Genomic DNA, 57,671 nt, shown 5'->3' on the forward strand with positions numbered 1-57,671 from the left:
ATAAACTCCTTGGAAACAGCATTGAATCAAGCGGTAGAAAATATGCTTTCTTACGGATTAACGGGTGGTCATACGGAGGAAATGAGTTATTTTGGTACCTATACAAACCCTTTAACCGCCTATCAGCGCGTCATAGGAAATGGGCAAAACTTCCGTGTTCATTTACTTCGTCATCATAATGTATTCCAAGAAATGATGGATGCGCAAGTAGGTGATCAACAACCTTTCTTAGAACTAGGTGCGATGAAAATATACGCAGATGGTTCTTTTGGCGGTTCGACAGCAGCATTATTAGCACCGTATGCAAATGATGAAAGTAATAAAGGCATGCTCATTCATACGGATGAACAAATGGAGCAACTTATTATGCTTGCTAGAAAACATCAGGAAGCTGTCGCAATTCATATGATTGGTGATGCAGGAGTGGAGCAAGTTATTACATTGTTAGAGAAACACCCAGTATTTCCTGGGAAACGTGACCGACTCATTCACTGTTGTTTAGTGACTGCTGAACAAATCGAACGAATGAAGAACTTGTCGGTTATTTTAGACTTGCAACCAGCATTTGTACCTTCAGATTTCCCATGGGTAGTAGACAAAATCGGTCCAAATCGTAAATCCTTAGCTTATGCGTGGAAAACATTTATAGATGAAGGGCTCATGTGTGCAGCAGGAACGGATGCACCGATTGAAGCGATTAGTCCAATGGAAACGATTTATGCGGCTGTAGAACGTAAAAAGTCGAGTGACACTCATAATGGGTATATTCCGGAAGAAAAAGTAACGCGCTTTGAAGCAGTGAAGATGTATACAGTTGGCAGTGCACAAGCGACTTGCAAGGAACATAAGCGCGGTATGATTAAAGCAGGGTATGACGCGGATTTCACTATTTTTGACCGCGATTTATTTGCAGGTACGACAGAAGACATGAGGCAAGCGCAAGCATTAAAAACTGTAGTAGCAGGTAAAGTTGTATTTAATAGAAACAACAATAAATAAATAAATAAATAAAAAACAAACACAACTCAGGATTACTTTCGTCGAGTTGTGTTTTTTTATTGCATTTTTAGGGAATGAAAAAGACATTATGTTGTTGAATCATTATTAAAACAAAGTAAGTCTATATAAATTATGTGAAAATAGTATTGTAATACAAAGGTAAAAAAGGTAGAATATAAAAAACTGAAAATTCAGTTTTAAAAAAGGGGGATTCAAAATAATGAAGCTAAATCGTATAAGCTTGCTATTATTTATGTTTGTATTCGTTTTAATGTTAGCCGCATGTAGCAATGATAGTGAGGACGCAACAACAGGTGAAAAGCCTGATTCAAGTGTTCAAACTGATACAAATGCTGATGAACCTGTTGAGTCAGGCGGCGAATTAATTTTTGAAGTACTATCAGAAGCAGTTGAGCTAGATCCACACGGTTCGAATGATATTCCTTCTTCCAATGTTCAACGTAATATTTTTGAAACACTCGTTACTCGTAATTTTGAAACAGGTGATATTGAGCCGCTATTGGCCGAATCTTGGGAGTATATTGATGAATTAACATTGCAATTAAAGTTGCGTCAAGGCGTAAAATTCCATGATGGGACAGACTTTAATGCAGCGGCAGTAAAAGCGAATTTAGATCGTATGATTGATCCAAATATCGCATCTCCTCGTTTTTCAAACTTTGAACCAATTACAGAAACTGTAGTAGTGGATGATTATACAGTGCAAATTAAAACAGAAAAGCCATATGGTCCGTTATTATTCACATTAACGCATCCTGGTGGAAATATAATGAGCCCAGCAGTTATTGAAGAAGATTATAAGCGTATGGAAAGTGGCGGGGAAGCTCGTGCATACGGAAATGAAAATCCAATCGGTACAGGTTTTGTTAAGTTGGATAAATGGATTCCAGGGCAAGAAATTCGTTTAGTGAAAAATACAGAATATTGGGGTGAACAAGTAGCTTATGATTCACTTGTGTTCAAAACAGTTCCTGAAAGTCAAACACGTGCAGCAGATTTAGAAGCAGGCTATGCCCATATTATTGACCCAGTTCAGCCGACAGAAGTGCCACTTGTAGAAGGGTTTGCCAATATGATTAAACAGCCATCTGTATCGATTTCATATGTAGGGTTTAATACAGAAAAAGCACCATATGATAATCCAAAAGTACGTCAAGCGATTTCAAAAGCATTAGACCGTAAATCGATTATCGAAGGGGTTTATGATGGATTTGGTGTAGAAGCATTTGGTCCATTATCTCCAATGGTATGGGGGTATACGGAAGAGGTAACACACCAAGATACGAATATCGAAGAAGCGAAAAAGCTATTAGAAGAAGCAGGCTTTAAAGATGGTTTCAAAACAACAATTTGGACAAATGACAATCCACAACGTCAACAAATTGCGATCATTTTACAAGAAACATTAAAGCAACTAAAAATTGATGTGGCTGTTGAAGTAATGGAGTGGGGCGCATATTTAGAAAAAACATCTAAAGGTGATCATGACATGTTTATCCTTGGTTGGGCACCGTCAACTGGGGATGCAGATGGCGCAATTTATCCATTATTCCATACATCAGATATTGGAAATAACAACCGTACGCGCTACTCAAATCCTGAGCTAGATAAGCTATTAGAGGCGGGACGTGTGGAAACGGATGATACAAAACGCGCAGCAATTTATAAGGAGGCACAAGAGCTTATTAATGTAGAAGCACCAGCAGCATTTATTCACCACCAAGCCTATTTAACAGGTTATAGTAATAATGTGACGGGCCTTTCTGTAGATGCTACGGGAATTTACCAGTTACACAAAGTGAAGATTACAAAATAATAGTAATTTACTAAACGCTATCTTGAGTTCAATTAAAGATAGCATTTTTTTTTCGCAAAATTTCTCGGACAATTTTGTATACTGAATGTATATGAAAGGAAATGATTTGATGCAGCCGATTGAAAATATATTACCGCCTATTGTGAATCAGCGGACGAAAATTTTAATTGTTGGCTCCATGCCGAGTCAGAAGTCTTTAGAAAAACAGCACTATTACGGCAATCCGCGCAATCACTTTTGGACGATGATTGGGCAAATTTTAAACGTAGCTATTCCGGAAGACTATGAACAGCGCATACAATTGCTTCTTGCACATCACATAGGATTATGGGATTCGATTCAAAGCTGTGAACGTCAGGGGAGTTTAGATGCTACGATAAAAAATGAAATACCGAATAATTTTGAAGCGCTATTTTTGCGATATCCGCAAATCGAATTGGTCCTTTTTAACGGGGGGAAATCTTTTGATGTTTTTAGAAAACGAGTAGGGCTTGAGACTTTAAATGGGCGTGCATATGAAAAAATGCCATCAACAAGCCCGATTCCTGGGAAGAATATTAAATCATTCGAGCAAAAAGTAATGATATGGAGATGTATGGAGCCTTATTTATAGCAAAAGAAATTCAATTTCGCTATCATTAAAGTATTCAATATTGAGGGAGATGATTGGTTTGTATCGTAACACAGAAGACTTTTTTTCAGAATGGAACGGATCAGCAAAAGGTACGTTAAAAGTAATAAAAGCAATTACAAATGACAAAATGGATGTTGCCATTGTAGACGGGCATAATTCACTTGGTTGGTTAGCATGGCATTTAGTAGGAGTAGCGGGTGCATTTGGTCACTTTGCAGGCCTACAAATTCCAGCACCGGGGCCAGATATGAAGCAACCCGAGACGATGGCTGAGATTATCGAAGCCTATGAAAAAGTTACAGAGGCATATAAAACTGAGGTTAGTGCATTAACAGCAGAACAGTTAGTAGAAGAAGTTCCCGCGTTTGGTGGCATGATGAAACGTGGACAACTATTACGCGTATTAGTTGATCACCAAACACATCACCGCGGACAAATGACAGTTCTACTTCGTCAAGCAGGCTTAGAAGTACCACCAGTTATGGGACCAACTCAAGAAATGCAATAATTAGTAAAAAACTCCAAGCTGAAGTGGCGCGGAGTTTTTTCTATAGAAATCAGTATAGCATGTATTAGATTAGGATAAAAAATAGTCATACGCATTTTTTATAAGGAGCGTAACGGTAACAACGATGAACAGGATACGTACATAGCCACCACCTCGTCGAATTGCAAATTGTGAACCGATAATGGCCCCCACAATTTGTGCCGCGCCCATAATAAAACCAACAGCATAATTAATTTGTCCGAGGCTAATAAACATTAAAAGTGCCCCGATATTACTACCGAAATTTAATAGTTTGGCATTTCCAGCAGCTTTTAGGAAATCATAGCCTACGATTAAAAAGGCGAAAATTAAAAACGTACCAGTACCTGGACCTAAGAAACCATCATAAAGTCCGATTAGGGTAATGACAACTAAAAACGAAATAAACTTTGTTCTTGAAAGTTTTTTAACAGCTGAAATAGTGCCCCAATCCTTTTTGAAAATCGTAAAGACTGCAACGGCAGCGAGCATAAATAACATGAGTGGTTTGAGTAAATTTGGATCAAGCAAATGAACGATCCACGCCCCAAGCATTGCTCCGAAAAATGTAAGTGGGAAAAACTTAATGACGGATTTAATGTCGAGTTTTCCAGAGCGATAAAATGAAATGGTACTTGTTAAAGAACCCATTGTGCCAGCTAGCTTATTTGTTGCAACTGCGGCAGAAGGACTCATGCCTGTGAATAGCAGTGCGGGCAAGGAAATCAGTCCACCGCCACCAACAACCGAATCAATAAATGCAGCCAAAAAGCCAAAGCAAATTAAAATAATGATAAGCTGTGGGTCTAGTTCAACCCCCATATGTAAGACCTTCTTTCTATGTAATCAATTATGCCTCGGTGTAATTGCTTCTAGATTTTGAATTGTGCTTGCATAATTAACTCCCCTCAAAAGCTACCAGAGGCCATATCTTCAATTAATAGGTGCTTAAACATCCACTAAATGAAGATAAGGAAATGCTATCGGAAATGTAGAATAAAGTAAATAGCGATAGTGCAAATAGTTAAATGATTTGAAATATTTATGATAAATTTAAGAGATTAGATGAATAGAAATGGAGAAATACAATGAAACAATATCAGTTTTTATTATTTGATTTAGATGATACATTGCTCGATTTTAATGCAGCTGAACAGATTGCTTTACCGAAGCTGTTTGAAGCACATCAATTCCCGCTTACAGAGGAAGTTTACCGAGTGTATAAGGAGATTAATAAAGGACTTTGGCATGCACTGGAAGAGGGGGAAATTACGCAACAAGAATTAATGGCAACGCGTTTTGCCAAAACATTTGAGGCACTTGGGGAAAAGGTAGATGGCCGTGCGCTAGATGCAGAATTCCGAAGCTATTTAGCAGAAAGTAAAGTGTTTGTTGAAGGTGCGTTTGAATTAATTCAATCACTTGCACCGAACTATGAGCTGTATGTTACATCTAATGGTATTTCAGAAACACAAACAAAGCGCATACAAGTAACGGGGTTAGCTCCTTATTTTAAACATGTGTTTGCTTCTGAGGAAACAGGGTATCAAAAGCCGTTGAAACCATTTTTTGACTATGTTTTTGAACGCATTCCACAATTTGATCCTGAAAAAACGATGATCATTGGAGATTCTTATAGCGCGGATATTGTTGGTGGTGCAGGGGCAGGTATTGATACATGCTGGTTGAACCCGAAGCGAAAAGAGGCAAATGCGATGATTCAACCGACGTATACGATTGATACATTATCGCAATTAGTCCCTATATTAGACGGGGCAAAATCTCTACAGAAAATTACAGAGAAACAGTGACTTTTTGATTGTGCCCTGCGATTTAAGGGTCAAATGACGTAGAGAATGTAGTCCATAGGAGCATAGTAAAGGATGGAAATCTTTGATAAACTAATGAATAACTATGCATATAAGGAGTGGCACGATGACATTACTTTTTATAGTCGTACTTATTGCTATTTTTGGCTACTTTGCGATGAAAATTTACCAACATGACAATACAACCTTTTATAAGTTAACGGGTTATTCCTATTTGGATGTATGGACAAATAAAAAAATCCGTACAACACATAAGCTTGTTAGTGTATTGGATGAAGTAAAGGGTCCCCATAAAATAGTAGTAAATGTACAACTTCCTACAAATGAAGCGTTACAACCGATTGATGCAGTGCTTATTCATGAAACGGGTATCTATGTAATTAATATGCTAGAAATGTCTGGTTGGATTAATGGGCGTGAACAAGATATGCAGTGGACGCAGCTACTACATAAAAAGAAATCCAATTTGTTTAACAATCCGATACATGAGACGGAAAAGTTAACTTTAGCTTTACAGGGGCAATTACCTGAAGTGAGTGAAGAGGTATTTGAGTCAATGGTATTATTTTCAAACGATTGCTCTTTCCAAAATATCGAGCTCTTTTCTGAACATGTAGATGTGATGAAATCTTCGTCTATTAAAAAGTGGACGAAAAACTTACAACAACAGCAACGTTTGAGTGAGACTGACATTCAAACAATTTATGCCGCTTTAGAGGGCATGATGCAAGTGAAAAACAGTGCATCAAATGTGAAAAAGGCTGTTCTTTCTTCAAATTAAATTTTAGTGTAACCAAGTAGATTGTAAAAATCTACTTGGTTTTTTTGTGGGGAAAAAAGGTGAAATATTAATAGATGTAGAATAGAAGTAGGTAGCAAGGATTTCTTTTGAGGAGGTTTTTTTATGAGATTACAAGATAAGGTTGTAGTTGTAACAGGTGCTGCGTCAGGTATGGGAAAAGCGATTGCGATTCTATTTGCGAAAGAGGGAGCAAAAGTTGTTGTATCCGATTTAACACTTGAAGGCGCGGGTAATACGGTTGCTGAAATTACAGCTTTAGGCGGAGTAGCAACAGCTGTAACGGCCAATGTAGCAGTAGAGGCGGATATCCACAAGTTAATTAAAGCCGCACAAAACAGCTACGGCACATTAGATATTTTAGTGAATAATGCTGGTATTATGGATGACTTTTCTCCAGTTGGTGATGTGAAAGATGGGTTATGGGACCGCGTTTTTGATGTGAATGTCAAAGGGGTAATGCGTGCAACACGCCAAGCAATGCCTATTTTCCTTGAAAAAGGGGCAGGGACAATTATTAATATTGCCTCAGTTGGCGGTTTATATGGATCACGTGCTGGTGCAGCTTATACAGCAGCAAAACATGCGGTTGTTGGATTAACGAAAAATACAGCTTTCCAATATGCAACAGACGGAATTAAATGTAATGCAATTGCTCCAGGTGGTGTGAATACGAATATTAGTGCAAGCTTCCAAAATCCAAGTGAGCGTGGTATTGCCCGCGCTATGGCAGGTGCTGACTTTAATCCGAGAAACGGTGAGCCAGAAGATATTGCCCGTGTTGCGTTATTCTTAGCGTCAGCGGATTCGGATTTTGTAAACGGTGTTGTCATTACAGCAGATGCAGGGTGGACAGCTTATTAACTTGATTCAGCAGAATCAAGTTAAGTCCCGGCGGATGTCACAGATTTTTAAGAGGAGCTTGAAAGAGGAAGTCAACCTAAAAACGTCACATCGTGTGACAACGGCTGACTGACCCACGTCCTGTGGTACCGAGCTCGAAAAAATCTGGACGCAATTACGCCGAGGCGTAATTGATAATAAGAAGTAAAAACGTAAAGGAAGCATGTTATTTTGATAGAAAATCAAAATAACATGCTTCATTACTATGCACTATTGGAAAAATAAATTTTTTTTGCCCTTTTATCAACTTTTTGCCCTCTCGATACGTCTAATGAGTAATACATATTCGGAGGTCAAAAATGAATAAAAAAATTTGGGCAATTGTTGCGATGCTCGGATTAATGTACATAGTATTTTTACAAATGGACATAGAAGCAAGCCCGCAAATCCAGGAAAAAGAACTGAATCTCAAACAGCCAAACTTAACTCAACAGCTTGCATTTATTGCGTTTTTAAACACGATAGATGACGCGCATGATACGAAACTAATCGCAATTCGTCAGCATGAAGCAACGCATATTCCGCTTTATAATCTACAGGAAATTCGTAAGCCAACTGATTTTATCATACAACAGGAAATAGTAGAGCCACAGGAAAAACCGGATGAAGTTGTTCGTGAAAAGAAAAAAATTGCGCTGACATTTGATGATGGCCCACATCCAGTCGTGACGGAGAAAATATTAGCAGTGCTTCTGCAAAATGATATAAAGGCAACTTTTTTTGTGCTCGGACAAAATGTTGGAAAATACCCACAAATCGTACATCAAGCGGCAAAGCAAGGACATGAAATTGCAAATCATTCTTGGAGCCATGCCAATTTTACGAAACTCTCGGGGACGCAAATTACAGCAGAGCTAGAGCAAACGAATGAAGCAATTTATAAAGCGTCTGGAAAGTATCCGAATTTGTATCGTCCACCATACGGAGAGACTAATGCAAATGTGCGCGGTCAAACATCAATGGAAGCAGTGATGTGGAGCGTGGATACAATGGATTGGAAGCATCGAACACCAGAAAAAACGCTTGCTTACGTAAAAGAACAAGTAAAGGATAACGGAATAATATTAATGCATGATATACATAGTGAAACGGCAGACTCTTTAGAAGCGGTCATTAACTATTTGATCGAGCAAGATTATGAGTTTGTAACAGCGAGCGAATTACTGAAATTACAAAGTTAGTCGGTCACCCCTCACTTATCGTCCTTTAAGGCGTTTAGAGTGAGGGGTTTTTCTTTAGAATTTTCGATAATGCCCAGGATTATGGTACGATAAAATCGAACAAGTATTAAGGAGAGTTTATTATGGGCCTATTATCAAAAAGAGAACTAACGATTCAACAAATTAAAAAACAAATTCAACTATTTGCCTGTCCTATTTGTAAACAACAAATGGCGCTGAGTGAAGAAGGCAAAATGAGTTGCACAAACAATCATTCATTTGATGTAGCAAAGCAAGGGTATATTAACTTATTGCATCGCCCAGTCAATTCAATGTATAGCAAAGCACTTTTTGATTCACGACATGCTGTTATTGAAAGTGGCTTATATGATAGGGTGCAACAAGCTATTGCTGAAGCCATTACAGTACCTACGCCAATTATTTTGGATACAGGTTGCGGGGAAGGCTCTCACCTGCACCGGATTTGTCAGCAACTAGATCAGGCAACAGGTGTCGGCATTGATATTGCAAAAGAAGGCATACTGGCGGCGGGGAAATATTATACAGATGAAATATGGTGTGTTGGCGATTTAGCAAATAGCCCGTACAACGCCGGTTCATTCGATGCTATTTTAAATATTCTCTCACCAGCAAATTATGAGGAATTTAAAAGGCTCTTAAAGCCAGGTGGTAAAGTGCTTAAAATTGTCCCACAGGAAAATTATTTAAAAGAATTGCGTATGCAAGCTTTTGCGGATTCTACGAAAGAAAGCTATACGAATGAGCAAACGGTCGCGCGCTTTAAGGAAAGCTTTGCAAATACAGTGGTCAAAAGAATTACGTATACGCTTCCTTTAAATGAAGAGCTTGTACCTAAACTGCTTGAAATGACACCAATGGGCTGGCATATTGAACAGAAAGAGAACATTCAACTACATGAAATTACGATTGATTTCGACTTATTAATTGGCATGGGGGAATAGATGATGAAAAGGATTTTAGTACTCGGAGGCACACGGTTTTTCGGTAAGAAATTAGTAGAACAATTATTAAAACAAAATCATCAAGTAACAATTGTGACAAGAGGTGTTTCTACAAATCCTTTTGGTGAGCAAGTTGAGCATTTACAAGTCGATCGCCAAGATGAAGCGGCATTCAAAGCAGCTGTTGCAGGTCGCAATTTTGATGTCGTCTATGATAATATTTGTTATTCACCGAATGAAGCGAAGGCGTTTTGTGATATTTTTAATGGTTCGATTGGCAAGCTCGTATTTACTTCAACACTTTCGACATACGAAGCTACTGGGAAGCCGCATGCCGAAGCAGACTTTAATCCGCATCACTATGATATTATTATGGGAGATACAGCAGACTTTACTTATGGGGAAGGAAAGCGATTAGCAGAGGCTGTTTTTTATAAACATGCAAAATTCCCTGTTGTAGCTGTACGTTTTCCGATTGTCATGGGGGAAGATGATTATACGAGACGCTTACATTTCCATATTGAGCGTATTGTTAATAACGAACCAATCGGCTTTGTGAATATGGATGCTGAAATGTCATTTATTCAGGCATCAGAAGCAGCGGACTTTTTAGCCTGGGTTGGGATGAATGATGTAGAAGGACCAATTAATGCAACAGCGAATGGTCATATTTCATTAAAACAATTAATCGAACTCATTGAAGAAAAAACAGGTGAGCGTGCAAAAATTGCGTTGCTTGGAACGGACGAAATTCGTTCTCCGTATGCGATTCCTGCATCATGGTATATGACAACAGAGAAAGCACAGCAAGCGGGCTTCGTATTTAGCGAGTTGAATGATTGGCTTCCTACTTTAGTAGAGGCGATTGTAGAGAAGACGCCAAAAAAGTAGACATTGTATTAAAGGGCAATTTTCGCTTACAATAGTAGGATAATAAAAATAAGGTAGGATTCAAACGTGTATAAATTTATCGCAAGTATTGTTAAAGCAATTTTAGGTGTCAACGGAGCAAAAGCTAAAATTTATGGCCTTGAAAATGTACCAAAAGAAGGCGGATTTGTTATTGCCTGCACACATAATGGCTATATCGACATATGTAATTTAGGAGTATCAGTATTGCCACGCGAAATTCACTTTATGGCAAAAAAGCAACTTTTTGATATTAAGGGGTTAGGTTGGCTCATTACAAAGCTAAATGCCTTTCCGGTAGATCGTGATAATCCAGGTCCAAGTGTTATTAAAATACCGCGCCAGTTAATTAAGGACGGTAAGATTGTCGGAATATTCCCAAGTGGCACACGTAGCTCAGAAAATACAGAGTTAAAAGCAGGTGCAGTGACGATTGCACAACTTGCAAAAGCGCAAATTGTTCCAGCTGCTTACATTGGTCCGAAAGATGTAAAAGCGGTATTTAAGCGTGAAAAAGGCTACCTTGTTTACGGGAAACCATTTTCTGTTGAAGGTGGTAAAGAGGGACGAGAAGAGTCAATCCGTCATTTAGAAGCTGAACTTGAACGCTTAACAAATGAATTAAAAGCCAAACATGCTTAAGCACTCTCAATATGAGGGTGTTTTTCTAATGGTAGAAGAACAAGTGAGGGAAGATAAATTTGTACATAGTAATTTATCTTTTTTTACTCGTTATGTATAATAATTAATGTAAATCATATTTTTTTATAGGAAATATTACTTTATATATGAAGAAAGAGAGTGAATCCAGTGGGTCGTAAATGGAATAACATTAAAGAGAAAAAAGCAGGTAAAGACGCAGCAACTAGCCGTATCAATGCGAAATTTGGTCGTGAAATTTATGTAGCAGCAAAATCAGGCGAGCCAAATCCAGAATCAAACCGTGCACTTAAAACAGTATTAGAGCGTGCAAAAACGTATTCTGTACCGAAACATATTATTGAAAAAGCAATTGATAAAGCAAAAGGTGGCGGCGATGAGCAATTTGACGAGCTACGTTATGAAGGTTTTGGTGTAGGCGGTACAATGGTAATCGTCGACGCTTTAACGAATAACGTGAACCGTACAGCTTCTGAAGTACGCGCGGCATTCGGCAAAAACGGAGGTAATATGGGTGTCAGTGGTTCAGCAGCTCATATGTTCCAAGCAACAGCTGTATTTGGTGTAGAAGGTAAATCAGAAGATGAAGTACTAGAAATTTTAATGGAAGCGGACTTAGATGCACGTGACATTTTAGATGAAGAAGGTACAATCATTGTGTACACAGAGCCGGATCAATTCCATGCAACACAAGAGGCGTTTAAAGAAGCAGGTGTGGAAGAATTTGCAGTTGCGGAATTAACAATGTTAGCTATGACAGAAGTTGAATTAACAGGTGATGATTTAACTAAATTTGAAAAAATGATCGATGCACTAGAAGAGTTAGAAGATGTGCAACGTGTTTACCACAACGCTGATTTAGGCGAATAATATAATACCCCTAAAAATCCAGAAGTGTAGTAATATGCTTCTGGATTTTTTATTATTTTCGGCATAGTAAAATTTATACGCAATTTCTAAAGAAATATATGACTTACAGGTAAGATGTGTGACTTTTTAGATAGTTTTGTCTATATAAGTAAGCTATACTAGATTGTGATTTATGAATTTTATAGTGAAGTAAGGGGTGGGAACATGCGTACTTTACGTACAATACGCGGGAAATTATTTCTTTTTTCGTTTTTATTATTTATGATTCCTAGTGTTATTATAGGCTCAATCAGTTATTTGCAAGCCAAAAGTGGGATGGATAATCTAGGGGAAACGATTATTAAAAACAGTGTGGAATCTTCATTACAGTTAATAGAAGCAACAAATAAGCGAGTGGAAGCTGGAGAACTATCTGTTGAAGAAGCACAAGAAGTGGTATTAGCCTCTTTAATAGGGGGAAAGGGTGCGGATGGTAAAAGAGAATTATCAAACCCAAGTGATTTAGGGGGAAATGGTTATATTTATATTTTAGGTCATGATGGGGAATTATTAGGTCATCCAACAAGAGAAGGGGATAACTTATGGAATGACCAAGATAGTTCAGGGGAATATTTTATTCGAGAAGTGAAGGCACAAGCAGATGCAGGTGGCGGTTTTACATATTATGAATTTAATTTACCTGGCAAAGAACAGGTGGCTCCAAAACTAACATATTCTATAGTGGCACCTTATTGGGACTGGATAGTCGTTTCAGGAAGTTACCTCCAAGACTTTAATGCACCTGCAACGGCGTTATTGAAAATTATTTTACTCACGGTTATTGGTTCGACGGTTTTTGCAGTGATTGCGACAATCTTATTTTCACGCCATTTAGCATTTCCGATTAATCGTTTAGCACGTCAAGTCCGTCAAGTGGCAAAAGGTGATTTGACTGTAGATTTGGAGCATATGGAGCGGAAAGATGAAGTCGGTATTTTAAATGAGGGCTTCAATGAAATGTGCATACAACTAAAAGAACTTATTGCAAACGTGGAGCATACGATTATGGACATACAAGGTACATCATCGAGTTTAACAGCTGTTGCCGAGGAAACAAATGCTTACGGTGATGAAATTGTAAGGGCTGTGAATGAAGTTGCAAAAGGTGCATCACAGCAGGCAACAGACACGGATATCACGAATCGAACAATTGTTCAATTTGCAGGGGGCATTGAACAGCTTCATGAGAAAAATAAGTCCATGTTAATTTCTTCAGAACAATTGCAACAATCGAATGAGCAAGGAATACGCAATTTAACAAAGTTAAAGACCCATTCAAATGAATCCTATGAATTAATTAATCGCATGCAAGTTATTTTTAGTTCACTTACGTCAAAAGTGAGAGAGATTGAAGGGATTGTAGGAACGATTAATGAAATATCGGACCAAACGAATTTACTCGCACTAAATGCTTCCATCGAGGCGGCACGTGCTGGAGAACATGGAAAAGGCTTTGCGGTCGTTGCTGAGGAAGTTCGAAAATTGGCAGACCAAACGACGAGTGCGACGGATTTAGTCAGAAATACACTGCGTGGCATTGAAAATGAGACACATATAGTGACGGAAGAAATGGGTAAAACAAATCGTATTGTTTCTGAGCAAAATGACTCTGTGTTACTGACGGAAATTTCCTTTAAAGAAATTGAAAAGGCTGCGCATCATATTAGCGTTGCGATTTGTGATGTGTCGAAAAGTGTAGAAGAGCTAAATGTCTCAAAAGTGACGATTATGGACTCCGTGGAAAGTATTGCAACCATAAGTGAAAAGAATTCGGCAATGGCGGATGAAATGACAGCATCGATTGAAGAACAGCAAAATGCGTTTGCACTTGTAACTACTTCAGCAAATGAGTTAACAGATGATATTACAGGTCTGCAACAATCCATTAGGCGTTTCACTGTGTAGAGAAATTTGTCGATGGGAGTTATTTGCAATTACGAAATGAATGAGGAATAATTAAAAGTAATTTCGGATTTCGAATAATATAATGGGGTGAAAGAATGAAGACTTTTAAAGATTTTGAGTATAAACGTCCAAATTTAGATGAGATGAAAAAAGAATCAGCGACGTTAATCGAGCAGTTTAAAGCCGCATCAACGGTGGAAAATCAAAGCGCTGTAATTGAACAGTTTAATACGATGCGTAACGGATTTTCAACGATGGCAAATCTCGTTTATATCCGTGCATCGGTTGATACGAATGATACCTTTTACCAAGAAGAACGTGATTTTTTTGATGAAGTAAGTCCAGTAGCAGATGAGCTAACGTTTAACTATTATACGGAACTCGTAAAATCACCATTTCGCGCACAACTAGAAGAGAAATGGGGCGCGCAATTATTTGCACTAGCAGAAAATTTATTAAAAGGCTTCTCACCAGAAGTAATTGAGCTGTTGCAAAAAGAAAATAAATTATCTTCTGAATATAGTAAACTTGTGGCCTCTGCGCAAATTGAGTTTGATGGGCAAACATTAACACTTGCTCAATTAGGACCATACGGGGAATCAACAGATCGTAGTGTGCGTAAAGCTGTTCGTGAAGCAAGTGCGGAATTCTTTGCAAGTCACAAAGGGCAATTTGATTCCATCTATGATCAATTGGTAAAATTGCGTCACGAAATTGCAACAAAGCTAGGCTTTAAAAACTATGTGGAGCTAGGCTATGTGAATATGAACCGTATTGATTATGATGCGAGTATGGTAGCCAATTTCCGTGAGCAAGTGCGTCAATTTATTGTGCCAATTGCGACGAAGTTATATGCGCGCCAAGCAGAGCGAATTGGGGTAGAGGACTTTAAGTTTTACGATGAAGGTTTATCGTTTTTAACAGGGAATGCTGTGCCTCAAGGGGATGCCGACTGGATTGTAGCGAACGGTAAAAAGATGTACGAGGAACTTTCTCAGGAAACAGGGCAATTTTTCAATTTTATGATTGACCATGATTTAATGGATTTAGTTGCGAAGAAAGGGAAAGAAAGTGGAGGCTATTGCACATTTATCGAGGACTATAAAGCACCTTATATTTTCTCAAACTTCAATGGCACATCAGGAGACATCGACGTTTTAACACATGAGGCGGGCCATGCTTTCCAAGTATATTCAAGCCGTGATATTGGCATTCCAGAATATTTATGGCCAACGTATGAGTCATGTGAAATTCATTCGATGAGTATGGAATTTTTCACATGGCCGTGGATGGAACTATTCTTTGAGCACCAAACAGAAAAATATAAATTTGACCATTTAAGTAGTGGCTTATTATTTTTACCATACGGAGTTGCGGTAGATGAATTTCAACATGTTGTTTATGAAAATCCTGAGATGACACCAGCAGAGCGCAATGTGGCATGGAAGGAAATCGAAAAGAAATATTTGCCGCATCGTGATTATGATGGTCATGAATTTTTAGAATCAGGTGCTATTTGGCAACGTCAGCAGCATATTTACAATAGCCCATTCTATTATATTGATTACACATTAGCGCAAATTTGTGCCTTCCAATTTTGGAAACGTTCACGTGAAGATTTTGACGCCGCATGGAAAGATTACGCGAACTTATGTAGCTTAGGTGGCTCACAATCGTTTACAGGTCTTGTACGTGAAGCGGGCTTAATTTCTCCTTTTGAAGGTGGCTGTGTAGAATCAGTTATTGGAACGATTGAGGACTATTTAAATTCAGTAGACGATAAAAGCTTATAAAATTGCGAAATCCGTTCAAATTAATTGAGCGGATTTTTGTAATTCATCCCACTTTGTGGCATTCTAATACATAACTAAGAGGAAATTATTGAAAGGAAGAAAGCAAATTATGACGAGAAAAATATGGTTCCAAGTCGGCATTGGGATAATCATTATGCTATTAATTATAAAATACTTTATTGAAATCCATGCCATTTTCAATCCGATTGTCATTATATTTAAGACAATTTTAATTCCAGTATTGCTCGGGGGCGTACTTTACTATGTGGCTGAGCCTTTACAAAGACTGTTAGAGAAGAAGGGAATACCGAGATGGGGGAGTTTAACAACGATTGTCCTCATCTTGATGGGTGCAGTAACAGGGTTGTTATTATTAGTCGGCTCACCTGTTGCGAATCAAGTAAATAATCTTGTAGCGAATGCACCAACAATTGCTTATCAAACAGAAGAGGCAATCAATTACGTGCTGGAAAATTGGGAAAAATGGGGGGGCTTACCACCTCAAGTTGAGGAGTTTGTTGCAACGATAACGAGCTCCATTCAAAATATTGCAGTTACGAGTAGTAAGTATCTTGTGACGTTTGTAAGTGGTGCGGTCTCGGTGACGTTTACATTAATATTAGTGCCATTTTTCTTCATTTTTATGTTGAAGGATCATGAGAAATTTGCTCCACAAATATATGATATATTTTCTGGGAAACGCCGTACATGGTTGAAGAAAACAATGGAAGATATCGATACAGTGTTGCGTAGCTATGTACAAGGACAAGTGCTTGTTAGTTTTTTACTAGCAACGATGATGTTTATCGGATACCTCATTATTGATTTGGAATATTCCATATTGCTCGCGATCTTTTCATTTTTCATGAATATGATACCGTTCATTGGTCCATGGATATCACTTGTACCAGCTATTATAGTGGCACTCATCCAGGACCCTATGTTGGTTGTATGGGTAAGTGTTATTACATTAATTGCCCAGCAAGTTGAAAGTAATTTAATTACCCCGAATATCATGGGGAAATCCTTGGATATCCATCCGCTAACCGTTATTTCTTTAGTGCTTGCAGCGGGTAATATTGCAGGTTTTATTGGGATTATGGTAGCCATTCCAACGTATGCAGTGATTAAAGTAATCGTACAAAATATTTACCATGAACGAAAAAGTATTAAAGAAGCAGCAACAAAAACGGTCTAATTTCTTTCAGCGGGATTATAAATATCAGCTGAAAGAAATTAGTCTCCCGGAGGATAAATGTGGAGCCTATGTGACAAACGTAGGCTTCGCTTTTTTATTTGCGACGAACGCGTTATACTTAATAATTAAGAATGCAAAATTAAAGGAGCAAACAATGCTAACATTTGAACAAAAGCAAGCCATCATTGAAACATTTCCAACGCTAACGAAAAAGGAAATTTCGTTAAAGCGTTTAAATTATCACTTTGAAGCAACGTTATATGAAAAATCCATCGTGGTAGAGAAACTCCATCCAAACGGCAATGGTTTTGTCTTTGTCGGAGATTTAGTGAAATACGAAAAGGAAGCCAATGACAAAGGGCTTGTGAATATTCGTGATTATAGTGAGGCGGCATTACGCGCAATCTTGGCGGATGCTATTGAGTATTTATCAGAGGAAATTGATGATTCGCCAATTATTGAAATTTGGGCTTCTCGTGAAGGTGCGAAATTAGAGCTAGAATTTAATAATCGTTCATGGAATATTTATCATCAGCGCAATTTGGAAGAATCATTTGGAACGCGTGACGATGCAGTAGCCTATTTACGTGAAGAAGGATTCCGACCTTCAAAATAATAAAGTGAGGGAAAAAGTATGGCACAAGCAGAAACATCAAAAGAAGTTTCCGGTAAAAAAATGGGATTCATCGTTATCGGGACAATTATTGCAGCAACGGTTATCATTGTAATCGCCATTCAAGCTTTTTATATGGTATGGGATCCAAAGCAACAAAAAGACCGACAAGATGATGAAACAAACGAGCCAAGCTATACAAAATCAGCGATGCACCATTATGAGCAGCTAATTAAAATTAGTTGACGAAAAAGGCAGAAATGTTGTTAAACCAACGTTTCTGCCTTTTGTTCGTTATCTTTTATTTTTTGTAAATGGTAGCCACCAGTTCCAATCACCAAGTAATTTCATAAAGCTTGGCACGAGCATGAGGCGGATAATGGATGCATCAATCGCAACGGCAATAGCAATCCCAACACCAATTTGCTTAACAGGCATAACATCTGTAAAGGCAAATGCACCTGTAATAACAATCATAATGAGCGCTGCAGATGTAATGATTTTACTCGTTGAAACAAGCCCGTCCACTGTGGCTTTTGTATTGCTGGAGCCTTTTAAATATTCTTCTTGTATGCGGGAAATTAAGAAAACTTCATAGTCCATACTCAGTCCAAATACGAGACAAAATACGATAACGGGGATGATAAGTACAATCGTTCCTTCCGTTAAGCCAAAATGACCGTATTGGAAAATGTAAACGAGAATTCCAAATGTCGAACCAAGTCCAATAATGTTCATAATAATCGCTTTCAATGGAATTAAAATAGAGCGGAAAGCAACCATTAAAATAATAAACGTAGAAATAATAATAATCGTTAAAGCAAGAACGATTTTATCTGAAATTTCATCAAATATTTCTTGACTGAACTTCGAATGCCCCGCAATCCCGATTTCCACGCCAACATCTTTTTCCGACCATTCGCGAACAAATTGCTGTGCCTCTGAAGATGCCCCGTCTGCTGTTAAATAGGCAACTAAGTACATTTTATTATCCTGGACAAAGTTTTCGGCAATTTGATCGAGTGCGCCGGGTGCTTGTGGATTGCTATTGGCCATTTCCCACATGTCAACCGAGTCCATATTCGCTACGGTAAACATCGAAGTGACGCTTTTTACAAGTGGATCGGCTAATAGTTTCTCTTGGATTTCAAATATTTTTTCACGACCTTCAGTTGAATCCCAATCGGAATCATTTTCAGCTAGTAAAAATACGGGTGTTTCAGCGCCTATGTCAAATTGTTTATTCAGAGTGTCATATGTTTGTCTCGCATCATATGAGTCGGGCAAGGCATCGGTTGAAGGAATCGTTAAATTAATATCTTTAATCGGAACCATCGCGATACCTAATAAACCAAGTGCTACGATAATGATAAGTGTAGGACGTTTCATAACAAATGCCGCAAAACTTTGCCAACGTGAAGCAGATGATTTAATGCGGAAAAGACGCCATTTATTTAATCGATCACCTAGTAAAACAATTGTTGCTGGTAGTAAAGTTAAGCCAGATAGTACCGCTAAAAATACGACAATTGTGCCACCTAATGCGATGTTTTGAAAAATTTCTACTTCAATGACGACCATTGCACCTAAGCCAATCATGACACAGAGCGCGGAGAAGATAATGGACCGTCCAGCTGTTTGAATAGCTGTTTGTACTGATTGAACGACAGAGAAATGCACACGTTCTTCACGATAGCGGTTAATAAATAGTAAAGCAAAATCAATAGAAAGCGCCAAACCAAGCATCGGTACGATATTCAATACGAAAATAGAAAGATTAAACGTATCGCCTAATAATGTCAGCATACCGAGTGCCATGATTACTGTAGCCCCACCAATCAAAATTGGTAAAAGTGAAGCAACAACCGTACCGAATGCAAGCAGTAAAACGATTAATGCGATTGGCACACCGATTGCTTCAGCCTTCATTAAATCCTTTTGACTTGCCTCATTAATATCCTTCGAAATAACAGGTTCTCCGGTAATGGAAATCCCTTGTTCATCATCAATAACCGAACGAATCTCATCAATAATTGGGAAGTAATCAACAATGGTGTTATCGAAATCTAGTAGCGCATAGGCATAACCATCTCGATTTAGTGCTTCAACCCCAATTGGAGAAGTGATAGATTGCATTTGTTCAATCTCTTTTAGTTGTTGTAACGTACTTTCGATTTCTGCATCCGATTTATCTTTAAACAGCACAAAGATTGTTTTAGCAGGGATGTCGAATGTTTCTGAAAGTTCTTCGGTCACACGAATATGATCACCATCAACGAAAAAGCCATCACCTTGCAATTTTGAAGGAAGTTGAATGGCAAAGTAAACCATAATCATAAATAATAGAACCCAAAATAATAAAATCGGCTTTGCAAATTTCGTGATGAAATGTGCTAGTTGCTTCATACAAATTCCGCCTTTCTATTTCACATACTACTAGTGTAATAGATTTTAAGGAGAAAAGTAAAAATAAAAAACTGAAACAAAAGCAACAATCGTTACTTTTGTTTCAGCTTAAAAAATAAGACTAATTATAGAGTAAATAATCGCTGCCATAACAGCAGAAATTGGCATTGTAATCACCCATGTTGTGACAATTTTACGAGCAATTCCCCAGTTAACGCCCTTCACATTTTGTGCTGCCCCAACACCCATGATTGCAGATGAAATAACATGTGTCGTTGAAACAGGAAGATGGATGAGTGTTGCACTGAAAATAATGGTAGCAGAAGAAAGGTCAGCTGCAGCTCCGTTTACAGGGCGAATCTTCATAATTTTACCGCCAACTGTTTTAATAATTTTATAACCACCAATAGAAGTACCTAAGCCCATTGCAATCGCACAGGCTAAACGCACCCAACCTTGTACATCATCAGTCGTTTGCCAGTTTGCAGCAATTAAAGCCATTGTAATAATACCCATTGCTTTTTGCGCATCGTTTGTACCGTGAGTAAAGGATTGAATGGCCGCGGTGAAAATCTGCATAATACGGAAACCCTTATTTGTTTTATAAAGATTAAAATCATTAAATAAAAATTTGAATAAAGTCATCATTAAATATCCCGCAACGATGGCGATAATTGGTGATGCTAGTAAGGCAATAATAATTTTACTAAAGCCACTATAATTTAAAACACCAAATCCAGAAGCAGCAATTGCAGCACCAGCAATCGAACCAATTAATGTGTGCGATGAACTGGATGGGATACCGAAGTACCAAGTGACTAAATTCCAAGTAATCGCGGAAAGTAAAGCTGCTAAAATAACAACCGAGCCAATAAGTGGTGCCTCAGGCGTTGATAAAGCAAAAGGATCAACAATGTCTGATGCAATCGCTTTTGCTACACCAACAAATGTAATTGCCCCTAAGAAGTTCATAATTGCCGCCATTATTATAGCAACGCGCGGTGGTAATGCACGTGTAGAAACTGAGGTAGCAATTGCATTTGCTGTATCATGGAAACCATTGATAAAGTCGAAAACTAATGCACATATAACGACTAATACTGTAATAATTAAAAGTGTATTCAATATAAGGACTCCCAAATATTATGCGTTGCGCATAATGATAGTTTCAATCGTGTTAGCTACTGTTTGGCAATAGTCAGCAATTTCTTCAAGTTGCTCATAAATATCCTTAAATTTAATTAAACGGATTGGATCCTTTTCATTTAAAAACAGTTGCTTAATGGATGAACGTAATACTTCATCACATTCACGTTCGTAATCTTTAATAAGAATCGCATGTTGACGCATACCTACAAGATCCTTTTTATTAAGTAAATCCATTGCTTTGACGATTTCATCAGCTGATTTGACAATATAGCCTAAGAAATTACGCATTGATTCATCTACTTCGATTAATGAAAACATTTCAAAGTGTGCAATCGTGCCTTCTGTACCATCTAAAATATCATCCATGCGAATCGCAAGTGCTAAAATATCTTCACGTTCAATAGGGGTCATAAATGACTTATTGAGCATGACGATTAGTTCATGAATTAATTTATCACCAGCTGTTTCATATTGCTTCATGCGGACGCTTATTTCTTTTAAATCTGCGACGGATTCAATGCGGAAATCATTCGCGTAATGCACAGCTTCGCGCATATTTTCAGCAATTTTATGAAGGGCTAAAAAGAATGGATCTTGTTTTTTTGAACTAAACATGGAATGCCTCCTGAATATAAATAATCGATCATATCTAAATTTTAACTTACTTATCATAACAAAATCTGCGCAATTTCTACACAAAATTTAACACAAATGAATGAATCTTTACAATTCTGTAACATAAGGAAATCACCTAGTATCTACATTTGAAATGAGAGGTTCAGCATTTTCTAACAGTTATTAGATAAATGGTTACTTAGCTAAGTAAATCGCGAAGTTCGTTTTCTAAAAATGGTTTTGCATTTAAAAATTGTACAAATGCATCGTATTTTTGTCGTTGTTCAGCTGTAGCTGTTTTGCCTGTGAAATATGCACGAATCAATATGTTCTTTGGTGTATTTTCCATATCGATAAATTCCAATAGCTGCGTTTCATAGCCGACGAGTGATAAAATTTCAGCGCGGATTGAATCAGTAGCGAGCGCGGCGAAGCGTTCTTTAATGAGGCCATGCTGCGTCATTATATTTAAATCGGGAACTTGTAATTGGCGATTTAGTTCATGTTGGCAACAAGGAACGCTTAAAATAACTTTTGCCCCCCATTTAACGGCACGCGCTAAAGCCATATCTGTCGCAACATCACAGGCATGTAGTGTAACGACCATATCAACAGCAGTTTCGTCATTATAATCATTAATGTCCCCAACTTGGAATTGTAAATCTTCATAGTGTAAATCTTGTGCAATTCGATTACATTCCTCGATGACTTCTTTTTTCAAATCAAGTCCGGTTACACGAATATTGAATCCCTTTTCGATTTTTAAATAATGATAAAGGGCAAACGTTAAATAGGATTTTCCTGAACCAAAATCTAAAATACGAATTTGACGGTCTTTTGGTAAATGCGCAAGGGAGTCATCGATAAATTCAACAAAACGATTAATTTGCTTAAATTTATCGTATTTTTGTTTCTTAATTTGACCATCCTCGGATTGCACACCTAAACGTACTAAAAACGGATAAATACGCGATTCATCAAGTAAATACTGCTTTTTTCGGTTATGTGATAAGTTAATTTGTTTTGTTGACGAAGTTTGGTCTGATTTCCAAAGGACTTTATTTTTTTTCGAAAGCTGAATTTGAACAGTTTGCTCAGAAAACTCTGCATGCATTTGGCGAAACTGTTCAAATAATAGATCAAGCTGTTGCTGTAAATCCTCGGGTGAGATGTTTTCATGCTTTAAAATACGCTCATACTGATATTCAAGCTGAATCATATATGCACCACGTAATTCGATTGGTTTTAGTCGAACGCGCTTCAGTTCATTTGATTTTTGACGTGGCTGACTAATTGTTGCTTGCACAAGTGTTTTGGAGTTTAGGAGCGTAATAATTTGCTCCTTCATTTGTTGGAATTCCATAGTGACCGCCTTTTCTTAGAGAGCTGTTTTTTTCTACTCAAATATGTATAAACAGCTCTTATCGTATTCCTTCTAGTTTATCACAATGATCAATAGTGATGCGATTGTACAGGGTTTTTAACTTGATTCAGCTGAAATGGGGAACAAAGGCTAAACCCGTCACGTCCTGTGACAACGCCTTTGTGATCAACATTGTGTTGACCCAAGCCCCGGCGGATGTCACAGATTTTTAAGGAGGCCTGCGTGATGCAGGTCAGTTAGCCGTTGTCACATGGACGCGACGAACTTAGGCTAACTTCCTTAATGAGCGAGCTCGAAAAAATCTGGACGCAATTACGCTGGGGCGTAATTGATATGTATGTTACGATGAAATCAAATAACGAGGTGTAAATGATTGTGTAAGGAGGAAACATAATGAATTCAATGAAAGACGTTGAAACGTTAGTAGAAAAGGGCATATTAGTAGGTGTAAATTTACAAAAGGATAATCATTTTGATTACTCAATGGAGGAACTCGCTAATTTAGCAGATGCCTTAAATGTTGAAGTCGTTGGTACAGTCACGCAAAATTTAGAACGCGTCACATCATCGCATTACGTTGGGACGGGGAAAATCGAAGAAATTAAAGCCTTTTATGAAGAAGTAGATGCGAATATTGTTATTTTTAATGATGAACTTTCACCATCTCAAATTCGCAATTTAGAACGAGATTTAGCATGTAAAGTAATTGACCGCACAATGCTTATTTTAGATATTTTCGGAAGACGTGCCAAAACGCGTGAGGCACAGTTACAAGTCGAGCTTGCTCAATTACAATATATGCTGCCACGCTTAGTTGGGCTACATGCTTCGTTATCACGTCAAGGTGGGGGCACGGGCGGAGGCTTTAAAAACCGTGGTGCTGGTGAAACGAAACTCGAACTTGATCGTCGTAAAATTGAGGATCAAATTGCAAAGATAAAAAAAGATTTAGAAGTGGTAAAAGAACAACGTGAAACACAGCGTAAGCAGCGTCGGAAAAATGCGATACCTGTTGTTTCAATTGTAGGCTATACGAACGCAGGAAAGTCGACCATTATGAATCAGCTCCTTGCTAAAATTGGCCAAGATGAAACGAAGCAAGTATTTGAAAAAGATATGCTATTTGCAACGCTTGAAACTTCTGTTCGTCACATTGAACTTGCGGATAATAAATCGTTTTTACTAACAGATACAGTTGGATTTGTTAGTAAACTTCCTCACCATTTAGTGAAGGCTTTCCGTTCTACGTTAGAAGAAGCGCGAGATGCAGATTTACTGCTACATGTCGTTGATGTTTCGAACGAAGAATACCGCTTTATGACGGACGTGACAAACGATACGTTAAAGGCAGTTGGAGTGGAAGATGTGCCAACGCTTTATGTGTATAATAAGTCGGATTTAGCGAATTTAGAATATCCACTCGTAAGTGGTGATAATATTTGGATTTCGGCAAAAGAGGACGTTGGTTTAGATGAACTCGTACAGTTGATTCGCAAGCAAGTATTTGCGGATTATAAAACGTGTAAAATGCTCATCCCGTATGATCAAGGGGCTATTGTTTCTTATTTGAATGAGTATGCGACGATTTTGGAAACAGCTTATGAAGAAGAAGGAACATTGCTTACACTTGAATTGCAGGAAGCGGATTATCAAAAATATGAATCTTATGTAACGAAATAAATAGGCGTACTGAAAAGTTATTTTGACAATAAAATCAAAATAGCTTTTTGTTTTCCCTTATAAAGGGAAGTTATGAACAAGTTATGTCTTTGTTACTTCACTTTATTTTGCAGAGAAATCTTATCTTTATAGAGAGTAAGCTAGGTGCAAATTGAGCTTGTTTTCATTGGTATTGTAACGTTCGTTCGATAGTGGAAATGAACCGAACTATTACTCCAAATCTTGATGCTATAAAATGCATAATTGAAAAATGGAGGTTTTTAATTGTGTAGAAAAGGAATAATAAAAGATATGTACTGTAAACGAGTTGTTGTGGTATATAATATTATAAAGTGAAGATTCAATCTCTTTAGGGACCCCTCTAAATTGTGAATTGGGGACGCTTGCACAATGTGAAAATTCATGTTGTAAAAACAGCACTTGTTGTTTGTGCTGAGGTAAGTGTTGAAGTAGAAGAATTATTGGTATAAGTGATTATTGAGGAAGTAGGGAAGATTCTTTATTTCCAAGTTCCATCCTCCCAGGAAAAGGGCGGTTTATGTAGATCGTCTAATTATTGGTGCAAAGATTTTAGCAAAAACAGCTTTACTCGCATGACAAAAAGTGAAGAATGGGGAAGGTGGACATTATGTTAGAATCAGTAATTGTAAAGGAATTAACAACAATTGAGCAAATAGAAGAGGCAAGAAATTTAGAGCATGATATTTGGGCAGTTGGCAGTATTCCGATGCACCAAACGCTTGCCACAATTCGAAATGGTGGAATAGTTTTAGGCGCTTACCTTAATGACGAACTAATCGGCTTCAACTTTAGTTGCCCAGGCTTCATGGAAGAGAAAGTATACTTGTATTCACATATGATTGGCATTAAACGAAATTATCGTGAGCAAGGTGTAGGCGAGCTCATGAAGAATTATTTAAAGGATATCGCAATAGAACGAGGGTATCGCAATTGCCGTTGGACATTTGATCCGCTTGAAGGGCGTAGTGGACATTTAAACTTTACGAAGCTACGTGGTTATAGCGATACGTACATTCCAAATTGTTATGGAGAAATGGAAGACCCGTTTAACCTTGATTTGCCAACGGATCGTCTTTTTGTTGAATGGCAGCTTGTAGATAATGATTATTTACGCTGGGATGCAAAAGTCGAAGAATTACTAGAGGAGGCTGTGCCGGTAGTAGAGTGGTCACTCAGTACGGATGGTTTGCCGATGCTTGATAAAGAACAGCAATTTATGCAGCAGGAATCCTTTATAAAAGATGCCTATTTATTACCGATTCCTATGTATTTTCAAAAAATAAAAGTGGAAAGTCCAGCACTTGCAGAAGATTGGCGTTATAAAACACGCCATATTTTACAAGCGATGTTCGATCAAGGCTATAAAATTATTCACTTATCGAAACACAATGAGCATGTGAGTCATTATTTACTCGTAAAGCGTTCGCTATTTGCGTTATAAAATAAGTTAAACTTCAATCCGTGGGGGCTTCATTCTCCACGGATTGTTAAATTTCGTTCAGAAGAAAATGTCTGTCATAATAGGTGATGAAATAAATTCCTACCTGTGACAGCGCAATAAGAGGAGCGATATGAGATGAAATTAGTTGAAGTTACGATTTATCAGCTCGAGATGTGTATGAAAACACCATTCACAACGAGTCTTGGAACAATGCAAAATAAGCGTTTTTTAGTCATTAAGGCAAAGGATGAATCCGGTGTCATTGGCTGGGGGGAAGGCGTTGCATTTGAAGAGCCTTCTTATACAGAAGAGACGCTAAAAACATCATTACATATGCTAGAAGATTTTTTAATTCCACGATTGTTAGGGCAACAATTAACACATCCAGATGAAGTATATGAACATTTCCTCCCAATTCGTCGCAACAATATGGCGAAAGCAGCTATTGAAGGTACGGTGTGGGATATTTATGCTCAATTAACAAATCAAACACTAGCTCAAGCAATTGGAGGCACTGCTGAAAAAATTGAAGTAGGCATCAGCATAGGATTGCAGCCAACCGATGAGCAATTAATTGCAACGATTCAGGGCTTTTTAACGCAAGGCTATAAACGAATAAAGGTCAAAATTAAACCAGGGAAAGATATCGCATTAATTCGAACGATTAGAGAAGCTTTCCCGACTGTTCCATTAATGGCTGATGCGAATTCGTCTTATACACTCGATGATATAGAGTTATTAAAACAACTGGATGAATTTCAATTAATGATGATTGAGCAGCCGCTTGCCCATGATGATTTAATCGATCATGCGACATTACAACAGCAAATTCAAACGCCGATTTGCTTAGATGAAAGCATTACGTCTTATGAAGATGCACGCAAGGCCATTCAACTAGGGAGTTGCGGTGTGATCAATATTAAAATTGCACGAGTGGGTGGAATAAGTGAAGCAAAGCGTATCCATGATATATGTGAGAGACATGGCATCCCTGTATGGTGTGGCGGTATGCTAGAAGCTGGGATTGGACGGGCACAAAACGTCGCACTCACAAGTTTATCCAACTTCACAATGCCAGGTGACACGGCAGCTTCGGAACGTTATTGGCATGAGGATATTATTTTACCTGAAGTGACAGTAGAGGACGGCTACATAACCGTACCAACTACAACAGGTCTTGGCTATATAATAAACGAGCAAGCGATTGAAAAATATTGTATCGAGAAAAAGGTAATTAAAAAGCCTTGAATCCATAAAAATAGTCGGAAGTACAATAAATCTCTCAAAAAGTACTTTTTACTTTCAATAATCAGTAACAAATAAAGAAAAGTTAACAAGGACTGTTTGATTTTCCATTCCTACCTAGCTATAATTGAAATAGATAAGGATGATAATCATTTTCAATGAGAATCATTTAAAAAAGAAGGAAAATGGGAGAATGACATGAGATTATGGTATTTGATTGTTGCTACTGTTGTTCTATCATGCATTTCGTTATTTCTAGGTGCCAAAGATATTACACCACTAGATTTGCTTGATTTTTCATCAGAGGAAACAGAAGTCTTCTTAATAAGCCGTATCCCACGCTTGATTGCAATCATATTAGCGGGTGTCGGCATGAGTATAGCTGGTTTAATCATGCAATCTTTAAGTAGAAATAAATTTGTATCCCCAACAACTGCGGGAACAGATGATGCAGCAAAATTTGGTGTGTTAATTGCGATGATTTATACAGGGGGAACACAATCTGAAAAAGTAGTGCTCGCCTTTGTTTTTGCATTGTTAGGTACAATGCTGTTCATGCAATTATTAAACCGCATTAAGTTTAAAGATGCGATTTTTATTCCACTTGTAGGGATTATGTTCGGAAATATTATTTCTTCCATGACGACGTTTTTTGCGTATAAAGCAGATATTTTACAAAACGTATCCGCCTTTTTAATGGGGAGCTTTACATTAGTTATTAAAGGAAACTATGAATTATTATATTTAAGTGTTCCTGTTATTATTTTGACATATTTTTATGCAAATCGTTTTACCGTTGCAGGTATGGGTGAGGATTTTGCGAAAAACTTAGGTGTTCGTTATAGACTTGTTGTTAATTTAGGACTTATTTTAGTCGCACTTATTTCAACAACCGTTATTTTAACAGTTGGTTTAATTCCTTTTGTCGGATTAATTATTCCAAACATCGTATCGATTTATAAAGGGGATAATTTAAAGAAAACATTACCTCATACAGCTGTGCTAGGTGCATTGTTCTTATTAGCATGTGATATCGTTGGTCGAATTTTAATTTTCCCATATGAGATCCCAATTAACTTAACGGTCGGTGTAATCGGCGGCGTGATTTTCTTAATCATGTTGTTTAGGGGGCGTTCATATGCGTAAAACAGGTTTGAAATTAACTATTTTAGCAGTTCTAGCAATCATTTGTATCGCACTTTATGGTTTGTATGATATTAAAGGTAGCTTTGATTATGCGTTTCCGCGTCGAATGATTCGCGTTTTGGCAATGATTGTAACAGGTGTAGCGATTGCGTATTCCACGGTTGTTTTCCAAACGATTACCCATAACCGCATTTTAACGCCTTCTGTCATGGGCTTAGATTCGATGTATATGGTTGTGCAAACATGTATTTATTTCTTTTTAGGATCTTCTTCTATATTAGTATTAAATAAATATTTTAATTTTACAATTTCAATTGCAGCAATGGTATTATTTGCGCTTATTTTATATCGTTTCTTATTTAGGGCGGATAAGCAACCGATATATCTCTTATTACTGATTGGGATGGTTTTAGGAACAATGCTCGGAAGTGTAACATCATTTATGCAAGTTGTTATTGACCCGAATGAATATACAAGCCTGCAAAATAAAATGTTTGCAAGCTTTAATAATGTGAATGGTGACCTTGTATGGGTAGCAGTGGGGATTTTAGCAATCGCCTTTATTTATGGCTATACGATTTTAAATAAGTTAGATGTCATGTCATTAGGCCGCGATACAGCGATCAATCTCGGTATTAACTATGACCGTATTGTGATGAATGTACTTATTTTATCTTCCGTATTAATTGCAACATCTACGGCGCTTGTCGGTCCAATTCTATTTTTCGGATTAATTGTTGCTAACTTATCGTATCAATTTTTTGCAACGTACAAGCATTCGGTGCTTATAGTTGGTGCAAGTTTAATTAGTATTATTGCATTAGTCGGTGGGCAGTTTATTGTCGAACATCTATTCGAATTTAGTACGACATTGAGCGTTATTATTAACTTCATTGGTGGCGTATACTTTATTTATTTACTATTAAAAGAGAGTAGGTCAGCAGGATGATTCAAGTAAAAGGATTAAGCAAATACTTCGGTAAAAAAGCCGTTGTAGAAGATGTACATGTAACAATTGAAACGGGTAAAATTACATCATTCATCGGTCCGAATGGTGCTGGGAAATCGACTCTACTGTCAATGGTGAGTCGTTTATTAGATTCAGATACTGGTGAAATATTATTGGATACAGCAGACGTGCGCAAAATGAAATCTGAGGAATTTGCAAAACGCGTCTCGATTTTAAAACAATCTAACTTTATGAATGTCCGTTTAACGATTCGCGAGCTTGTGTCATTTGGGCGCTATCCATATTCACGTGGGCGTCTTACAGCAGAAGATATTGAACATGTAGATCGTGCGTTGGAGTACATGAACTTAGTGGACATGAGTGACAAGTTTTTAGATGAACTTTCTGGTGGTCAACGTCAGCGTGCGTTCATTGCCATGGTCATCGCACAAGATACAGAATACGTGCTATTAGATGAGCCTTTAAATAACTTAGATATGAAGCACTCGGTTCAAATTATGAAAATTTTACGTAAACTTGTAGATGAACTAGGGAAAACAGTTATTATCGTATTGCATGATATTAACTTCGCCTCGGTATATTCCGACCGAATTGTGGCGTTAAAGGATGGGCGCATTGTCAAAGATGGCCCAACACATGAAATCATTAATTCTTCCGCATTAAAGCAAATTTATGATATGGACATACCTGTACAAGAGCAAGATGGTTGTCGAATTTGTGTTTACTTTAATTCTCATTAGATCATAATAAATTATAAAAATGCCATTTTGATTTAGTCGAAATGGCATTTTTTGATGGATAATTATAATCTGAGGTCTATTTCTATAAAAGTAAAAATACCCTATTTAATATCTATTTATTATAATAATTAATTTAATTTCCAAAACTAGTTGACGATGAGAATCAATCTCGATATAATGGGGATTGTTCAAATGATAATGATAATCATTTCGAACGGAGATGAATAAAACGAACTTACATATATGAATAGGAGCGATTTACAGATGAAGAACTGGAAGTTAATGACTGTTATTTTATCAATGCTTGTTTTAATGTTAGCGGCATGTGGCTCAAATGATGACACTGCAAAGGATTCAGAAAAAGAAAACTCTGCTAAAACAGAGGGCACAAATACAGAAGAAGTTGCTTCAGCATACCCAATGACAATTAAATCAACAGATTCAAATTATGCAGATGTAACGTTTGATAAAGCACCAGAAAAAATCGTTGTATTTGACTATGGTTTCTTAGATACTTTAACTGCTTTAGACGTTGAAGTTACAGCTGTTGCAAAAGGAAACTTCCCTGAATCTTTAAAGCAATATTCAGATGACAAATATTTAAACGCTGGTGGTTTAAAAGAGCCATTATTTGAAGACATCGCTGCAATGGCACCAGATGCAATTTTCATCTCTGGTCGTCAAGGAGATGCATATGAAGAATTATCAAAAATCGCTCCAACAGTATTCGTAGGTACTACAAGCACTGATTACTGGAATACATTTAAAGCTTCAACTCAAATTGCGGCAGATCTTTTTGGCAAGCAAGCTGAAGTAGATGCAAAGTTTGCTGAAATTGAAGCAGCTACTGAAGAATTAAAGGCAATTGCTGCTAGCTCAGATGAAAAAGCATTAGTAACACTTTACAATGAGAAAATTTCTGCTTATGGTCCAGGTGAAGGTTCTCGCTTTGGTTTCGTACACAGCGTATATGGTTTCCCAGCTGCGGATGATACATTAGAAAACTCAACGCATGGTGCACAAATTAGCTATGAGCAAATTTTAGAAATTAACCCTGATATTTTATTCGTAGTTGACCGTATGGCTGCTACGGGCGAAGAATCAAATATTTCAGAAGCATTTAATAATGATTTAGTTAATAAAACGAATGCTGCTAAAAACGACAAAGTGATTTACTTAAATGGTGCGCTTTGGTACTTAGCAGGTGGCGGTTTGACTTCTGAGCTTGAAAAAGTAAATGAAATTATTAACGCTTTAAAATAATATTTATAAGCCGTCCTTCTATTCGAGGGCGGCTTTTTTCAAAATAGGGGGATTTATAATAATGTTTGTACAAATTCGTAAATGGACGTTAACGGAAGGCAATGCCGATAAAATTATTGAACGTTTTAGCAAAAAGCCAGATCAAGGACCATCTATATTAGAAAAACAGCCAGGTTTTATCGGACGTGAATTATTACAAAAGAAAGTTCGTCGCGGTGAAGATGAAGTCGTGATGATTGTCCGCTGGGAATCTGAAGAGGCTTGGAAAAACTGGGAGAAGAGCCCCGAACATATTGCAGGACATAAAGCGAAAATTAAAGAGCACGGTGGCAAGCCGCCAAAACCAGAATTCGTTATTTCGATGGAAAATACAAATTATACGGTAATTGAATAGTAAAATTAAGCAACAGTGGAATGAGCACTGTTGCTTTTTTAATTGGAGGAATGATAGAAAAGCAACATGTAATCATTTTTCACGTTATATATGTATATGGTAAGATAATGTTTATCACAATTAACATCAGGAAGTAGGAATATGTGTGAAAAAATGGGCATATCCATTAGCTATTGTAACAGGCATTATTTTTATCGTGATGGCGTTTACTTATAATACGCCAACAATGAATGCATTGGATGATAAAATAGCTACATTATTAACTGGAAATGAATTAATTATTGTATTTCATTATATAGGGGAGCCAATATTCGTAATTGCAGTTGGGGTAATCGCTTTTCTTTATTTGTGGCTACGTGAAAGAAATTATCGTGGCATGGTCTTTATTTTGCTGACATTTGCGGCAGGTACGTTATTAAATCAAATACTGAAAAGAATATTTGAGCGTCCACGTCCGGAAATTGTGGATCAGTTGACTTCTTATAGTTTTCCATCAGGGCACTCAATGGCGGGGGTACTGTACTTATTTACCCTTGCTTATATTTTTTCAGAAATTGCAAAAGAGAAGAAAAAAATTCAAATAGTATGGATTGCTGCTGTTCTATTAGCTTGTTTAATCGGACTGTCACGAATTGCAGAAGGCCGCCACTTTGCCACAGATGTGATTGCCGGTTGGAGCATGGGCTATAGCTGGTTCATTGTATGTGTGGTTTGGTATGAATCAAGAAAAGATAACCGTCAAATAATGAACACCTAACCCGCATTAAATAGTAGATAAATTCAAATGAAAAGGACCTACCTAAAAGTAGGTCCTTTTCATTTCCAGTTAATTTCTTCTTCAACAAAAGCACGCCATTTTCGCCTAATTCTACTGAAAAGGCACGTTTATCTTCTCCAATTTTTAGGATTTAGCTTACTTTTATATTTGGTCACCACTTCTTTCCCAACAAAAGCAACACCTATCAAAAAGAAGATTTCCCCCACAACTATACTTACTGTAATTACAGCGGCTTTTATGTGAGTTGGTAATGGAGTAAATGGTGTAATGGCAGCAACTCCCCATAGTATAGGATAAAGAATTAAAAGCGCTATTCCGAGTTTAAATAGAAATGGCCTTTTTTGCTTATATTCGTTTGAAACAATTTCTTTTTCCAATTTCAAGTCCTCCGATTTAGTTAAATAAGCTAAACTATATATTGAAACCTATTTGAATACAAGTTTAATAATAAAATTTACGTATTCTTTTGTATCAAAAGTTGGTCTGTTACATAAGATGTTACTACAGCTAAAAAAGTTGCGCTAGGGAAACTTTTAATTTATAATCAAATTAACATAAAGTTGAAGAGGGGAATTCTATGGAAGGGAATATTATTTTTGCGTTAGGATTAACGCTCTTTGCGGGCCTTGCAACAGGAGTAGGTAGTTTATTAGCCTTCTTTACTTCAAGAACGAATACGAAATTTTTATCGGTGGCCCTTGGTTTTTCTGCGGGCGTTATGATTTATGTTTCATTAGTTGAGATTTTTGTTAAAGCAAAAGATTCATTAACAGCAGCATTAGGGGCTACACAAGGCTATTGGATGACACTTGTTGGTTTCTTTGGGGGCATATTATTAATTGCTTTAATTGACCGTTTTATTCCAAAGTCCAATAACCCTCACGAAGTTCGTACAGTTGAGGATGTCAATGCAGTCCAAATCAAGCCAGAAATAGATGAAGAACGACTAATGAAGATGGGGCTATTTACTGCTCTGGCGATTGCCATACACAACTTCCCAGAAGGAATTGCAACGTTTATGGCTGCGCTACAAGATCCGAATGTAGGTGTAGCGATTGCGATTGCGGTAGCTATTCATAATATCCCAGAAGGAATTGCTGTAGCAGTACCCATTTATTTTGCGACAGGCAATCGTCGAAAAGCGTTCAAATTATCGTTTTTATCGGGCTTAGCAGAACCAGTAGGCGCATTAGTAGCATTTTTCATCTTAATGCCATTTTTAAACGATGTGATGTTTGGAATTATATTTGCCGGAGTTGCAGGAATTATGGTATTCATTTCATTAGATGAATTATTGCCGGCAGCCAAAAAGTACGACGAGACCCATTTATCTATATACGGATTAGTAGCGGGTATGGCTGTCATGGCTATTAGCTTAGTATTATTAGTTCCGTAGCAATAAAAAAAGAATATCATTTTGGTTGAAGGGCCAAAATGATATTCTTTTTTGCATATAGGAAATGTAACATCACCTAGTTAGGAGGCAGCCGTTACATTTTCAGATACAACCGTAAAGCATGTATTGGGATGTTCATTTTTTTCAATTTCATCCAGCATTGCTACCGCAAAGTCTGCATAGCTAATATAACTATTGAATTGTGAATTTACGAGCACTTGATCCCCACCCTTCAAGTAATGTCCTGTACGGGGACCTTCTGAATCAAACATGGCAGAAGGAATGACATACGTCCATTGAATAGAGGCGTTTTCGAGATTTTGTAAGTTTTGCAATTGTGCCTTCGACGTATCGAGCAGGTCCTGTGGATATTCTTCTTCCTCCATTAAGCGCGTTGTTTTTCCACTGTCAACAAAAAGACAACCTGAGCATCCAATGACAAATAACTTTTTTGTTGTTCCCTCAAGTAAGGATATTAAATGATGCCCTGCAGAAATATGAAGATGTTCCTCTCCTGGTAATGGCGCAAAAGCATTAATAATTATATCGAACGGTACTAAATCTCCCTTTGTTAAATCAAATAAATTTTTGCCTATAGTTGAAACATTATCAACGGAAAGAGTGGCTACATTTTTTACAATGGCTGTGACATCTAGTTGGCGTAGTATGGCTTCATTTAAAAGATGTGTTCCAGCCTTTCCCGCAGCCCCGATAATAGCAATTTTCATCTACATTTCCCCCTTTCAATCCTAGGCTAATTTATACCCAAAATGAGTGGAATCTATGCGGCAACTAATATAAAAGGAGCATTTTGATGTTAACCAAAATGCTCCTTCCTATAGATGAATTTATGAAAGTTCAGTTACGATAATCCCTTTTTTATCTGCACTTGTTAAAACAATATTATGCTCAGGGAATTGTGCACGCATCACATCAACAAACTGCTCCGCAACTGTAGTCGGAACAATTGAAATAAGTGTTGGTCCAGCACCGCTTAAAGCTGTTCCGTAAGCACCCGCCTGTTTTGCAGCTTCTCGAATTTCCGTATAGTTTGGAATGAGCTGTGCACGGAATGGCTCGTGGAATAAATCAGCTTCCATATAACGACCGATTCGCTCATAATCTTTTGCGATGCAAGAGGCCGCTAGCATGTTTGCATGGGCGCTTGCACGGACGGCATAACCGCGGTCAAGCTCGGCAGGCAAAACATCGCGTGAATGAGCTGTTTTTAGTTCAACATCTGGTATAAAAACAACAAATGCTACGTCTAAATCACGTATACGAATGGTATCAACAATGCCGTTCTCATCCATTGAAGAAATCGTTAAGCCACCTACAACAGAAGCCGTCGCATTGTCTGGATGCCCTTCAATTTGTGAGGAAATATTTAGCTTGTCCTGTGTCGACAAGTTGAGCTCACACAAAATGTTCGCGAGTTCAATCGCCGCCACAATTGCAGACGCACTACTACCTAAACCGCGTGCAAGAGGCAACTCACTCGTCATTTCTACTTTGCAAGGGCGTAAAGTACAGTCATATTGAAGTGCTACTTGCTGAGCAATTTGAAAAATTAAATGCGTTTCAACAGTCGTATCGGTAGGGACATTTTCTCCAATATGAACAAATTCCCATTCGTCCTGTAAAGTCACAGTTAAATTTAAATATAGTGACAAGCCAAGCCCAATGGAATCAAAGCCAGGACCTAAATTGGCTGTACTACCAGGTACTGAAATTTGCCATTTTGTACTCATAGTGAAAATACGCCTTCGATATATTTACGAATTTCTTGCTCATCATTATTTAATGAAACAAGATCAACTGAAGAAACATTCATCGCTGTATCAGGATCTTTCAAGCCATTGCCTGTAAATACAGTAACGACACGACTACCTGGTGCAATTTTACCTGCTTTTACTGATTTCATAACCCCTGCTAATGAAGCAGCTGAACCAGGTTCAACAAAAATGCCCTCTTTACCAGCAATTAATTTATATGCTTTTAAAATTTCCTCATCTGTTACAGAATCGATCATACCGCCAGATTCGTCACGGGCAGCTTCAGCGAACTTCCAACTAGCTGGGTTCCCAATACGAATTGCCGTTGCTACCGTCTCTGGATTAGCAATTGGTTCGCCTTTTACGATAGCTGCAGAACCTTCTGCCTCGAAACCATACATTTTTGGTAAGCCACTTTGTTTTGCTTCATTATATTCTTTGAAGCCTTTCCAGTATGCTGTAATATTGCCCGCGTTACCTACTGGAATACATAAATAATCAGGTGCTTTGCCTAATTGGTCCACGATTTCGAATGCTGCCGTTTTTTGGCCTTCAATTCGGAATGGGTTTACTGAGTTTACAAGTGCAATCGGAGTTGTTTCGCCAATTTTGCGAACAATATTTAATGCATCATCGAAGTTACCATCAATTTCAATGATTTTAGCACCGTACATACAAGCTTGAGCCAGTTTCCCTAGTGCCACTTTGCCTTTTGGAATAACAACGATGGATTGAATACCAGCGCGTGTAGCATATGCTGCTGCCGCTGCTGAAGTGTTACCTGTTGATGCACAAATAACAACTTTTGAACCTTCTTCAATAGCCTTAGCTACTGCAAAAACCATGCCGCGGTCTTTAAATGAACCAGTTGGATTTGCGCCTTCAATTTTGCCGTATAACTCAATGCCTAATTCCTTCGATAAGTTAACTAAATGGATGAGTGGTGTATTCCCCTCATTTAACGTTAATGCTGGTGTATTTTCTGTTACAGGTAAAAATTGTTTATATTCTTCGATTAAACCTTTCCACATAGAAAATTAGCTCCTTCTGTTCTCACTGGATGAACATTTGTTTTTATATACAAGACATTTTAAACCTATAGCTAAATGATTTCAATAGGAAACGAAAAATTGTCTAAACTATTCGATAAATCAAATAGGAGTTGTCACTATTAAGAAACAAATGTATAGTATTAATGATATGACATATGTAAAGACACATAGAAGGGGAATGAGTAAAGTGGAAGCGAATAATAATCAAACAAAGCCCCTTTCGCGCAACAAACTTTTAGGTGTTGCAGGTGTAGGCTGGATGTTCGATGCAATGGACGTTGGGATTTTATCCTTTGTTATTGCAGCATTGGCAGTGGAGTGGAATTTAAATAGTAGTCAAATGGGCTGGATCGGAAGTGTAAACTCCATCGGTATGGCTGTTGGTGCACTCTTATTTGGTGTGTTAGCAGATAAAGTGGGACGTAAACAAATTTTTATGTGGACACTTATTTTATTTTCAGTCGCTAGTGGATTATCCGCATTGACAACAACACTCACTGCATTTTTAATTTTACGCTTTTTTGTTGGCATGGGACTTGGAGGAGAACTACCAGTTGCATCAACATTAGTTTCTGAAAGTGTAAAGCCTGAAGAGCGTGGTAGAGTAGTCGTTTTATTAGAAAGTTTTTGGGCAGGTGGCTGGTTAATTGCCGCAATTATTTCGTACTTTGTTATTCCAGCAGAATTTTGGCCGATTGATGGTTGGCGTGTCGCGTTATTATTAACAGCATTACCAGCATTTTATGCGATCTATATTCGATTAAAATTACCTGACTCACCACAATTCAGAGTAAAAGCTGAATCAAAGAAACGAACGATCTTTCAAAATATCTCGGAAGTATGGTCGCCAAAATACAGACGTTCAACATTGATGTTATGGATTTTATGGTTTGCGGTTGTATTTTCATATTATGGTATGTTCCTTTGGTTACCGAGCGTAATGGTTGGTAAAGGGTTTGATTTAATTTCAAGCTTTAAGTACGTATTAATGATGACGCTAGCTCAGTTACCAGGCTATTTTACAGCTGCTTGGTTTATCGAAAAGTTTGGTCGGAAATTTGTATTAGTTACTTATCTATTAGGGACAGCTGCAAGTGCCTTTGTATTTGGTGGCGCAGAAACAGTCACGGCATTAGTAGTCTCGGGTATGCTGTTATCCTTCTTTAATTTAGGAGCATGGGGTGCGTTATATGCGTATACTCCTGAGCAATATCCAGCAATTGTCCGTGGAACTGGTGCCGGAATGGCCGCTTCAATTGGACGTGTTGGTGGTATTTTTGGTCCGTTATTAGTTGGTACATTACTGACGAAGGGCTATGATATTAGTTACATTTTCACGATTTTCTGTGTAGCGATTGTCATTGGTGTATTGGCCGTTATCTTCTTAGGAAAAGAAACGAAACAAACAGAGCTAGAATAAATAGAGTTAAATGAAACTTAAAACTCACCATTTCGAAATTGGAGATGGTGAGTTTTTGTGTGGCTTTTGTACATACTCATAAAAGATAAACCTTTTTACTTAACGCATGGGGTGTCGTTTGTGGTAAATAATGTATTTGTTATTTAATTGACCTATGTAAATAGATCTGTCTTCAAGGGAGTGTTTTTGAACTAATTGTGGTGGCATAAATCAAAAGGTATACATTATACTAATACCTATTAATATAATAAGAATAGTATAGTCTTAATAATTCTCTCTTTATTTCCTTAAATATTACGAATTAATGTCAATTTCCTACATATATGAAGGGGTTAGTTAGTAAGTCTTTGTTTTTTCAGAAAACTCATTGAATTCAATTAATATACGTGATAATGTATTTTCTATTATATAGAGAATATGGCACTGATCATGGGGAAACAATAGGTAAAATTTATTTAGTGAAAGGGTAGAGATTCAAAATGGAAATTTGTGTAGAAATAAAAAGGAGATTTATTCGCTTATCTAAAGGTCAGCGGAAAGTAGCCCAATTTGTAATGGATAATCCAAATATCGTAGCAACGCAAATTGCTTCTGAAGTTGGAAGACAGGCAGGTGTGAGCGAGTCCACGGTTATTCGTTTTTGCTATGCGATGGATTTATCGGGATTTAGTGAGCTACAAAGAATGATGAAAGATTACCTGATTAATAGTGGTGAAATGGCACAAAGGAAAAAGGCGATGCCAGTTTCAAAAGTGAAAAATAATGTAAGCTTGGATATTATTGAACAAAATATTGAGGGGATTTCCAAAACATTTAATCAGCTGAATGAACAACATTTTGAAGAAATCGTTCAACTGTTACATGGTACAAAAAAGGTACATATTTTGGGGTTTAGACAGTCAGCTCCTGCAGCATTTTGGTTATATAATAACTTAGCTATGTTAAGAAATCATGTGTATTTTATGCAGCATGAAACAGAAGATATTGTGCAACAGTTGACGTTAATGGATGAGGATTCATTACTTATTATGATCTCTTTAGATGATGAATATGAAGATATTATTACGACTGTTAATATTGCGAAAAGAAAAAAAGTCAAAATTGTTGCGATTCGCGATAAAAAACTTGTAGCTGTAAAAGAACAAGCTGATAAAGTGTTAATTGTACCGTCTGCTCAAGAAGGTGGCGCAACATGTACAATTGTGATTTTTACATTATTACAAGTTTTAGTACAGGCAGTAGTCAGCCAAAATCCAAAACAATATGATGACTTTCGTAAAAAGCAAAATAACGAACACAAAAGCTCAGATTTAATTGCGGAAGGATAAACAACACAAGATGTAAAGTGCTTGGAATTTTGATGTTTTTTATATGAGTTAAAAGTAATATAAAAGTGACTCAACTTTGTAGTGCCTTCAAAGAGCGAAATCTTCTATTTTTCTCAACTACTTGAATATGTTAAAATGGGTGACGAGATAGTATTTATTATAGGAGGCTCAATCATGAGTAAAGTTTTAGTTTTCGGACATAAAAATCCAGATACAGATACAGTAACATCTGCAATCGTTTATGCGTATTTAAAGCAGCAAATCGGTGTGGACGCAGAAGCGGTTCGTCTAGGTGAAGTAAATAATGAAACGCAATTTGCGCTAAATAAATTTGGCTTTGAAGCACCTCGTTTAATCAGCAATGTAAAAGACGAAGCACAGCAAGTTATTTTAGTAGACCATAATGAATTCCAACAATCGGCAGAGGGCATTGAATCGGTGCAAATTACAGAAGTAATCGATCACCACCGCATCGCAAACTTCCAAACGGCAGATCCATTATACTTCCGCGCTGAGCCAGTAGGATGTACAGCAACGATTTTAAACAAAATCTTCAAAGAAAACAGTGTAGCAATCCCGGCAAATATCGCTGGTTTAATGCTATCTGCTATCGTTTCAGATACATTATTATTCAAATCACCAACATGCACAGAGCAAGATGTAAAAGCGGGTGAAGAATTAGCAAAAATTGCAGGCGTGGATGCTGCGGAGTACGGTTTAGCGATGTTAAAAGCAGGTGCTGATCTTTCGGATAAATCACTTGAGGACCTGTTATCATTAGATGCAAAAGGATTTGAATTCGGTGCTTATAAAGCAACTGTTGCACAAGTGAATGCAGTAGATATTGAAGATGTCCTTGGTCGTCAAGAAGAGTTAGTCAACTTATTAAATAAAGATGTTGCAAATAACGGATTAGATTTATTCTTCTTTGTTGTAACAGATATTTTAAATAATGATTCTACAGCAGTTGCGGCTGGACAAGTTGCAGAAGCGGCAGCAAAAGCTTTCGGTGCAACAATCGAAAACGGTCGTATCGTACTTCCAGGTGTTGTATCTCGTAAAAAACAAATCGTTCCTGTGTTAACAGAAGGATTAAAATAATAGTAAAAATCCGATGCTCATTTTAGAAGCATCGGATTTTTTATTTACATTTCACCTTGTCCGTGCTGTAACTTTTTCATGTCTAATGGATAAACAGCGGGCCCCTCTATTACTTGCCCGTGTTCATCATAGCGTGAACCATGACAGGGGCAATCCCAAGTTCGGTCAGCATCATTCCATCTTGTTTTACAACCTAGATGTGTACAGCGTGGAGCATTTGCCCGCGTCACATGCCCTTTAATAAATTCCTTACCAACAAAGCCTCCTGTTTGAATCATGAAATAGAGTTTACTACCAAAGTTAGAGCGGCTTGGTGAAAATAACTCTGTCGCAGGATGTGGTGTTTTCGAAATTAAGTTACTTAAAATTTCACCAGCAACGAGCGCTGTCGAAAGCCCCCATTTATTAAACCCTGTTGCAATATATAAGCTATCATCATTGGGTGACAGCTGCCCAATATACGGAATTTTATCAGGCGTCTGAATGTCTTGGGCACTCCAACTAAATTTTGGTGCAGGCAGCCCAAATTGATTTTGCAATTCTGCCCTAAGCGTACTATAAAATGGTTCTGTATGTGTGACGGTTCCCGCAGTATGTGAGCGGCCCCCATATATAAAGTAGGGGATGTTATTAATGAGTGCAGTCCGCATTGTCCGACTCTGTTCATCAATACTTATATATTGTTCCTGTAATAATTGCGTACACTTTGTCGCGGTCAAATAGGAGCGATCTACTTGAAGCTTTACGCTATACAACCGTCGAAGTGATTCAATCGGGTAATGCGTGCATAATAGCAGTTTTTTATACTGAATATCATGACCATGCTCGGTCGTTACATAGTTTTTAGTTGAATGAATTTGCGTGACGCGTGTATTCAAATAAATTTCTGCTCCGAATTGTCTAGCAAGTTTTACAAAATGTTGGGCAAAAAAGAAGGGGTTGATTTGCCCTTCACCTTTCATTCCAAGTGCCAATTGTGCGGATAAATCAAGCTCGGTCACATTCGTTGCCACGTAGGGGATCCCTATTTTCTTATAACATTCGGCTTCCGCAGCTAATTGTTCCTTGCCTAAAGAAGTGCCCGTATATAAAAAAGAGGTAGCCCGCGAAAAGCTAGGAGGATTCGTTTCAAGTGCGCGTTCAATTGCCGAATGATTGGCTTCATAATAAAGCTTCCCCTGCTCTGTTGTTAATGCGGAATAAATTAAGCTATGCTGTGCTGTTAATTTTCCTGTTGAAAAGGCTGTTGTACCATGTGAAAATTCACTAAGCGCTTCGATTAACACGACGTCGAAGCCTTTTTTAGCTAATAAATAAGCATTGTAAATTCCATTTAACCCCCCTCCGATAATACAAATATCACATTGAAGGGATTGTTTTAATGATGGAGCGGAAATCGTCGGAACATTTTCTAACCAGAGCGATTGTTTCAAAGTATCACCTTTTTATTTTTTAGGATGATGGAAATGTTGGCATTTTATACAACGTTTTTATTATTGGTATTCAAAACATAGCTGAATTAGAGGAACTCAGGCTAAGTACACCGCGTTGTGCGGCAACACCTGAGTGACCAACATCATGTTGGCCCAAGCCTCGGCGGATAGTATAAATTTTTTAGGATTGCAGTTCACTTAATGTACATATTTTCCTTATTTCGATACAATACAAAACAAGGAGAGTGAGTCAAATGAAAATTGAAGTTTGGTCAGATTATGTATGTCCGTTTTGTTATATCGGTAAAAGACAATTAGAAATCGCGTTGCAACAAACAGGTTATGAACAGGCGGTAGAGATTGAATATAAAAGTTATTTATTAGATCCAAATACTCCTGTGGATGCTGCAGGATCAGTGTATGATGATTTACAGCAAAAATATAATATGTCATTAGAAGAAGTAAAAAATATGGGAGACAACGTTGCGGAACGTGCAAAAAGTGTAGGGTTAGATTACAATTTTGCCGATATGAAAACAGCAAACACTGTGAAAGCGCATCGTTTAGCGAAGTGGGCAGAGGTAGAAGGAAAAGGGAAAGAATTTACAGAGCTTGTGCTAAAAGCGTATTTCCTAGAAGGGCAAGCAATCGGCAATACCGATGTTTTATTAGCTCTTGTGGAAAAGACAGGTTTATCGACAGACGGTGCGAAGGCTATTATAGAGGGCAAACAATTTGAAGAAGAAGTGCATCAAGACATTGCCATTGCACAGCAGCTAGGTGTGCGCGGCGTACCATTCTTTGTGATTGATAATAAATACGGTATTGCTGGAGCGCAACCGCAAGAAGTTTTTGAGCAAACGATTGAAAAGGCAGCACAAGAAGCCGGCTTAAGAAAACCTTTAAACATGCAGGGTGAGAATGGTCCGACTTGCACGGATGATTCTTGTGAAATTTAGTTTGTTTCATTAAAGGGTCCCAATAACTACTAAAATATCGGAAAGCAGGCATTGTCGTATATTACGGCAATGCCTGCTTGACTAAATGTCGTAGTATAAATCATTTCATCCTAAAGTATGAAGTAAATCTAGTTGATTTTTTACGCATAGTTGTATATTATAATAAAGTACCTCGGAATCGAGATATATAAAATTAGGATAATTAAGGGGAGTTAATATAGTATGACAAACGTATTAGTAATTAAAGCAAACAACCGCCCAGATGGCGTATCAACAAAAATGTATGAAACATTCATGGCAGAGGCTTCAAAAGTAGAAGGTTTAACACTTTCAACTTTTGACGTATTTGAAGAAAACTTAGAGTACTTCGGTCAAGAATTATTCAACGCATTTGGTAAAGCGCAAAACGGTGAAGCATTAACAGCTCGTGAGCAAGCTTCAATCGATTCATTAAACAAATCTCGTGAAGCATTAACAGCTGCTGATTTAGTAGTATTTGCTTTCCCATTATGGAACTTAACAATTCCTGCTGCATTACAATCATTTATTGATTACACTTACAGCGCAGGTTATTCATTCAAATATGATGAGAATGGTAACTTAGTAAGCTTAATGACAGATAAAAAATATATCGTATTATCAGCTCGTGGTGGTATTTACTCAACACCAGAAACAGCTCCAATGGAAATGGCTGCAACATACATTAACACAGTAATCGCTGGCGTATATGGTATGACAAAAGTGGGCGAAGTAATTATCGAAGGCCACAATGCAAACCCAGCAGAAGCTGCAAACATTATCGAAGCAGGCTTAGCGCAAGTTAAAGAAGTTGCACAAACTTTAGCTACAGTTACAGCTTAATTGTAATATGAAAAAGCTTCTCGCAATTTGCGAGAAGCTTTTCTTATTGACAGGATTTTATACGTTTAATTTTTGTCGGTCAAATGAAATAAAACGATTTCCTTGGAAAGCTAATACCCCTAAATCCTTCTCAACAAGCTGCCCGAATTGCTCACCTTTGACTTCAAACTCCATCCGATCGCCACTTTGCACTTCAAATGTGACAAAGTAAGTCGTATAGGAGCGGTCGCCTTGAACAGTAGTTCTTTTCGTTACTACTTGTGCAGGGACAGACAACAGTGGAGAATTATTGTTCTTTATGCCCTGTTTGATGTTAGAAAATACACTATAAATAATAATTCCAAATACTGTAATGAAACCGAGCGGAACAATTATAGAAATAATTGAAGAAAATCCATCGTTGTAATACATATAAACCATCCTTTTCCTCTTAAAATTACAAAGGATTTAATTCCAATTCAATATTGATTTGGACATTTTCACCGATTAAAACCCCGCCCGACTCAAGTGCAGCATTGTACGTTAAGTTGAAGTTTTTACGATTCAGAAGTGTTGAACATGAGAAGCCGTAAGCATCTGTATTCCATGGGCTTTTAACATGACCGGTATAAACGACATCAAAAACAACTTCTTTTGTAAGGTTTTTAATTGTTAAATCGCCAATCAGTTTAAAATTTGCCTTGTCACCTTCAGTTACTGTTTTTATAAACGTAATTTTAGGGTAACGATCGGCATCGAAAAAATCAGCAGAAATCAGATGATGGTCACGTGAATCATCGCGTGTATTAATACTTGCAACATCCAGGTCAAAGCGAATTTCAGCATTTTTAAAATCTTCTATTTGCTCCAGCTGTACATGACCAGAAAACGAATCAAATCCCCCGTGAATTTTTGAAATCATCATATGTTTGATGGAAAAGTTAATAGACGAATGTGTGAAGTCAATAGCATATGTAGTCATGTTATATCCCCCTAGATAGTTCAAACTGTTTTATATGTTTATCATAAAATAGATGGATATTAATTACAATAGTTGTAAGTAAGCTACTTACTTTTCGTAATTGAAGTAAAGTGTTAAAATAAAATAAGGAAATTATACATGTTACTAAATTATATTGTATAGAATGAAAATATAGAGGTGAAAAACGTGAAAGAAACAGCATTATGCCCACGTTTATCAAAAGCGATGGAGCTTGTAGGAAAGCGATGGACGGCATTAATTATTTATCAATTATTAGAAGGACCACAACGTTTCAATGCGATTGAATCCTCATTGCCGATTAGTGGTCGCTTACTGTCAGAACGCCTGAAAGAGTTAGAAAAGGAAGGCATTGTAGAGCGCAATGTTTTTTCTGAAGTCCCAATTCGAGTAGAGTATTCATTAACTGAAAAAGGACACTCGCTTGAGCAAGTTGTAAGGGAAATTGAGGAATGGTCGAAAAAGTGGTTGTAGTGACGTATTTTTACTTGTAAAAAGCACGGTAAAAACAGATACTAAAGGGGTACTGAGCTTTAGCAAGAAAGGAAATGGCATTAATGACATTGAAACAATGGGAACTAGATTTAGCACAGTGGGTTCAACCACATAATATAAGACGAAATGAATCGTTAAAAAAATATACGATGACCAAACTTGGCGGTAAAGCAGATTTATTTGTTTTACCTGCAACAGAGGAGCAAGCAGCAGCAGTTGTTAAGTATGCATATGAACATAAAATTCCATTATTGATGCTGGGCAACGGTTCGAATATGGTTGTTCGTGATGGTGGTATTCGTGGCATTGTAATACATTTTGCCTTATTAAATGAAGTCCGTATTGAGGGCAATCATGTATTTGTGCAAAGTGGGGCACTGATTAAAGAAGTATCTAAAATGGTAGCGGCCCAAAGTTTGACAGGTTTTGAATTTGCTTGTGGTATTCCGGGTTCAATCGGAGGAGCGATGGCAATGAATGCCGGGGCATACGGCGGCGAAGTGAAAGATATTGTTACTTCTTGCACGGTGCTCACACCAGAGGGCGAGCAAATCGTTTTAACGAATGAGCAACTTGAGCTTACTTATCGAAAAAGTATTATCGCGAAAAAAGGCTATTATGTACTTTCGGCAACGTTCCAATTAACAAGTGGTGATCAGCAAGAAATTGATGCCAAAATAGCAGATTTGACGCATCAACGTGAATCGAAACAGCCGTTAGAATATCCATCTGCTGGCAGTGTATTTAAACGTCCACCAGGCTATTTTGCTGGAAAACTGATACAAGACAGTGATCTACAGGGTAAAGGTGTTGGTGGAGCGGAAGTGTCTACAAAACATGCGGGCTTTATTGTTAATAAAGATAATGCATCAGCAACCGACTATATCGAAACAATTAAAATGGTGCAAAAAGTTGTGAAGGAAAAATTTAATGTAGATCTTGAGATGGAAGTTAAAATCGTCGGCGAGGACTAATAAAGAGGGCACTTACGTTTATACGAAAGTGCCTTCTTTTTAATTGAATCGATTGAAATGAAAGGAAGAGGGAAATGAAATTTATTTCGTGGAATGTAAATGGCATACGTGCGTGTGTGAAAAAAGGGTTTTTGGATTATTTTATGGAAATGGATGCAGACTTCTTTTGCATACAAGAGACAAAATGCCAAGCAGGACAAATTGAATTACAACTAGAGGGCTATTTTCAGTACTGGAATTATGCACAGAAAAAAGGGTACTCAGGAACAGCTATATTTACAAAGCATGAGCCTTTAAATGTTTATTATGGTATAGGAGAAGATGGCTCTGAAGCAGAAGGACGAATTATTACATTAGAATACGAAAATTATTACGTAGTAAATGTGTATACACCTAATGCACAGCGTGATTTGGCACGACTGGATTTTCGACTTCAATGGGAGGACAAGCTTGCACTATATTTGAAGGACCTTGATGCGAAAAAGCCCGTCATCTATTGTGGAGATTTGAATGTTGCGCACGAAGAGATTGATATTAAAAATGCGAAATCAAATAAAGGCAACTCGGGTTTTACAATGGAAGAGCGCGGGAAAATGACAGATTTATTGACGAGTGGCTTCACTGATACATTTCGACATTGTCACCCGTATGAAACGGATCATTTTACGTGGTGGTCGTACATGAATAGTGTGCGCGAAAGAAACATCGGTTGGCGTATCGATTATTTCATCCTATCGAATCGATGGGTAGAAAATATTATAGAAGCAAGTATTCATTCTCAAGTGTTAGGAAGCGACCATTGCCCGATTTTACTAAAACTAAATGAAATTAGAGATAAATAGATTTGCAGGATTTTGTCAACATATGTGGAAATGAATATTAAGTGATATTCAGAATGATTACATAGACAAAAGGGGTGGATGAAATGGCACGACAGGCGACAAAGCCAAAAAAACGTAAATTATTAAAAATAGCAATGTGGATAATTGGAATCCTCATTATTATCGGTAGTGCTGCAGTAGCGGGGTTACAAATATATCTTTCGCAATCAAAGCCGTTAATAAAAGGGGAAGCGGTTGTTTCGATTTTGGAAAGTGATGTAAAGGTAACGCGTGACGAGGTAGGGGTTCCGCATATCGAAGCGCAATCTGATGCGGATTTATATCGTGCGCAAGGCTATGTACAAGCACAGGATCGCTTATTTCAAATGGATTTAGCGCGACGTCAAGCAAGCGGTAATTTAGCTGAAGTTATTGGAGAATCTGCGGTAAATACCGATAAATATTTCCGTACATTTAGTTTACGTCATGCAGCAGAGCTTTCTTGGGATGGCTATGATGCCGATTCTAAACAAACTTTAGAGTGGTTCGCGGAAGGGGTTAATGCTTTCATTGATGAAGTAAAGGGAACGAGCAAGCTATCCTATGAATTCAAGGTGCTTGGTTATACACCAGAGCCATGGACACCAATGGATTCTTTAACAATCGGTAAGTATATGGCGTATGATTTAGGAGGCAACTGGAATCAGCAAGCGTTCCGTTCATGGGCATTGCAAAACTATCCACAAGAGCAAGCAGAAGAATTATTTGTGGAATATCCTGAGAATGCAAAATCAATTATTGAAGCCAATTTAAATATAAAAACAAATGTGGCAACAGCCTTTACGGCGGATTATTTACCGCCAGAATTTAATGGCAGTAATAACTGGGTCGTTTCAGGTGACCTCACAGAATCAGGAAAACCGTTGCTTGCGGATGATCCTCATTTAGGATTAAGCACACCGTCTATTTGGTATCAAATGCATTTACAATCACCGGAGCAAAATGTAAGTGGTGTTATTTTCGCTGGGATTCCAGGCATTATTTTAGGACATAATGAAGAAATCGCTTGGGGTGTAACGAATGTAAATCCTGATGTCCAGGATTTATATATTGAAACGCCAAACCCAGAAAATCCATATCAATTTAAATATGATGGACAATGGGAAGATGCGACTGTCCGCCCAGAGCCGATAAAAGTAAAAGGTGGGCAAACGATTGATTTCGAAGTAGTAGAAACGAGACATGGGCCAATCATTTCAAACATTATTACAAAAGAAACAGAAGTAAAAGAAATGTTCTCGATGCAATGGACAGCATTGCAATCCACACAAGAATTAAAAGCAGTTATGGGCTTTAATAAAGCGTCGAATTGGGATGAATTTGAGCTCGCTTTAGAAGATTTTAAAGCGCCAGCTCAAAACTTTGTATTTGCTTCAACAGATGGAAAAATCGCTTATAAAGCAAATGGTTTAGTGCCAATTCGTAAGCAGGGTACAGGTGCGCTACCAGTACCAGGTGATTCCTCTGCCTATGGTTGGGAAAGCTATATTCCGTTTAATGAATTACCAACAGTGATTGATCCACAACAAGGCTTTATCGCAACGGCAAATAACGAGATTATCGGAAAGGAATATCCGTATCATCTGTCAAATCTTTGGGCACAACCATATCGTTATGAGCGCATTGTAGAAATGATTGTGGATGAAAAAGCAAACAAGCAAATAAAACTAACAGCAGAAGATATGAAAAATATGCAGATGGATAAGAAAAACTTACATGCTGTAGAATTTTTACCAAGCTTTTTAGAAACGATTAAAGCGCAAGATTCAGAAGGTAAATATAAAGAGGAAATTGCGTTGTTAGAACAGTGGGAGTACTATGATAATCAAGATCAAGGGGCACCACTTATTTATCACTTCTTATATGAAAATATGAAAAACACATTGTTTGCAGATGCGATGCCAGCAGATATATTTAAAATGATGCCAGCAAAAGCGCAAATTACAAATGATATGTTGCAAGATGCGTATGCTGGGAACCCAGGTGTTTGGATTACGGATGAGGGCGGTTTAGATGCGTTTGTGTACACTGCATTCGAAGAGGCTGTTGCGAAAATTCAAGATAAGTTTGGAAAGTCCGTTTCAAAATGGCAATGGGGTAGCTACAGTCAGCTAACGTTTAACCACCCATTATCAAGTGCCTCGGATTTAATAGCGAGCTACTTAAATCCCAAAAAGGTACCAGTAGGTGGATCGAGTGTTACGGTTCAAGCAGCTGCTGAAGATGGGAAAGGTAATGTGACTCATGGAGCGTCATGGCGTTTCGTAGCAGATTTACAAAATTTATCTACAGCTGAGCACATAGTAGGACCTGGTCAAAGCGGTCACGTAAAATCAAAATGGTATGATAATCAAGTGTCTGACTGGGTATCTGGGGATTACCATAAAACCAAAATTAACGGTGAAATCGACAAAGGCTATGAACTTGTATTAAAAGCACAGTAAAAAAATTACTATGAAAAAGGGTATTTCGACTTTATGTTGAAATACCCTTTTTTATTGGAATGTGTGTTTCCTAGGCCCCCAGCCAGTCAAACACAAACACATTTAAATATTTATAAAAAAATGCTCCAATTACCCCAAACATTCAAACGCCTATTTGAATAAGATGTATCAGTAAGTTATAATACAATCAAACAAACATTTGAATGAGGTGATGAAGTGACAAAGGAAACGTGTGAAGTAGTTACGATTAATGAAGAGGCAGTACAACGTGTGCAACAACAAATGCCTGAGCTTTCAAAAGTTGCCCAATTTTTAAAAGCCCTAGCAGACGAAACACGCTTAAAAATTGCGTACGCTTTAACGATAGAAAAACGATTGTGCGTATGTGACGTTGCGGCGATTATTGGCTCAAGTACAGCGACTGCTTCCCATCATTTACGCTATTTAAAAGAGCATGCTTTAGCAAAATCGACACGTGAAGGAAAATTGATGTATTACTCATTGGCGGATGACCATGTTTATCAAATCGTAACAATTGCATATGAACATTCAAGGGAGTGAATAGGATGGCGCAAAAGACGGAACAATTTCGGTTAGAAAATTTATCTTGTGCGAATTGTGCAGCGAAATTTGAACGGAATATACGTGAAATTTCTACTGTGGAAGAGGTGCAACTCAATTTTGGTGCAGCAAAGTTAACTGTTACAGGTGATGTAACGGTTGCGCAGCTTGAAGAGGCTGGAGCATTTGATGGTATAAAAGTAGCTTTAGCAAATGAACGAAAAAAGGTTAATTCGATTCCATTTTACAAGCGAAAAGAAAATCTATTAGCTGCCTTTTCACTTGTCTTTGTATTCTTTGGTTTGATTGCGAGCTTTACAAAAGGGGAAGGGCATTTACTGGCGAATAGCTTGTTTGCCATTGCAATTGTTGTAGGTGGGCTCCCGATTTTTAAAACAGGTATGAACAATTTACGAAATTTCGAGTTTGATATGAAAACGTTAATGACGATTGCTATTATTGGTGCGGCTATAATTGGAGAATGGCAAGAAGCAGCGATTGTAGTATTTTTATTTGCAGTGAGTGAAGCGTTGGAAGCGTATTCTATGAACAAAGCGCGTCAATCCATTTCACAGCTGATTGATATTGCACCCCCTACTGCACTTATTAAGCGAGCACATGGCGAACATTTTCATGAGATGGAAGTGGCGACGGAAGATATTCAAATTGGCGATATTTTAATCGTCAAGCCAGGACAAAAAATTGCAATGGACGGGATTGTTATCGAGGGCGTTTCGACGGTTAATCAGTCGGCTATTACAGGGGAGTCCATTCCTGTAACGAAAACAGTGGAAGATACAGTATTTGCAGGCACGCTAAATGAAGAAGGTGCGCTTGAAATAAAAGTGACAAAGCGTGTAGAAGATACTACAATCGCAAAAATTATTCATTTAGTTGAAGAAGCTCAAGCTGAAAAAGCCCCTTCACAAAAATTTGTCGATCGTTTTGCCAAATATTATACCCCAGCTATTATGTTAGGCGCGTTATTAGTGGCGGTTGTTCCAGGGTTTATAACGGGTGATTGGCAACATTGGATTTATCAAGGGCTTGCGGTATTAGTTGTAGGCTGTCCTTGTGCGTTAATTATTTCAACTCCTGTGGCGATTGTTACGGCCATTGGGAATGCAGCTAAACAGGGCGTATTGATTAAAGGTGGCGCGTATTTAGAAGAGCTTGGCCGTATTCAAGCGGTAGCATTTGATAAAACGGGTACATTAACAAAAGGCCAGCCAGAAGTTGTGGCAGTTTTAGCAGAAGAGGGTCAAAACGAGCAGCAATTATTAGCGCAAATTGCAGCAGTAGAGAAAAAATCACAACACCCATTAGCACGCGCTATTCTTTCAAAAGCATTTGAGCAAAAGGTCCATATCCCAAGCGTAGAAGATTTCCAATCGGTAACGGGGAAAGGGGCTTATGCGAGCGTTGATGGACAAAAGATTTATGTAGGAAGCGTTAAATGGATTCAAACACTCGTACCAATTTCAGAAAAATTACATCAAACAATCGAAAAATTGGCATCAGAAGGAAAGTCCGTCATTATAGCAGCGAATGAAACAGAGCTACTTGGTGTCCTTGCCATTGCAGATCAAGTGCGTGACGAAAGTAAAGAAGTGATCAAAGTGCTCCATGAAAATAAAATTCGTCATACAGTAATGCTCACAGGGGATGCATCTCAAACGGCACAAAAGATTGCTGAGGAACTAGGCATAGATGATGTGCGCGCCAATTTATTGCCAGAAAATAAATTGCAAGCAATGAAAGAATTACAACAACAGTACGGCGCGGTTGCAATGATTGGTGATGGTGTCAATGATGCACCTGCATTAGCAGCAGCCAATATCGGTATTGCAATGGGTGGTGCAGGAACGGATGCAGCTTTAGAAACCGCTCAAGTAGTGTTGATGAGTGATGATTTAACAAAGCTTCCTTATACGATAAATTTAAGTAAAAAAACAGTAACCATTATTAAACAAAATATTATTTTTGCCTTAGGTTTAAAAGTGATTGCTTTACTATTAGTAATCCCAGGTTGGCTGACATTATGGATTGCGATATTTGCTGATATGGGTGCAACTTTACTCGTTATTTTAAATTCACTACGATTATTAAAAATGAAATAGGGTAAATATTCTAAAATCACGTTTATCACACGAATAATTATGCTGAAACTAGAAAATAATAACGATTAGGAACGGAATAATTGAGTTATTTCAATGTACGGTATATGATTAGGAGTAACGCAAAACCAACAATTGAATGAGGCGAAAGTAAGAAATGTCGAATGGTAAATTGGTAAATGTGATGGAAGAGATTGTTCGAGGGCTTGTGAATTTTATGTTGCACGGTGTAGAGTATCAAACATTTTGTCATTGTGAGCAATGTGAAATGGATGTTAACGCGATTGCATTGAACGTGTTGCCAACAAGATATATCGTTTCACCAAAATCAAGAGACTTCGTATTTGAACAACTAAACACTCCAGAAAACCTTGAGGAAATAAACAAGCAAATTATTCGTGCGCTTCATATAGTGAATCGATATCCAAGACATTAGATAAGAGCCTTCTTCACCACCGGAGAGGGCTCTTTTACCGTTTTCAGTTAACTTTTTATGTGGAAATGTAGTAAACTTGAGATAGTTATTTGGAAAGAGGGGAACAGACTATGCCAACACCTAGTATGGAGGACCACATAGAACAAATATATTTACTCATCGATAATAAAGGATATGCCCGTGTGTCCGATATTGCGGAAGCTTTATCTGTTCTGCCTTCCTCAGTGACAAAGATGGTCCAAAAGTTAGATAAAGACGGCTATTTAATCTATGAAAAATATCGAGGGTTAACTTTAACATCAAAAGGGCAAAAATTAGGGAAGCGCCTCGTACAGCGACATGATTTATTAGAGCAGTTTTTACGACTGATTGGTGTGGATGAGGAACGTATTTATGACGATGTTGAAGGTATTGAACATCATTTAAGTTGGAACTCAATAGACAGAATTGCAGATCTTGTTCAGCTTTTAGAAGAACAGCCCGAGCTGACAAAAAAGTTAGAACAAATGAAATAAAATCATATTCAGTAATGATTGACGAGAAAAAGGAGAAGACAAATGAATCAATTAATGAAATCAGGACAAGTTGTAGATTTAACAATATTAGAAGAGCAAGGTTCACGTTATATTTTAACAAACGGTGATATCGAAATTCCGTTAAACACTTCGGATGTAGAAGAGGCATTAACAATTGGCGATAGCGTAAAGGTATTTTTATATACAGACCGTCGTGGTAGCTTGCAAGCAACAACGGTAATCCCGCATATTACAGAAGCAAATTATGGCTGGGCACGCGTATTAAAAGTGACGCAAGAAGGGGCCTTTTGTGATATTGGAACGTCTCGTGAAGTACTTTTACGCGCGGAAGATTTACCTGTAGTACAGGAAGTTTGGCCACAAGCTGGGGATCATTTGTATTTAACATTACGCACAGACCGCAATGGTGATTTATTTGGTCGCCTTATTACAGAAGAAAAAGTAAACGAAATGTATGAAGGTGCGAACGAAGAAGCATTCAATAAAAACATTGTGGCACGTCCATACCGCTTATTACCAATTGGTTCATTTTTAATTGGGGTAGAAGCGCCGTATCGCATTTTTGTACACGAATCAGAAATGAAGGCAGAGCCGCGTTTAGGTCAAGATGTTCAAGTACGTATTGTTGATGTAAAGGAAGATGGCTCATTAAATGGCTCATTACTTCCACGTAAGCACGAAAGACTAGGGGAAGATGCAGAAAAAATCTTTGCTTATTTGGAAAGTGTTGGCGGAAAAATGCCATTCCATGATAAATCAACACCTGAAGAAATTGAAGAAATGTTCAATATGAGTAAAGGTGCATTTAAGCGCGCACTTGGAACGTTAATGAAAGCTCGCAAAATCATACAACAAGACGGCTGGACAGAAATCGTTTAAGCCAACAAAAATAAAGAGAGAAAAGTAAAAGGCTAACAACATTGCAACCTTTTACTTTTTTTATTCGTACTATAAGGTAAATGCACATAGGATTAAACGTTCATTTTGAAAGGGGTATTTTAATATGAAACAAAAATGGATTGCGCTCTTTGCGGTATTTGCACTTTTACTTTCAAGTGTTTTTCCAATGTCCACATTTGCAGCGGACACAGCAACGAAAAAACCAATTGATGAAAAGCTAGGTGTACCAATCGTCGTGTACGGAAGTAATTTATCGAACGAGGAAAAGGAACATGTAAAAACGGCTTTACGGGTAGAGCAGGAATCTGAAATAGATGAAATTACAATCTCAGGACAAGATTTAGCAAAATATATTAAAGACAGTAATTCAAGCTCTCGTATGTACTCATCTGCAAAAATTACACGTCAAGATAAAGGAAAAGGGTTAACAATTAGTGTTGTTACGCCAGAAAATATTACACAAGTAACATCTGAAATGTATGCAAGTGCGATGTTAACAGCAGGAATTGAGGATGCCATTGTAGAAATTGCAGCACCAAAGCCAGTAACAGGACACTCGGCATTAGTAGGTATTTACAAAGCATATGAAGTGAAAACAGGTGAAACGTTAAATATCGAACGTACAGATGTTGCAAATGATGAGCTATCCGTTGCGACGACATTAGCAGAAACGGCTGGTGTAAGCGATGAAAAAGTGGCGGAATTATTAACAGAAATTAAAAAAGTCATTGCTGAAAATAAGCCTGCTACAAAAGAAGAAGTACAAAAAATTGTAGAAGAGCAATTAGCGAAGTTCCAAATTAATTTAAGTGAACAAGATCGCCAACTGTTAGTAGATTTAATGAATCGAATTAGTAATTTGAATATCGACTTTAGTAAACTATCAAGCCAACTTTCAGATTTGAGTTCAAAGTTTGAAGAAAAATTCGGAGCTATTTTAGAAGATGAAGGCTTTTGGCAAAGTGTAAAAAACTTCTTTAGCAATTTAATCGATACGCTTTCTTCTTGGTTTGCGAAAGAATAAATGAATCAATTAAGCCCTGGTATAATTGTATCCAGATTTTTTTCGAGTGAGTTTTAAAAACTTCCTCAGAAATCTGTGACTCTACCAGGGTTTTTGTTTTTTATAATATTCAGAATTATGCTATATTGGATTTACAAAGAGGAGGGATAGTATGGAATTTAAATTGAATAAATCAAGTAATGGTCATGGGGCATTTGAGTATGAGCTAGACGGACAACGTGTAGCAGAAATTACTTGGGCAGAACACAACGGGATCATGTCAATAGACCACACATACGTATCTAACGTGTTACGAGGTCAAGGGGTAGCTAAAAAGCTATTAGATGAAGCGGCAAACTATGCACGAAAAGAGCAGTTGAAAGTAAATGCTGTTTGCTCATATGTTGTCTCTGCATTCGAAAAAAGCAATGAGTATGACGATATAAAAGTTTAGGAAATAATGAAATACACTAACTATAAAGGATAGCTACTCACAAATATGTTGCGTGAGTAGCTATCTTTTTTTTCGTATTTACATCGTTGTCAGAAATGAAATAAGGGCAGTGATAACAAGTGCTACACCGAAAAGAGCGGAAATTTCCATCCACTCAAAACCGATTTCTTTATTTTGGAACATATCCATCACTCCTTTTCGATAATACTAATAGTCTACCCAAAAATACCTTAAATAAAACAGATGTATTCAAGACATACTATAAATACTTGAAATTTTTACGATAAAATTTCAAGAAGAAGAGATTATTTATTTAGGCATTAAATGTTTTAATTATGGTGTTTAGGGGAAAAATACAATAAGGTAATTATTTTTGGGGAGGAATGCTTAATGGCAAAATTAAAAGGTAAAGGCGTTGTTTTAGCAGGTTTAGTTGCTGGAGTGGCCTCTATGTTAAGTAAAAAGGAAAACCGTGACAAAGCAATGGAATTATTAAATGATGCAAAAACAAAAGCAACAAAGGTAATGGCAGATCAAAAGAAAAATTTTGGAAGTACTTCAACACAAAATAATTCTATGCGTGAAAAATTAATTGCAACAGGGGACGTAGCAGGTGATGTAGCACAAGCACCTGCAGGATCTAAACCATTAACAATTCAAGAAAACAAGTTTATCGATGAAGGCGGCGCACAAACGGCGATTGATGCATTTAATAAGCATCAAGCTTAGATAAGGTGTGACATCAAAAAAAGACACAATTCAATTGAATTGTGTCTTTTCTAAAATAAAATTAAGCTTTAACAACTTCTTTTTTCATTGTTTTGTTTTTAGCAAGATTTACGTGCCAAGAAAGAGCTTCCTCTAAGATGTGAGGAGTATGTGCTCCACCTGTTGCTTCAACTGCGCGGTTATAGTAATCGCGTAATTGCTCTTTGAAATCTGGGTGTGCACAGTTGTTAATAATTAATTCAACACGTTCTCTTGGAGCAAGCCCACGTAGGTCCGCGATACCTTGTTCTGTTACGATTACATCTACATCATGTTCCGTGTGGTCTACGTGAGAAACCATTGGTACGATTGAAGAAATCGCGCCACCTTTTGCATATGATTTCGTTACGAAGATACCAAGACGAGCGTTACGAGCGAAGTCACCAGAACCGCCGATACCGTTCATCATTTTTGTACCTGAAACGTGTGTAGAGTTTACGTTACCATAAATATCCAACTCAAGTGCCGTGTTAATAGAGATTAAACCTAAACGACGGATAATTTCTGGGTGGTTAGAAATTTCTTGTGGACGTAAGCAAATTTTATCAGCATACTTTTCTAAGTTGCCGTATACTTTTTGCTGTAATTCTTCAGTTAATGTAATTGAAGTTGCAGCAGCAAAGCGTACTTTACCTGCATCGATTAAGTTGAATACTGCATCTTGTAATACTTCAGAAGCAACAACTAAGTTTTCGAATTCAGAATCAGCGAAGCCATCTAATACAGCATTAGCAACAGATCCTACACCAGATTGTAATGGCATAAGTTCATTTGTTAAACGACCCGCTTTAATTTCAGAACGGAAGAAGTCTAATAAGATGTTTGCCATGTTTTGAGTTTCCTCATCTGGAGGAACGATTAATGAAGGCGCATCTGGCTCTTCAGAAATTACGATTGCTTGGATTTTCT

General features: G+C 37.6%; 57 protein-coding genes (2 of these 57 cut by a window edge). 44 read left to right on the forward strand and 13 right to left on the reverse strand.

Annotated features, from left to right (window positions below; genetic code table 11):
• From ACQKIH_RS12110 to ACQKIH_RS12125, 4 genes are all read left to right on the forward strand, one after another.
• Nucleotides 1-999 carry the 3' portion of an amidohydrolase gene (locus tag ACQKIH_RS12110; RefSeq protein ID WP_427766324.1) on the forward strand. Its footprint begins 591 nt before the window's first position, so only the last 999 of its 1,590 coding nucleotides appear in the window; the start codon falls outside the window, past its left edge; the stop codon is at nucleotides 997-999.
• Between the two features lie 220 nt (nucleotides 1,000-1,219).
• Complete coding sequence (locus ACQKIH_RS12115) at nucleotides 1,220-2,836, forward strand: glutathione ABC transporter substrate-binding protein (RefSeq protein WP_427766327.1); 1,617 nt, start codon at nucleotides 1,220-1,222, stop codon at nucleotides 2,834-2,836.
• An 85-nt stretch (nucleotides 2,837-2,921) separates the two neighbouring features.
• Entirely contained in the window at nucleotides 2,922-3,449 is a 528-nt protein-coding gene (locus ACQKIH_RS12120; protein ID WP_427766330.1) for a DNA-deoxyinosine glycosylase, read from the forward strand.
• Nucleotides 3,450-3,507: 58 nt separating this feature from the next.
• Nucleotides 3,508-3,978, forward strand: a complete 471-nt coding sequence (locus tag ACQKIH_RS12125; RefSeq protein ID WP_427766333.1) for a DinB family protein — start codon at nucleotides 3,508-3,510, stop codon at nucleotides 3,976-3,978.
• Nucleotides 3,979-4,047: 69 nt separating this feature from the next.
• Here the strand turns inward: ACQKIH_RS12125 and ACQKIH_RS12130 are convergent, their stop codons facing one another.
• The gene (locus ACQKIH_RS12130; protein WP_427766336.1) at nucleotides 4,048-4,818 is read right to left on the reverse strand and encodes a TSUP family transporter; all 771 of its coding nucleotides are present in this window, start codon (nucleotides 4,816-4,818) and stop codon (nucleotides 4,048-4,050) included.
• A gap of 266 nt (nucleotides 4,819-5,084) precedes the next feature.
• On the opposite strand from ACQKIH_RS12130, the gene ACQKIH_RS12135 reads away from it, so the two are divergent.
• From ACQKIH_RS12135 to ACQKIH_RS12195, 13 genes are all read left to right on the forward strand, one after another.
• Nucleotides 5,085-5,807, forward strand: coding sequence for a YjjG family noncanonical pyrimidine nucleotidase (locus tag ACQKIH_RS12135; RefSeq protein ID WP_427766339.1), 723 nt, complete (start codon nucleotides 5,085-5,087; stop codon nucleotides 5,805-5,807).
• Nucleotides 5,808-5,931: 124 nt separating this feature from the next.
• Nucleotides 5,932-6,606: a nuclease-related domain-containing protein gene (locus ACQKIH_RS12140; protein WP_427766342.1), complete on the forward strand. Its 675-nt coding sequence runs from the start codon at nucleotides 5,932-5,934 to the stop codon at nucleotides 6,604-6,606.
• Nucleotides 6,607-6,729: 123 nt separating this feature from the next.
• On the forward strand, nucleotides 6,730-7,488 hold the full coding sequence (locus ACQKIH_RS12145) for an SDR family oxidoreductase (RefSeq protein WP_427766345.1): 759 nt from the start codon (nucleotides 6,730-6,732) through the stop codon (nucleotides 7,486-7,488).
• 338 nt (nucleotides 7,489-7,826) lie between these two features.
• Nucleotides 7,827-8,708 carry a polysaccharide deacetylase family protein gene (locus tag ACQKIH_RS12150; RefSeq protein WP_427766347.1) on the forward strand — a complete coding sequence of 294 codons (882 nt, stop codon included), beginning with the start codon at nucleotides 7,827-7,829 and terminating at the stop codon, nucleotides 8,706-8,708.
• A gap of 122 nt (nucleotides 8,709-8,830) precedes the next feature.
• A complete protein-coding gene (locus tag ACQKIH_RS12155) occupies nucleotides 8,831-9,670 on the forward strand; it encodes a putative RNA methyltransferase (protein ID WP_427766350.1) in 840 nt (279 codons plus the stop codon).
• Nucleotides 9,671-9,673: 3 nt separating this feature from the next.
• Nucleotides 9,674-10,561, forward strand: coding sequence for an NAD-dependent epimerase/dehydratase family protein (locus tag ACQKIH_RS12160; protein WP_427766352.1), 888 nt, complete (start codon nucleotides 9,674-9,676; stop codon nucleotides 10,559-10,561).
• 66 nt (nucleotides 10,562-10,627) lie between these two features.
• Entirely contained in the window at nucleotides 10,628-11,221 is a 594-nt protein-coding gene (locus tag ACQKIH_RS12165) for a lysophospholipid acyltransferase family protein (RefSeq protein ID WP_427766355.1), read from the forward strand.
• A gap of 168 nt (nucleotides 11,222-11,389) precedes the next feature.
• Nucleotides 11,390-12,109 (forward strand): YebC/PmpR family DNA-binding transcriptional regulator, encoded by a 720-nt coding sequence (locus ACQKIH_RS12170; RefSeq protein WP_427766357.1) that lies wholly within the window; start codon nucleotides 11,390-11,392, stop codon nucleotides 12,107-12,109.
• 204 nt (nucleotides 12,110-12,313) lie between these two features.
• Nucleotides 12,314-14,053 carry a methyl-accepting chemotaxis protein gene (locus ACQKIH_RS12175; RefSeq protein ID WP_427766359.1) on the forward strand — a complete coding sequence of 580 codons (1,740 nt, stop codon included), beginning with the start codon at nucleotides 12,314-12,316 and terminating at the stop codon, nucleotides 14,051-14,053.
• A gap of 95 nt (nucleotides 14,054-14,148) precedes the next feature.
• A complete protein-coding gene (locus ACQKIH_RS12180; protein WP_427766362.1) occupies nucleotides 14,149-15,846 on the forward strand; it encodes a M3 family oligoendopeptidase in 1,698 nt (565 codons plus the stop codon).
• A gap of 109 nt (nucleotides 15,847-15,955) precedes the next feature.
• Nucleotides 15,956-17,044 carry an AI-2E family transporter gene (locus ACQKIH_RS12185; RefSeq protein WP_057986212.1) on the forward strand — a complete coding sequence of 363 codons (1,089 nt, stop codon included), beginning with the start codon at nucleotides 15,956-15,958 and terminating at the stop codon, nucleotides 17,042-17,044.
• A gap of 154 nt (nucleotides 17,045-17,198) precedes the next feature.
• Nucleotides 17,199-17,660 carry a hypothetical protein gene (locus tag ACQKIH_RS12190; RefSeq protein WP_057986211.1) on the forward strand — a complete coding sequence of 154 codons (462 nt, stop codon included), beginning with the start codon at nucleotides 17,199-17,201 and terminating at the stop codon, nucleotides 17,658-17,660.
• A gap of 18 nt (nucleotides 17,661-17,678) precedes the next feature.
• Nucleotides 17,679-17,903 (forward strand): hypothetical protein, encoded by a 225-nt coding sequence (locus ACQKIH_RS12195; RefSeq protein WP_057986039.1) that lies wholly within the window; start codon nucleotides 17,679-17,681, stop codon nucleotides 17,901-17,903.
• A gap of 48 nt (nucleotides 17,904-17,951) precedes the next feature.
• Here the strand turns inward: ACQKIH_RS12195 and ACQKIH_RS12200 are convergent, their stop codons facing one another.
• From ACQKIH_RS12200 to ACQKIH_RS12215, 4 genes are all read right to left on the reverse strand, one after another.
• Entirely contained in the window at nucleotides 17,952-20,063 is a 2,112-nt protein-coding gene (locus tag ACQKIH_RS12200) for an MMPL family transporter (RefSeq protein ID WP_427766366.1), read from the reverse strand.
• A 108-nt stretch (nucleotides 20,064-20,171) separates the two neighbouring features.
• A complete protein-coding gene (locus tag ACQKIH_RS12205; RefSeq protein WP_427766369.1) occupies nucleotides 20,172-21,188 on the reverse strand; it encodes an inorganic phosphate transporter in 1,017 nt (338 codons plus the stop codon).
• An 18-nt stretch (nucleotides 21,189-21,206) separates the two neighbouring features.
• Entirely contained in the window at nucleotides 21,207-21,827 is a 621-nt protein-coding gene (locus ACQKIH_RS12210) for a DUF47 domain-containing protein (RefSeq protein WP_057986032.1), read from the reverse strand.
• A 199-nt stretch (nucleotides 21,828-22,026) separates the two neighbouring features.
• Nucleotides 22,027-23,190 carry a class I SAM-dependent methyltransferase gene (locus ACQKIH_RS12215; RefSeq protein ID WP_057986030.1) on the reverse strand — a complete coding sequence of 388 codons (1,164 nt, stop codon included), beginning with the start codon at nucleotides 23,188-23,190 and terminating at the stop codon, nucleotides 22,027-22,029.
• A gap of 414 nt (nucleotides 23,191-23,604) precedes the next feature.
• Between ACQKIH_RS12215 and hflX the strand changes: the two genes are divergently transcribed.
• The 9 genes from hflX (at nucleotide 23,605) to ACQKIH_RS12260 (ending at nucleotide 32,868) form a co-directional block, all read left to right on the forward strand.
• On the forward strand, nucleotides 23,605-24,891 hold the full coding sequence (gene hflX, locus ACQKIH_RS12220) for a GTPase HflX (RefSeq protein ID WP_427766372.1): 1,287 nt from the start codon (nucleotides 23,605-23,607) through the stop codon (nucleotides 24,889-24,891).
• 628 nt (nucleotides 24,892-25,519) lie between these two features.
• Nucleotides 25,520-26,353 carry a GNAT family N-acetyltransferase gene (locus tag ACQKIH_RS12225; protein WP_057986028.1) on the forward strand — a complete coding sequence of 278 codons (834 nt, stop codon included), beginning with the start codon at nucleotides 25,520-25,522 and terminating at the stop codon, nucleotides 26,351-26,353.
• A gap of 135 nt (nucleotides 26,354-26,488) precedes the next feature.
• Nucleotides 26,489-27,601: an o-succinylbenzoate synthase gene (gene menC, locus ACQKIH_RS12230; protein ID WP_427766375.1), complete on the forward strand. Its 1,113-nt coding sequence runs from the start codon at nucleotides 26,489-26,491 to the stop codon at nucleotides 27,599-27,601.
• Nucleotides 27,602-27,796: 195 nt separating this feature from the next.
• A complete protein-coding gene (locus ACQKIH_RS12235) occupies nucleotides 27,797-28,744 on the forward strand; it encodes an ABC transporter permease (protein WP_057986024.1) in 948 nt (315 codons plus the stop codon).
• The gene (locus tag ACQKIH_RS12240) at nucleotides 28,737-29,693 is read left to right on the forward strand and encodes an iron chelate uptake ABC transporter family permease subunit (RefSeq protein ID WP_057986022.1); all 957 of its coding nucleotides are present in this window, start codon (nucleotides 28,737-28,739) and stop codon (nucleotides 29,691-29,693) included. Before ACQKIH_RS12235 ends, ACQKIH_RS12240 begins: the two co-directional genes overlap by 8 nt.
• On the forward strand, nucleotides 29,690-30,454 hold the full coding sequence (locus ACQKIH_RS12245) for an iron ABC transporter ATP-binding protein (protein WP_057986020.1): 765 nt from the start codon (nucleotides 29,690-29,692) through the stop codon (nucleotides 30,452-30,454). Before ACQKIH_RS12240 ends, ACQKIH_RS12245 begins: the two co-directional genes overlap by 4 nt.
• Before the next feature lie 264 nt (nucleotides 30,455-30,718).
• Nucleotides 30,719-31,717, forward strand: coding sequence for a siderophore ABC transporter substrate-binding protein (locus ACQKIH_RS12250; protein WP_427766380.1), 999 nt, complete (start codon nucleotides 30,719-30,721; stop codon nucleotides 31,715-31,717).
• A 61-nt stretch (nucleotides 31,718-31,778) separates the two neighbouring features.
• Nucleotides 31,779-32,111, forward strand: a complete 333-nt coding sequence (locus tag ACQKIH_RS12255) for an antibiotic biosynthesis monooxygenase family protein (protein WP_427766382.1) — start codon at nucleotides 31,779-31,781, stop codon at nucleotides 32,109-32,111.
• Nucleotides 32,112-32,256: 145 nt separating this feature from the next.
• Entirely contained in the window at nucleotides 32,257-32,868 is a 612-nt protein-coding gene (locus tag ACQKIH_RS12260; RefSeq protein ID WP_057986013.1) for a phosphatase PAP2 family protein, read from the forward strand.
• Between the two features lie 128 nt (nucleotides 32,869-32,996).
• Here the strand turns inward: ACQKIH_RS12260 and ACQKIH_RS12265 are convergent, their stop codons facing one another.
• Nucleotides 32,997-33,266, reverse strand: a complete 270-nt coding sequence (locus tag ACQKIH_RS12265) for a transporter suffix domain-containing protein (protein ID WP_057986011.1) — start codon at nucleotides 33,264-33,266, stop codon at nucleotides 32,997-32,999.
• A 200-nt stretch (nucleotides 33,267-33,466) separates the two neighbouring features.
• On the opposite strand from ACQKIH_RS12265, the gene zupT reads away from it, so the two are divergent.
• Nucleotides 33,467-34,285, forward strand: a complete 819-nt coding sequence (gene zupT / locus ACQKIH_RS12270) for a zinc transporter ZupT (RefSeq protein ID WP_057986009.1) — start codon at nucleotides 33,467-33,469, stop codon at nucleotides 34,283-34,285.
• A gap of 80 nt (nucleotides 34,286-34,365) precedes the next feature.
• Here the strand turns inward: zupT and ACQKIH_RS12275 are convergent, their stop codons facing one another.
• The 3 genes from ACQKIH_RS12275 to thrC form a co-directional block, all read right to left on the reverse strand.
• The gene (locus ACQKIH_RS12275; protein WP_427766386.1) at nucleotides 34,366-35,013 is read right to left on the reverse strand and encodes an NAD(P)-dependent oxidoreductase; all 648 of its coding nucleotides are present in this window, start codon (nucleotides 35,011-35,013) and stop codon (nucleotides 34,366-34,368) included.
• 120 nt (nucleotides 35,014-35,133) lie between these two features.
• Nucleotides 35,134-36,036, reverse strand: a complete 903-nt coding sequence (gene thrB, locus ACQKIH_RS12280; RefSeq protein ID WP_427766389.1) for a homoserine kinase — start codon at nucleotides 36,034-36,036, stop codon at nucleotides 35,134-35,136.
• On the reverse strand, nucleotides 36,033-37,091 hold the full coding sequence (gene thrC / locus ACQKIH_RS12285) for a threonine synthase (RefSeq protein ID WP_427766392.1): 1,059 nt from the start codon (nucleotides 37,089-37,091) through the stop codon (nucleotides 36,033-36,035). Before thrC ends, thrB begins: the two co-directional genes overlap by 4 nt.
• Before the next feature lie 199 nt (nucleotides 37,092-37,290).
• Between thrC and ACQKIH_RS12290 the strand changes: the two genes are divergently transcribed.
• From ACQKIH_RS12290 to ACQKIH_RS12300, 3 genes are all read left to right on the forward strand, one after another.
• On the forward strand, nucleotides 37,291-38,532 hold the full coding sequence (locus tag ACQKIH_RS12290; protein WP_427766471.1) for an MFS transporter: 1,242 nt from the start codon (nucleotides 37,291-37,293) through the stop codon (nucleotides 38,530-38,532).
• Between the two features lie 479 nt (nucleotides 38,533-39,011).
• Nucleotides 39,012-39,860: a MurR/RpiR family transcriptional regulator gene (locus ACQKIH_RS12295; protein WP_057985998.1), complete on the forward strand. Its 849-nt coding sequence runs from the start codon at nucleotides 39,012-39,014 to the stop codon at nucleotides 39,858-39,860.
• 174 nt (nucleotides 39,861-40,034) lie between these two features.
• Nucleotides 40,035-40,961 carry a manganese-dependent inorganic pyrophosphatase gene (locus ACQKIH_RS12300; RefSeq protein WP_427766397.1) on the forward strand — a complete coding sequence of 309 codons (927 nt, stop codon included), beginning with the start codon at nucleotides 40,035-40,037 and terminating at the stop codon, nucleotides 40,959-40,961.
• A 44-nt stretch (nucleotides 40,962-41,005) separates the two neighbouring features.
• Here the strand turns inward: ACQKIH_RS12300 and ACQKIH_RS12305 are convergent, their stop codons facing one another.
• Nucleotides 41,006-42,394, reverse strand: coding sequence for an FAD-dependent oxidoreductase (locus ACQKIH_RS12305; protein ID WP_057985995.1), 1,389 nt, complete (start codon nucleotides 42,392-42,394; stop codon nucleotides 41,006-41,008).
• Between the two features lie 254 nt (nucleotides 42,395-42,648).
• Between ACQKIH_RS12305 and ACQKIH_RS12310 the strand changes: the two genes are divergently transcribed.
• Both ACQKIH_RS12310 and ACQKIH_RS12315 read left to right on the forward strand, forming a co-directional pair.
• A complete protein-coding gene (locus ACQKIH_RS12310; RefSeq protein ID WP_427766400.1) occupies nucleotides 42,649-43,353 on the forward strand; it encodes a DsbA family oxidoreductase in 705 nt (234 codons plus the stop codon).
• Between the two features lie 222 nt (nucleotides 43,354-43,575).
• Nucleotides 43,576-44,214 (forward strand): FMN-dependent NADH-azoreductase, encoded by a 639-nt coding sequence (locus ACQKIH_RS12315; RefSeq protein ID WP_427766403.1) that lies wholly within the window; start codon nucleotides 43,576-43,578, stop codon nucleotides 44,212-44,214.
• 57 nt (nucleotides 44,215-44,271) lie between these two features.
• Here ACQKIH_RS12315 and ACQKIH_RS12320 read toward each other — a convergent pair whose 3' ends face one another.
• The gene (locus ACQKIH_RS12320) at nucleotides 44,272-44,634 is read right to left on the reverse strand and encodes a DUF2500 domain-containing protein (RefSeq protein ID WP_427766406.1); all 363 of its coding nucleotides are present in this window, start codon (nucleotides 44,632-44,634) and stop codon (nucleotides 44,272-44,274) included.
• A gap of 16 nt (nucleotides 44,635-44,650) precedes the next feature.
• A complete protein-coding gene (locus tag ACQKIH_RS12325; RefSeq protein WP_427766408.1) occupies nucleotides 44,651-45,175 on the reverse strand; it encodes a YceI family protein in 525 nt (174 codons plus the stop codon).
• Nucleotides 45,176-45,400: 225 nt separating this feature from the next.
• Between ACQKIH_RS12325 and ACQKIH_RS12330 the strand changes: the two genes are divergently transcribed.
• From ACQKIH_RS12330 to ACQKIH_RS12385, 12 genes are all read left to right on the forward strand, one after another.
• A complete protein-coding gene (locus tag ACQKIH_RS12330; RefSeq protein WP_427766473.1) occupies nucleotides 45,401-45,667 on the forward strand; it encodes a winged helix-turn-helix transcriptional regulator in 267 nt (88 codons plus the stop codon).
• 83 nt (nucleotides 45,668-45,750) lie between these two features.
• Complete coding sequence (gene murB, locus ACQKIH_RS12335) at nucleotides 45,751-46,662, forward strand: UDP-N-acetylmuramate dehydrogenase (RefSeq protein WP_057986208.1); 912 nt, start codon at nucleotides 45,751-45,753, stop codon at nucleotides 46,660-46,662.
• Nucleotides 46,663-46,736: 74 nt separating this feature from the next.
• The gene (locus tag ACQKIH_RS12340) at nucleotides 46,737-47,504 is read left to right on the forward strand and encodes an exodeoxyribonuclease III (RefSeq protein ID WP_427766410.1); all 768 of its coding nucleotides are present in this window, start codon (nucleotides 46,737-46,739) and stop codon (nucleotides 47,502-47,504) included.
• A gap of 83 nt (nucleotides 47,505-47,587) precedes the next feature.
• Nucleotides 47,588-49,987, forward strand: coding sequence for a penicillin acylase family protein (locus ACQKIH_RS12345; RefSeq protein WP_427766413.1), 2,400 nt, complete (start codon nucleotides 47,588-47,590; stop codon nucleotides 49,985-49,987).
• 216 nt (nucleotides 49,988-50,203) lie between these two features.
• Nucleotides 50,204-50,548, forward strand: coding sequence for an ArsR/SmtB family transcription factor (locus ACQKIH_RS12350; protein WP_057985980.1), 345 nt, complete (start codon nucleotides 50,204-50,206; stop codon nucleotides 50,546-50,548).
• 5 nt (nucleotides 50,549-50,553) lie between these two features.
• Nucleotides 50,554-52,668 (forward strand): heavy metal translocating P-type ATPase, encoded by a 2,115-nt coding sequence (locus tag ACQKIH_RS12355; protein WP_057985978.1) that lies wholly within the window; start codon nucleotides 50,554-50,556, stop codon nucleotides 52,666-52,668.
• Nucleotides 52,669-52,822: 154 nt separating this feature from the next.
• On the forward strand, nucleotides 52,823-53,101 hold the full coding sequence (locus ACQKIH_RS12360; RefSeq protein ID WP_057985976.1) for a late competence development ComFB family protein: 279 nt from the start codon (nucleotides 52,823-52,825) through the stop codon (nucleotides 53,099-53,101).
• A gap of 110 nt (nucleotides 53,102-53,211) precedes the next feature.
• Nucleotides 53,212-53,616, forward strand: coding sequence for a transcriptional regulator MntR (gene mntR, locus ACQKIH_RS12365; protein ID WP_057985975.1), 405 nt, complete (start codon nucleotides 53,212-53,214; stop codon nucleotides 53,614-53,616).
• 42 nt (nucleotides 53,617-53,658) lie between these two features.
• Nucleotides 53,659-54,516, forward strand: coding sequence for a CvfB family protein (locus ACQKIH_RS12370; RefSeq protein ID WP_057985973.1), 858 nt, complete (start codon nucleotides 53,659-53,661; stop codon nucleotides 54,514-54,516).
• Between the two features lie 124 nt (nucleotides 54,517-54,640).
• The gene (locus tag ACQKIH_RS12375) at nucleotides 54,641-55,561 is read left to right on the forward strand and encodes a DUF1002 domain-containing protein (protein ID WP_057985971.1); all 921 of its coding nucleotides are present in this window, start codon (nucleotides 54,641-54,643) and stop codon (nucleotides 55,559-55,561) included.
• A gap of 151 nt (nucleotides 55,562-55,712) precedes the next feature.
• Nucleotides 55,713-55,994 (forward strand): GNAT family N-acetyltransferase, encoded by a 282-nt coding sequence (locus tag ACQKIH_RS12380; protein ID WP_057985969.1) that lies wholly within the window; start codon nucleotides 55,713-55,715, stop codon nucleotides 55,992-55,994.
• Between the two features lie 390 nt (nucleotides 55,995-56,384).
• Nucleotides 56,385-56,723, forward strand: a complete 339-nt coding sequence (locus tag ACQKIH_RS12385) for a hypothetical protein (RefSeq protein WP_057985967.1) — start codon at nucleotides 56,385-56,387, stop codon at nucleotides 56,721-56,723.
• A gap of 61 nt (nucleotides 56,724-56,784) precedes the next feature.
• On the opposite strand, the gene scpC is transcribed toward ACQKIH_RS12385, so the two are convergent.
• A protein-coding gene (scpC, locus tag ACQKIH_RS12390) for a succinyl-CoA:acetate CoA-transferase ScpC (protein WP_057985964.1) crosses the window boundary here: on the reverse strand, nucleotides 56,785-57,671 show its 3' portion. It continues 634 nt past the right edge of the window; the window shows 887 of its 1,521 coding nt (coding positions 635-1,521); the start codon falls outside the window, past its right edge; its stop codon occupies nucleotides 56,785-56,787.

Source organism: Solibacillus cecembensis (genome assembly GCF_050272495.1).
GTDB classification, from domain to species: domain Bacteria; phylum Bacillota; class Bacilli; order Bacillales_A; family Planococcaceae; genus Solibacillus; species Solibacillus cecembensis.

Bases quoted from the DNA above. Each gene is read 5' to 3' on its own strand.
- ACQKIH_RS12115 (WP_427766327.1), top strand. From the start codon at position 1,220: ATGAAGCTAAATCGTATAAGCTTGCTATTATTTATGTTTGTATTCGTT.
- ACQKIH_RS12120 (WP_427766330.1), top strand. From the start codon at position 2,922: ATGTATATGAAAGGAAATGATTTGATGCAGCCGATTGAAAATATATTA.
- ACQKIH_RS12130 (WP_427766336.1), bottom strand. From the start codon at position 4,818: ATGGGGGTTGAACTAGACCCACAGCTTATCATTATTTTAATTTGCTTT.
- ACQKIH_RS12135 (WP_427766339.1), top strand. From the start codon at position 5,085: ATGAAACAATATCAGTTTTTATTATTTGATTTAGATGATACATTGCTC.
- ACQKIH_RS12140 (WP_427766342.1), top strand. From the start codon at position 5,932: ATGACATTACTTTTTATAGTCGTACTTATTGCTATTTTTGGCTACTTT.
- ACQKIH_RS12145 (WP_427766345.1), top strand. From the start codon at position 6,730: ATGAGATTACAAGATAAGGTTGTAGTTGTAACAGGTGCTGCGTCAGGT.
- ACQKIH_RS12150 (WP_427766347.1), top strand. From the start codon at position 7,827: ATGAATAAAAAAATTTGGGCAATTGTTGCGATGCTCGGATTAATGTAC.
- ACQKIH_RS12155 (WP_427766350.1), top strand. From the start codon at position 8,831: ATGGGCCTATTATCAAAAAGAGAACTAACGATTCAACAAATTAAAAAA.
- ACQKIH_RS12160 (WP_427766352.1), top strand. From the start codon at position 9,674: ATGAAAAGGATTTTAGTACTCGGAGGCACACGGTTTTTCGGTAAGAAA.
- ACQKIH_RS12175 (WP_427766359.1), top strand. From the start codon at position 12,314: ATGCGTACTTTACGTACAATACGCGGGAAATTATTTCTTTTTTCGTTT.
- ACQKIH_RS12180 (WP_427766362.1), top strand. From the start codon at position 14,149: ATGAAGACTTTTAAAGATTTTGAGTATAAACGTCCAAATTTAGATGAG.
- ACQKIH_RS12185 (WP_057986212.1), top strand. From the start codon at position 15,956: ATGACGAGAAAAATATGGTTCCAAGTCGGCATTGGGATAATCATTATG.
- ACQKIH_RS12190 (WP_057986211.1), top strand. From the start codon at position 17,199: ATGCTAACATTTGAACAAAAGCAAGCCATCATTGAAACATTTCCAACG.
- ACQKIH_RS12195 (WP_057986039.1), top strand. From the start codon at position 17,679: ATGGCACAAGCAGAAACATCAAAAGAAGTTTCCGGTAAAAAAATGGGA.
- ACQKIH_RS12200 (WP_427766366.1), bottom strand. From the start codon at position 20,063: ATGAAGCAACTAGCACATTTCATCACGAAATTTGCAAAGCCGATTTTA.
- ACQKIH_RS12210 (WP_057986032.1), bottom strand. From the start codon at position 21,827: ATGTTTAGTTCAAAAAAACAAGATCCATTCTTTTTAGCCCTTCATAAA.
- ACQKIH_RS12215 (WP_057986030.1), bottom strand. From the start codon at position 23,190: ATGGAATTCCAACAAATGAAGGAGCAAATTATTACGCTCCTAAACTCC.
- hflX (WP_427766372.1), top strand. From the start codon at position 23,605: ATGAATTCAATGAAAGACGTTGAAACGTTAGTAGAAAAGGGCATATTA.
- ACQKIH_RS12225 (WP_057986028.1), top strand. From the start codon at position 25,520: ATGTTAGAATCAGTAATTGTAAAGGAATTAACAACAATTGAGCAAATA.
- menC (WP_427766375.1), top strand. From the start codon at position 26,489: ATGAAATTAGTTGAAGTTACGATTTATCAGCTCGAGATGTGTATGAAA.
- ACQKIH_RS12235 (WP_057986024.1), top strand. From the start codon at position 27,797: ATGAGATTATGGTATTTGATTGTTGCTACTGTTGTTCTATCATGCATT.
- ACQKIH_RS12240 (WP_057986022.1), top strand. From the start codon at position 28,737: ATGCGTAAAACAGGTTTGAAATTAACTATTTTAGCAGTTCTAGCAATC.
- ACQKIH_RS12245 (WP_057986020.1), top strand. From the start codon at position 29,690: ATGATTCAAGTAAAAGGATTAAGCAAATACTTCGGTAAAAAAGCCGTT.
- ACQKIH_RS12250 (WP_427766380.1), top strand. From the start codon at position 30,719: ATGAAGAACTGGAAGTTAATGACTGTTATTTTATCAATGCTTGTTTTA.
- ACQKIH_RS12255 (WP_427766382.1), top strand. From the start codon at position 31,779: ATGTTTGTACAAATTCGTAAATGGACGTTAACGGAAGGCAATGCCGAT.
- zupT (WP_057986009.1), top strand. From the start codon at position 33,467: ATGGAAGGGAATATTATTTTTGCGTTAGGATTAACGCTCTTTGCGGGC.
- ACQKIH_RS12275 (WP_427766386.1), bottom strand. From the start codon at position 35,013: ATGAAAATTGCTATTATCGGGGCTGCGGGAAAGGCTGGAACACATCTT.
- thrB (WP_427766389.1), bottom strand. From the start codon at position 36,036: ATGAGTACAAAATGGCAAATTTCAGTACCTGGTAGTACAGCCAATTTA.
- thrC (WP_427766392.1), bottom strand. From the start codon at position 37,091: ATGTGGAAAGGTTTAATCGAAGAATATAAACAATTTTTACCTGTAACA.
- ACQKIH_RS12290 (WP_427766471.1), top strand. From the start codon at position 37,291: ATGAGTAAAGTGGAAGCGAATAATAATCAAACAAAGCCCCTTTCGCGC.
- ACQKIH_RS12295 (WP_057985998.1), top strand. From the start codon at position 39,012: ATGGAAATTTGTGTAGAAATAAAAAGGAGATTTATTCGCTTATCTAAA.
- ACQKIH_RS12300 (WP_427766397.1), top strand. From the start codon at position 40,035: ATGAGTAAAGTTTTAGTTTTCGGACATAAAAATCCAGATACAGATACA.
- ACQKIH_RS12310 (WP_427766400.1), top strand. From the start codon at position 42,649: ATGAAAATTGAAGTTTGGTCAGATTATGTATGTCCGTTTTGTTATATC.
- ACQKIH_RS12315 (WP_427766403.1), top strand. From the start codon at position 43,576: ATGACAAACGTATTAGTAATTAAAGCAAACAACCGCCCAGATGGCGTA.
- ACQKIH_RS12320 (WP_427766406.1), bottom strand. From the start codon at position 44,634: ATGGTTTATATGTATTACAACGATGGATTTTCTTCAATTATTTCTATA.
- ACQKIH_RS12325 (WP_427766408.1), bottom strand. From the start codon at position 45,175: ATGACTACATATGCTATTGACTTCACACATTCGTCTATTAACTTTTCC.
- ACQKIH_RS12330 (WP_427766473.1), top strand. From the start codon at position 45,401: ATGGAGCTTGTAGGAAAGCGATGGACGGCATTAATTATTTATCAATTA.
- murB (WP_057986208.1), top strand. From the start codon at position 45,751: ATGACATTGAAACAATGGGAACTAGATTTAGCACAGTGGGTTCAACCA.
- ACQKIH_RS12340 (WP_427766410.1), top strand. From the start codon at position 46,737: ATGAAATTTATTTCGTGGAATGTAAATGGCATACGTGCGTGTGTGAAA.
- ACQKIH_RS12345 (WP_427766413.1), top strand. From the start codon at position 47,588: ATGGCACGACAGGCGACAAAGCCAAAAAAACGTAAATTATTAAAAATA.
- ACQKIH_RS12355 (WP_057985978.1), top strand. From the start codon at position 50,554: ATGGCGCAAAAGACGGAACAATTTCGGTTAGAAAATTTATCTTGTGCG.
- ACQKIH_RS12360 (WP_057985976.1), top strand. From the start codon at position 52,823: ATGTCGAATGGTAAATTGGTAAATGTGATGGAAGAGATTGTTCGAGGG.
- mntR (WP_057985975.1), top strand. From the start codon at position 53,212: ATGCCAACACCTAGTATGGAGGACCACATAGAACAAATATATTTACTC.
- ACQKIH_RS12370 (WP_057985973.1), top strand. From the start codon at position 53,659: ATGAATCAATTAATGAAATCAGGACAAGTTGTAGATTTAACAATATTA.
- ACQKIH_RS12375 (WP_057985971.1), top strand. From the start codon at position 54,641: ATGAAACAAAAATGGATTGCGCTCTTTGCGGTATTTGCACTTTTACTT.
- ACQKIH_RS12380 (WP_057985969.1), top strand. From the start codon at position 55,713: ATGGAATTTAAATTGAATAAATCAAGTAATGGTCATGGGGCATTTGAG.
- ACQKIH_RS12385 (WP_057985967.1), top strand. From the start codon at position 56,385: ATGGCAAAATTAAAAGGTAAAGGCGTTGTTTTAGCAGGTTTAGTTGCT.